Genomic DNA, 55,529 nt, shown 5'->3' on the forward strand with positions numbered 1-55,529 from the left:
CGCGCGGTGCGGGCAGTCGCGCGCGTACTCGGCGTGCGAAACCACCACCGCGATCGAGCCGTCGATCGGGACGTCGCAGTCCAGCAGCCCGAACGGGGTGGAAACCGGCCGCGCGCTGAGGTAGTCGGCCATGGTCATCGGGTCGCGGTACACAGCGCGCGGATTCAACGCGGCATTGCGCCTGCCGTTGAGGGCCACCCAGCCGAGCTGTTGCTTGGTGGTGCCGTACAGCTCCATGTGGCGCCGGCAGTTGAGCGCCAGCCAGTTCGCGGCGGAGTACGCGTTCGCGGCGACGAGGTCATTGACGTCGTCCATCGCGCCGACGGCGGGGCGGTCGGCGCCCTCGGGCGCCTCGAACATCCGCGCAAGGGGCGGCGCGGGCGCGTTCTCCTGCGGCTTCACCGGGACGGTGCCCCCGAGCATCTGGATCGTCCGGTACACCACCACGTGGCGGGCGCGCCGCTCGGCGACCGCGCGGCAGGCCGACATCACCGGGCTGAGCAAGCCGCCGGTGCCGAAGCCCGAACCGCAATCCGCGGCCTCGATTCCCAGCTCGGCGTTGACCTCGCCTGCGGGGGTGTCACCCAGCGTTGCGATGCCGTCGATGTCGGAGGCGACCAGCCCGGCGTCCTCGACGGCGGCCCGCACCGCCTCCATGGTCAGGTCCAGGCCGGCGATGCCGGTGCGGCGGCCGATCCGGGAGATGCCGATGCCGGACAGAATCGCGTCCTTTTCGAAATGCGTCATGCCCACCGCCCGTCAGCCCATAGCCCCGCATCGAATCAATTGAGTGTACTGTATTCGTCGTGCCGGACGAGCCGCTGCTCATCGAATACTGCGCCGACTGCGCGCGTTGGGTGCATCCGCCTGCCGGCGTGTGCCGCACGTGTGGCGGAAAGCTGGCCGCGCGGCCCGTTTCCGGGCGGGGAGCGGTCTTCACGTACACGGTGAACCACCACCCGTACAACCCGGAACTGCCCGTCCCGTATGTGATCGCCATCGTCGAACTCGCCGAACAACAGGGCCTGCGGGTGGCGGCCAACATCGTTGGCTGCGAACCCGATTCGGTCAAGTGCGGGATGCCCGTCGAACTGCAGCCGGAAACGGGCAGCGGCGGGGCGCCGCTGTTCACGCCGGCCTGAGCCTCGACCGGGCTAGTTGATCAGCGGGTCGCGCGGCATGCCGAGAATCCGCTCGGCGATCTGGTTGCGGGTGACCTCCGAGGTGCCCCCCGCGATCGCCATGCCACGGGCTCCCATCGTCAGCCGGCCGACCACCGCGGCGGGGCCGTCCATCAGCGCGACCTCCGGCCCCGACAGCGCCGCCCAGATCGCGGCGCCGTCCACCATGTGCTCGGCCAGCTTGAGCTTGGTGATGTTGCCCTCCGGACCGGGCCCCGCCCCCTCGACGCTGCGCGCGGCGCGCCGCAGGTTCAGCAGCCGCAGGGCGTGATCGTCGGCGAGGAAGGACCCGATCCGAATCGGCGCCCCGGCCAAGCGATCTGACTGCTGCGAAGCGAGCTGCACCAGCGTGGCCGCCAGGCCCTCGTAGAACGATCCGCTGCCGCCGATGCTGACCCGCTCGTTGCCCAGGGTCGCGCGGGCCACGGTCCACCCGGAGTTGGGCGCGCCGACGACATCCTCGTCGGGGACGAACACGTCGTTGAAGAACACCTCGTTGAATTCCGAGCCGCCGGTGATCTGCCGCAACGGCCGCACCTCGACGCCCGGGCCCTTCATGTCGATGATCACGGTCGTGATGCCGGCGTGCTTGGGGGCATCCGGGTCGGTGCGCACGGTGGCCAGGCCGCGTGCGCAGTATTGCGCCCCGCTGGTCCACACCTTCTGCCCGTTGATCTTCCAGCCGCCGTCGACCCGAACGGCGCGGGTCTTGACCGACGCCGCGTCGGAGCCGGCCTCGGGTTCGGAGAACAGCTGGCACCAGATCTCTTCCTGGCGGAGCGCCTTCTCCACGAATCTTTCGATCTGCCAATCGGTTCCGTGCTGGATCAGGGTCAAGATCACCCAGCCGGTGATGGAGTAGTCGGGCCGCTTGATGCCGGCCGCGCGGAACTCCTCCTCGATGACCAACTGCTCCACCGCGTCGGCGGCCCGACCCCAGGGCTTGGGCCAGTGCGGCATGACGTAGCCCGTCTCGATCAGTTTGTCCCGTTGCGCCTCTTTGTCCAGCTTGGCGATCTCGGCGGCGTCGGCGTGGATGCGGGTGCGCAGTTCCTCCGCCTCGGGCGGCAGGTCCAAACTGTTCTCCCGCTTGGCGCCGGCGGCGGTGCGCTCGAAGACATCCCGGGCCGGCGCGTCACCGCCGAACAGCGCCGCGATCACCAGCGCGCGGCGCAGGTGCAGATGCGCGTCGTGCTCCCAGGTGAAACCGATGCCGCCGTGCACCTGGATGTTCAGCTCGGCGTTGCGCGCATAGGCGGGAAACGCCAGGGCCGCCGCCACCCCGGCGACCAGTTGGAACTGGTCCTCGTCCTCGCTCGCCGCGCGCGAGGCGTCCCACACCGCGGCGATCGCCGACTCGGCGGACACCAGCATGTTCGCGCAATGATGCTTGACCGCTTGGAAAGTCGCGATGGTCCGGCCGAACTGCTGGCGCACCTTGGCGTAGTCCACGGCGGCCTCCACGCAGTCCGCGGCGCCGCCCACCGCCTCGGCGGCCAGCAGCGTGCGGGCCCGGGCCAGCGCCGCGGCCCGGGCACCCGTCAGGATGTCGTCGGCGCCGACGTCCACGTTTTCGAGACGGACGCGACCGGACCGCCGGGTCGGGTCGAAGTTGTCCGGCACCTGCACCGTCACGCCGGCGCGGCCGCGCTCCAGCACGAGCACGTCCTCGCCCGCGGCGACCAGCAGCAGCTCGGCCAGCCCGGCGCCCAGCACGATCCCGGCGTCGCCGTCGGCGACCCCGTTCTTGAGCTGCACATTGCCGTCCAGGCCGATCCCCGCGGTGATGGTCCCGTCGATCAACCCGGGCAACAGGCGCGACTTCTGTTCGGCGCTACCGTCTTTGGCGAGCACCGCCGAGGCGATCACGGTCGGCACGAACGGGCCCGGCGCCACGGCGCGGCCGAGTTCTTCGACCACCACCACGAGTTCGGGCAGGCCGAAGCCGGAGCCGCCGTGCTCCTCGTCGATGTGCAGGCCCAGCCACCCCAGTTCGACGAGGTTCTGCCAGAACGGCGGCCGGGATTCCTCGGCGGCGTCGAGCAGGGACCGCGCCGCCCAACGGGCCTTCTGCGAGGTCAGGAACGCGCGGGCGACATCGGCGAGTTCGCGGTGGTCGTCGGTCAGTGCGATACCCATGAGGGGCCCTCCTCGCTACCGGCTGGGTAGCCTGCCCCGCTTCGAGGGGAAGCGGGGCGGCTGCCTAAAGAGTGTACTTAATGCGGGGCGGGCGGCTTGTGGGGGTGGCCTACTTGGGCGCGAACCGCTGGCCGGCGTCCAGCCGCAGGCACTGGCCGTTGAGCATCGGGTTGTCCACGATGGCCGCCGCCAGCTTGGCGTACTCGATCGGCCGGCCGAGGCGCTTGGGGAAGGCCGCGTCCTTGGTGAGCGCCGACGCGAATTCGTCCGGGATGCCCTGGGTCAGGCCGGTGGCGAACAGGCTCGGCGCGATCGCCAGCACCCGGATGCCCAGCGAGCCCAGGTCGCGCGCCATGGTCAGGCACATGCCCGCGACGCCCGCCTTGGCGGCGGTGTAGGCGACCTGCCCGATCTGGCCCTCGAAGGCCGCGATCGAGGCGGTGTTGATGATGACGCCGCGCTCCTCGTCCTCGGGCTCGTTCTTGGCCATGTGGGCGGCGGCCAGCCGGCTGATGTTGAAGGTGGCGATCAGGTTGAGGTCGATGACGGATTGGAAGGATTCGAGGTCGTGCGGGCCGGATTTGGTCATCGTCCGCTTGGCGATGCCGCCGCCGGCGGTGGTGATGATGACGTGCAGGCCGCCCAGCTTGTCGACGGCGGTCTGCAGCGTCTCCTCGGTGCCGGTGAAGTCGGTGACGTCAACCGGGTAGAACGCGCCCTTGACGCCCTCGGCGACCGTCTTGCCGTCGGAGCCCTCGCGGTCGAGGATCGCGACCTGCGCCCCGCGCTCGGCCAGCAGCTCCGCCGAGGCGCGACCCATCCCCGACGCGCCGCCGATGACGACGACCTTCTTTCCGTTGATCTCCATCCGGGCCTCTCCTTGTGGGTTGTCAGATTCCTAGCAATCTGTAACGTTAGGTAGCACGCTAGCGTGTCCGCCCCCGAGGGTTGACCCCGCCTTGTCGGTGAGCCGTGACAAGCTGATTTGGTGCTCCTTGTCGACGTGGCGACGACGTCGCTTGACGTGGGCGGAACGTCGTCGCGGCTGAGCAAGGTCGCCCACATCGCCGACCTCTTGCGCCGCGCCGCCGACGACCCCGACGGCGGCGTCGCGATCGTGGTCTCCTGGCTCTCCGGTGAGCTGCGGCAGCGCCAGATCGGGGTCGGCTGGGCGTCGTTGCGGTCCCGCCCGCCACCGGCGCCGCATCCGACGTTGACCGTTACCGGGGTGGACGCCCGCTTCTTCCAGATCGGGGCGGTGTCGGGCAAAGGGTCGCAGGCCCGGCGCGCCGAGCTGATCGCCGACCTGTTCGCCGCCGCGACGGAAGCCGAGCAGGCGTTTCTGCTGCGGCTGCTCGGCGGGGAGCTACGCCAGGGGGCGCTGGCCGGGATCATGGCCGACGCGGTGGCCAAGGCCGCCGGCATCCCGGTCGCGTCGGTGCAACGGGCCGCGATGCTGGGCGGAGACCTGCCCGCCGTCGCGGCGGCGGCCTTGGGTACCGGGGCGCCGGGCCTGGAGGCGTTCACCCTGCGGGTCGGCCGGCCGGTCGGGCCGATGCTGGCGCAGACCGCCACCGGGGTAGCCGACGCGCTCGAGAGGCACGGCGGGACAACGATTTTCGAGGCGAAGCTGGACGGCGCCCGGGTGCAGATCCACCGGTCCGGCGACGACGTCACCGTCTACACGCGCAGCCTCGACGACGTCACCGCCCGCCTGCCCGAGGTGGTAGAGGCGACGCTGGCGCTGCCGGTGCGCGACCTCATCGCCGACGGCGAGGCGATCGCGCTGCGGCCCGACAACTCACCACACCGCTTCCAGGTCACCGCGTCGCGGTTCGGCCGATCGGTCGATGTGGCCAAAGCCCGTGCGGCGCAGCCGCTCTCGGTGTTCTTCTTCGACATCCTGCATCGCGACGGCGTCGACCTGCTCGACGCGCCGACCACCGAGCGGCTGGCGGACCTGGACGCGCTGGTGCCGGCCGCGCAGCGGGTGGATCGGCTGCTCACCGCGGACCCGGAGACGGCGGCCGGATTCCTGGACGCGACGCTGGCCGCCGGCCACGAGGGCGTCCTGGCCAAGGCGCCGGACGCGCCGTACCAGGCGGGCCGCCGCGGCGCGGGCTGGCTGAAGGTCAAGCCCGTGCACACCCTGGACCTGGTGGTGCTCGCCGTCGAGTGGGGATCGGGGCGCCGAAGCGGCAAGCTGTCCAACATCCACCTCGGGGCGCGCGACCCGGCCACCGGTGAATTCGTCATGGTGGGAAAGACTTTCAAGGGCATGACCGACGCCATGCTGGACTGGCAGACCGCGCGGTTCAGCGAACTCGCCGTCGATGGGACGGACTCCTACGTCGTGCGGCTGCGGCCCGAGCAGGTGGTCGAGATCGCGCTGGACGGGGTCCAGAAATCCTCGCGCTATCCCGGCGGTGTCGCGCTGCGGTTCGCCCGGGTGGTGCGCTACCGCGACGACAAAAGCCCGGCCGAGGCGGACACCATCGATGCCGTGCGCGCGCTGTATTGACAAAGCACGCGCAATTCGTTTCCCGGGCGTAGGGTTTCGGCCGTGGCAGTCAAGGAGCAGGACAAAGACGTCAGCTACATCCACACCGACAACGACCTGCCGCCCGTCGCGATCGTCGACCGCTCCCCCATCACCGCCCGGCACAAGATCGTGTTCGGGGTCATCGCCGTGCTCGGCGCCGTCGCGTGGGCCAGCATCGCGTTCGCCCGCGGCGAGACGGTGAACGCGGTCTGGTTCGTGGTCGCGGCGATCTGCACCTACATCATCGGCTACCGGTTCTACGCCCGGCTGATCGAAATGAAGATCGTTCGCCCGCGCGACGATCACGCCACCCCGGCCGAGGTGCTCGACGACGGCACCGACTACGTGCCCACCGACCGGCGCGTGCTGTTCGGGCATCATTTCGCCGCCATCGCCGGGGCCGGGCCGCTGGTCGGCCCGGTGCTGGCCACCCAGATGGGTTACCTGCCGGGCAGCATCTGGATCATCCTCGGCGCGGTGTTCGGCGGCTGCGTGCAGGACTACCTGGTGCTGTGGATCTCCACCCGCCGCCGGGGCCGTTCCCTGGGCCAGATGGCCCGCGACGAGCTGGGCGCGGTGGGCGGGGCGGCCGCCCTGCTCGGGGTCCTGGTGATCATGGTGATCCTGATCGCGGTGCTGGCCCTGATCGTGGTCAAGGCGTTGGCCGAAAGCCCCTGGGGCGTGTTCTCCATCGCCATGACCATTCCCATCGCCCTGTTCATGGGGATCTACCTGCGGTTCCTGCGCCCCGGGCGGGTGTCGGAGGTCTCGGTGATCGGGTTCGCGCTGCTGCTGGCCGCGGTGGCGTCCGGCAACTGGGTCGCCGAAACACCTTGGGGCGCATCCTGGTTCACGCTGTCCCCGGTGACGTTGTGCTGGTGCCTGATCGTCTACGGTTTCGCCGCATCGGTGTTGCCGGTGTGGTTGCTGCTGGCGCCGCGCGACTACCTGTCCACGTTCATGAAAGTCGGCGCCATCGCGCTGCTCGCGGTCGGCATCTGCATCGCGCGGCCGGTCATGCAGGCGCCCGCGATCTCGCAGTTCGCCACCAAGGGCAACGGTCCGGTGTTCGCCGGCTCGCTGTTCCCGTTCCTGTTCATCACCATCGCGTGCGGCGCCCTGTCGGGATTCCACTCGCTGATCTCGTCCGGGACGACGCCCAAGCTGCTGGAGAAGGAAGGCCAGATGCGGCTGATCGGCTACGGCGGCATGATCACCGAGTCGTTCGTCGCCGTCATGGCGCTGATCACCGCGTCGATCATCAACCAGCATCTCTACTTCACGATCAACGCGCCGGCCGCGCAGACCGGCGCCACCGCGGCCCGCGCCGCGGACTACGTCAACTCACTCGGACTGCACGGCCCCCCGGCCACCGCCGACCAGATCGGCCAGGCCGCCGCCAGCGTCGGCGAAAAGTCGATCGTGTCGCGCACCGGCGGGGCCCCGACACTCGCCTGGGGAATGTCCGAGGTGCTGCAGCGGGTGTTCGGCGGCGCCGGGCTGAAGTCCTTCTGGTATCACTTCGCGATCATGTTCGAGGCGCTGTTCATCCTGACCACCCTCGACGCGGGCACCCGGGTCAACCGCTTCATGCTGTCCGACACGCTGGGCAACCTGGGCGGCCCGCTGACCAAGCTGCGCAACCCGAGTTGGCGGCCCGGCGTGTGGATCTGCAGCCTGGCGGTCGTCGCCGCCTGGGGCAGCACCCTGCTGATGGGCGTGACCGATCCGCTGGGCGGCATCAACACGCTGTTCCCGCTGTTCGGTATCGCCAACCAGCTCCTGGCCGGCATCGCGCTGACCGTCATCACCGTGGTGGTGATCAAGAAGGGCCTGCTGAGATGGGCGTGGATTCCGGGGGTTCCGCTGCTGTGGGACCTGGCGGTCACGCTGACCGCGTCCTGGCAGAAGATCTTCTCCGGGGATCCCGCGGTCGGCTACTGGACTCAACACGCCCAGTACTCGGCGGCGCAGCGGGCCGGCAAAACCGCGTTCGGCGCGGCCAAGAATCCCCATCAGCTGGACGAGGTCATCAGGAACACCTTCATCCAGGGCACCCTGTCCATCGTCTTTGCGCTGGTGGTTCTCATCGTCTTCGTCGCGGGAGTTGTGGTCGCGGCCAGGGCAATTCGTGGCGGCGGGCGTCCGCTGACCGAGGAGGACCCGGTGCCCTCGAAGCGGTTCGCGCCCTCGGGCCTGGTCCCCACGGCCGCCGAACGCGCGTTGCAGAGACGATGGGACGCGCCGGGCGAAAAGGTCGTGTCGAACTCCCCGGCACGGTCCTAAACTTGCGCGATGAGAGTCGGCATCGACTTTGGCACCACACACACCGTCGTTGCGGCCGTCGACCGAGGCAACTATCCCGTCATCTCGTTTGACGGCGTCGACGCGTGGCCGTCGATCGTCGCGGCCAACGCGGCCGGGGAGTTGCGGTTCGGCGCGCAGGCCGCCGCCGTCCGCCACGACCCGGCGTGGTCGGTGTTGCGCTCGTTCAAACGTCTGCTCAACGACGCCGGGCCGCAGACCGAGGTGGCCCTCGCGGGCCGCCGCCATCGGCTGGCCGACCTGCTCGCCGGTTTTCTCGCCCAGCTGAAAAGCGACCTGCTGCGCCGCTCCAACGCCAGCCTCACCGCCACCGAATCGATCGAGGCCGCCATCAGCGTGCCGGCCAACGCCTCGAGCGCCCAACGCCTGCTGACACTGGACGCCTTCGTCGCGGCGGGATTCGACGTCGTGGCCCTGCTCAACGAGCCGTCGGCGGCGAGTCTGGAGTACGCGCATCGGTACCGCTCCACCATCACCGCCAAACGGGAGTACGTCCTCATCTACGACCTGGGCGGGGGCACCTTCGACGCCTCGCTGCTCAAGATGACCGGGCACGCGAACGAGGTCGTCATCAGCGAGGGCATTCAGCGCCTCGGCGGCGACGACTTCGACGAAGCGGTCGCGGACCTGGTCCTGGCGCGCTCGCAGCTGACCGGGGTCGGCGCCGCGGGCCGCGAGTTGCTGCGGGAGGAGTGCGCCGCCCGCAAGGAGGCCGTCGGGCCACAGACCCGCCGCTTCCTGGTGGACCTCACCGGGGTCGACGGCACCGACCGACCCCCGTTTTCCTGCCCGGTCGACGACGTCTATGCGGTGTGCGCGCCGCTCGTCGACAAGACCATGGAGCTGCTCGGGCGCGTGCTGCACACCCCGGGCGGGGGCGACGTGACGTGGTCGGAGGTCGCCGGCATCTACGTCGTCGGCGGAGCCGGCAGCTTCCCGCTGGTATCGCGGATGCTGCGCACCGCCTTCGGCGACAAGCGGGTGAAACGCTCGCCGCATCCGTTCGCGGCCACCGCGATCGGCCTGGCGGTGTTCCTGGACAAGGAGTCCGATTTCGCACTGTCCGAACGCTTCTCGCGCAACTTCGGGGTCTTCCGCGAGGCCGAGGCCGGCGCCGGCGTCGTTTTCGACCCGATCGTGTGCAAGGACGTATCCCTGCCGTCCGACGGGCGCACCCCGCTGGTGGTGAAGCGCAGCTACCGCGCGGCGCACAACATCGGCCACTTCCGGTTCGTGGAATGCAGCCGCCTGGTCAACGGCCGGCCGGACGGCGACGTGACGCCCTACGATCCGGTCCTCTTCCCCTTCGATCCGGCGCTGCGCGATCGCGACGACCTCGGGCGCCAGCCGGTCGGCCGCTGGCGGGACGGGCCCGACGTGGAGGAGCGTTACGTCATCGCCCCCAGCGGCGCGGTGGAAGTCACCCTGACGACGCAGCCGGCCGGTTTCGAGCGCACCTTCCGCCTTCAGCGGCGCGCGTCCGCGAGCGCGTGACGCGCCGTGGAGCTGTACGACGTCATGCGAACGACTTTCGCGGCGCGCGAATTCACCGACGACCCGGTGCCCGACGAGGTCCTGGGCCGCATCTTCGACAACGCGCGCTTCGCCCCCAGCGGCGGTAACCGGCAGGGCGCCCACGTCACCGTGGTGCGCGACGCGGACGCCCGTCGCCGGCTCGCCGAGCTGGGAAAGGCCGCTGCCCGCCGCTACTTCGCGCAGCTGCAGGCGGGCGAAAACCCTTGGAACTCAGTGCATCCCAGCTCGGTGCCGCAGCAGGCCATCGACCAGACGGACATTCCGGACACGTTCGTCGCGCCGATCGCCAATGCGCCCGTCGTCCTTGTGGTTTCGGTCGACCTGACCGTCGTCGCCGCCATCGATCAGGATCTGGATCGGGTCGGCCTGGCCGGCGGCGCATCGGTATACCCGCTCATCTGGAACATCCTGCTGGCCGCCCGCAACGAGGGGTACGGCGGCACCATCACGACGATGGCCATCGCGGCCGAGGAGCGAGTCCGTGAATTGCTGGGCATCCCGGATCAGCACGCGGTCGTCGCGGTCGTGCCGCTCGGCAAACCCGTGCAGCAGCTTAGGAAGCTGCGCCGCCGCCCGGTCGCGGAGTTCGTCACCCGCGACCGCTTTGACGGTCCGGCATTCGAGGGCTAACGGGCCGGTCGGTCCCTATGCGATGACATCGGCATAAATGTCCAGGAGCCGGAACCTTGCCGCGTCGAGATACTCTCCCAGAATCGCGATCACCCGCTTCTGCAGCTCGTATCCCAGTTCGTGGTCCTCTTCGCACTTGCCGCGCAGGCAGTTGCCGTCGAAACCGATGGCGCGCGTCGCTACGACGGCGCGGGCGTCGAACCGCGAGTTGTACGGCGGCACCAACCACGACCAGCCGAGGATGCCTCCGGCTTCGAGTGTCTGAACCGTCAAGCCGCCACGGCCCGGGACCGGGGTTTCGAGCGCGATCCTGCCGGCGCGGATGAGGTAGAAGTGATCAGCGGGATAGCCCTCGCGGAAGATCAACTCGCCCGCGGCGAAGCGCAGGTTTGCCGCACAGCCAACCGCCCACTGCAAATAGCGCGGGTCCATCCCGCCGAAGAACGGGTGTCTGGACAGAACGCCTTCTAGCGTCCTCACTGCCTGTTTCCTTCACCGGAGCCAATCAACTGCTTGAGAAGGACGATAGTTGCCTGCCGGGCGCCTGACCACCCCCGTACGATGTTTCGTGATCCCCGCGATTTCCCGACGAGGGATGTAGTCGACGCGCCATAGTCTGACAACACATTTCACGGTGCTGGTGCCGTCTCGGCGAGAGGAACTACGCCCATGGCCACGTGGCTCATCACCGGCTGCTCGACCGGACTCGGTCGCGCGCTGGCCCAAGCGGTCATCGGCTCCGGGCACAACGCGGTGGTCACCGCCCGCGACGCCGCGAAGGTCGCCGATCTCGTGGACGCGGCCCCGGACCGGGCGCTGGCCCTCACCCTTGACGTCACCGACCCGGCGCACGTCGCCTCGGCCGTGCGGCAAGCCGACGACCGGTTCGGCGGCGTCGACGTGCTCGTCAACAACGCGGGCTACGGCTACCGCGCCGCGATCGAGGAGGGTGACGACGCCGAGGTGCGCACCCTGTTCGACACGCACTTCTTCGGTTCCGTCGCGATGATCAAGGCCGTCTTGCCCGGCATGCGGGCGCGCCGCAGCGGCGCGATCGTCAACATCTCCTCGATCGGCGCAACGGTGACCCCGGTGGGGTCCGGCTACTACGCGGCGGCCAAGGCCGCGATCGAGGGCATGAGCGGCGCCCTGCGCGGTGAGCTTGCGCCACTGGGCATTTCGGTGACCGTCGTCGAGCCCGGCGCGTTCCGCACCGATTTCGCCGGCCGATCGCTCATCCAGTCGGCCACCGTCATCGACGACTACGCCGACACCGCCGGAAAGCGCCGCAAGGAAAACGACACGATGCACGGCAACCAGGCCGGCGACCCCGCCAAGGCCGCCGCCGCGATCATCGCGGCCGTCGAATCCGCCGAGCCCCCCGGCTTTTTGCTGCTCGGCCCCGACGCGCTGGCCCTCTATCGCCACGTCGCGGACGCGCGGGCGACCGAGATCGCGAACTGGGAAGAGCTGACCAGCGGCACTAACTTCGGGCCGTAACGGGCCGGCAGTCAACCCGTTGAGGGCCTTTCAGCCCTACTTGGCCTCGAGGCGGCCGGCTTAGCATCGGCTCATTCTGCAGGCCTTATTGTCCCTAACCAGCCGGAACGCCATCATGACCACTACGCAAACCCCGCCCGCCCCCGCCCTCGGAACACCCGCGCTTGCCGACGAGCGCAGGCAGGAAGTCGACGCGATCGTCGACGCGGCGGCGCAGGCGGCCCGAGAATTCCGCAAGCTCGACCAGCAGCAGGTCGACGCCATCGTCGAGGCAATGGTGCGCGCCGGGGTGCGTGCCGCCGGGGAACTGGCGAGTGTCGCGATCGAAGAGACGGGATTCGGCGTCTTCGAGGACAAGGTCGTCAAGAACTACGTGGCCACCGAGTTCCTGCACGACTACCTGCGCGGCAAGAAATCGGTGGGAGTCATCGACGAGGACGTCGAAAACAACATCACCCATGTGGCCGAGCCGATCGGCGTCGTACTGGGCATCACCCCGGTCACCAACCCGACGTCGACAGTGCTGTTCAAGGCCATCGTGGCCGCCAAGACCCGCAACGCGATTCTGTTTCGGCCGTCACCGTACGCGGTCCGGTGCTGCGAACGCAGCCTCGAGATCCTCCGCACGGCGGCCGAGGCGGCCGGGATGCCCCCCGGGGCGCTGCAGGTCATTCCCGACGCCGCGCACGAGGTGACGCACTACCTGTTCAAGCATCCGAAGATCGATTTCATCTGGGTGACGGGCGGGCCGAAGATCGTCGCGCTGGCGAATTCGGCCGGAAAGCCCGGCCTGTCGGTGGGTCCGGGCAACGCGCCGATCTACGTTCACAAGACGGCGGACCTGAAGGGCGCGGTCGTCGACATCTTGATTTCGAAAACCTTTGACTCATCGGTCATTTGCCCCGCAGAGCAAACTTGCATCATCGACGATGAGGTATACGACGAAGCGATGGCCGAGTTCGAGCGGATGGGCGCCCGCGTGCTCACCGCCGCCGAGGCCACCGCGGTGGCGCAGTTCGCGTTTGGCTGCGGCGACAAGATCTCGCATGAGGCGGTCGGGCAGAAGGCGTCGGAGCTGGCCGCCCGAGCCGGTTTCAGCGTGTCGCCGGCGGTGAAGGTGCTGCTGGCCCAGCTCCCCGGCGACCTCGATGAGCTCGCGTCGCATCCCCTGTTGCAGGAGAAGCTGATGCCGGTGCTGGGGGTGGTGCGCGCGAGCAGTGTCCAGCACGCCATCGACGTGGCCGTTCTGGTCACCGAGCACGGGGGCCTGGGTCACACGTCGGCGGTGTACGCCAACGATGACGATGTCATCGAGGCATACGGTCTGGCGGTCCGCACGGGGCGCATTCTGGTCAACGCGCCCACCGCGGTCGGAGCCCTCGGCGGCGTCTACAACAACCTGACACCCACGTTCTCCTTGGGTTGCGGCACGTGGGGCGGGTCGAGCACGACGGAAAACGTCAACTATCGCCAACTGCTGAACATCAAGACGGTCTCGCGGCGCCGCACCCCGCCCCAATGGTTCCGGGTGCCGTCCAATACCTACTTCAACGAAGGTGCGCTGGACAATTTGCGCGAACTCGACTGTGACACCGTCGTGGTGGTCACCGACGCAGTGACCGAAGAGCGCGGCGTGATCGACCAGTTACGCGGCAAGTTGCGCGCCGAACACGTGCAGGTGTTCAGCGAGGTGACACCTGAGCCCGACGAGGCGACCATCCGGCGCGGTGTAACGTTGCTGCAACGCGTCCAACCCGATCTGCTGCTCGCCGTCGGCGGCGGCTCGGTTCTGGACGCCGGCAAGGCGATCCGGTTGTTCTACGAACACCCGGAGAAAAGCGTCGACGAGTTGACGATGCCCTTCCTCGACCCGCGCAAGCGCGTGGCCGACTATCCGGTCGACCGGCACGGTGTCCAATTGGTCGCGGTCCCCACGACATCCGGCACCGGGTCAGAAGTCTCGCCGGCGGCGGTGCTGACGGTGCGCGGCAAGAAGGAGACGCTGGTCGACTACAGCCTGGTGCCTGACCTCGCGATCGTCGACCCGATTCTCACCTCGTCCATGCCACAGACACTGACCGCCGACACGGGCATCGACGCGCTGACACACGCCCTGGAGGCTGCCGTCTCGATCTTCGCGTCGCCATATACGGACGCGTTGTGCGCCCAGGCGGCACGACTGATCTTCGACGCGTTGCCCGGCGCATACGATGACCCCGACGACCTGTCCGCGCGAACCGACATGTCCAACGCGGCAACCCTTGCCGGGCTTGCCTTCTCGAACGCATTCGTCGGGACGAATCATGCGCTCGCCCACGCCGTCGGCGCGAGGTTTCAGATCTCGCATGGCAGGGCCAACGGTGTCTTCCTGCCACACGTGCTGCGCTACAACGCCAGTCTGCCAAGCAAGTTCATGCCCGCGCCGGGATATTCCGCCTACGTGGCGCCGGACAAATACGCGCAGCTCGGTCAGCTGATCTTCGGCGGTCATGAGCCCGCCGAGTGCCGCGCTCGATTGCTTCAGGGAGTCGACGATCTGCTGAGCCGGCTGAACATGCCGCGCTCGCTGCGCGAGTGCGGCGTCGAGGAGGAGCAATTCCTGACGGCGCTGCCCGCGCTGGCGATGACGGCGTTCGAGGACCTCAGTAACCGCACAAACCCGCGGATGCCCCTGGTCAGCGAGATCACCGCGTTGCTTCGGGCGGGTTTCTACGGCGACGCCGAAGCCTGAGCGTCAGCCGCGCAGCTGCGGCAGCACATCGCGCTCGTACGCCGCGAAGAAGCCGTCCGTGTCCGGACCGATCTGCTGCACATACACCTCGTCGATGCCGGCGTCGATGTATTCGCGCACCTTCGCGGCATGCGTGTCGGGGTCGGGTCCGCAGGTGACCGCTTCGGCGACCTGGTCGGGCGTCACGAGCGACATCAACGCGGCGAAATCCTTGGGCCGCGGCAGGGTCTGCGCGGACTGCCCGGGCAGGGCGTCGTTGCCCCACAACCGATGCGCCACCTCGAGGGCCTTGTCCGCGTCCTGATCCCAACTGACCTTGGTGCCGGCCTGCACGGGTTTGTCGCCGCCGCCGGACTCCCTGAAGGTCTTGACGAGGTCGGCTTCGGGCGTCACCAGGACGAAGCCGTCGCCGATGCGCCCGGCCAGCTCGGCGCCCTGCGGTCCGAAGCCGGACACGTAGATGGGGACCGGCTGCTCGGGCCGCGTGTAGATGCGGGCCTCCTGCACCTCGTAATGCTTGCCGTGGTGGCTCACCTCGCCGCCGCGGTGCAGCAGGCGGATGACGTCGACCGCCTCCTCCAACATCTCCTGACGCACGCCCACCGACGGCCATGCGTCGCCGAGGATGTGCTCGTTCAGCGCCTCACCGCTGCCCACCCCGAGCACGAAGCGGCCGTCCAGTTGCACGGCCGCGGTGGCGGAGGCCTGGGCGACGATCGCTGGATGGGTCCGGATGGTCGGGCAGGTCACGGCGGTGCTGACGGGCAAGGACGTCACCTCCGACAGGGCGCCGATCACGCCCCACACGAACGGGCTCTGGCCCTGCTCGTCGTTCCAGGGGTGAAAGTGGTCGGAGATCCAGAGCCCGTCGAAACCCGCCGCCTCCGCACGCTTGGCCTGGTCGATGAGTTCCTTCGGGCCGTACTGCTCGCAGGACAGAAAGTATCCGATCTTGGTCATCGCGAAGGGTTACCCGCTGCGCGCGCCGTTATGCGCCGCCTTGCGCTGCGGCGCCAGGCGGGTTGCGGGCCAACGTTTTTCCGGTTCAGCCGCGACCGGAGCCGCACCGGCGCCGGCCCCACCGGAGAATAGCTTCAGCCAATTTGGAGAAGGTTGTTCTCCGAACCCGAGAGACGCATTACGATACCGGTGACCTGAGTTGGCCCGGGAGATGGGAGTCCGTCATCGACGCCTGGATTCTCGACGCGGTGCGCACGCCGCGCGGCCGAGGCCGCCCGGACGGTGGCCTGCACGCCGTGCACCCGCAGGCGTTGTTCGCCCGGTGCCTCACCATGTGCACCGGCGGCGGGATGGGCACGGCGACCATCATCGAGCGGGTGTGACCGTGCCGAGCACGCTGGAGCTGCAACGGCCGTGCGACGGGGTGGCCGTGTTGCGCCTGAACCGGCCGAAGCAACTCAACGCCATCAACGAGACGCTGCAAGCCGAATTGGGCCACGCCCTGGCCGATTTGGCCGCCGACCGCTCCGTGCGCGCGGTCGTGCTGACCGGCGCCGGGCGTGGTTTCTGCGCGGGGATCGACGTCCGCGACTTCGGCCCCTCCATGCTGGAGGCCACCGCGCCCGCGCTGGACCGGATGCGGTTCCAGGAACGGATGGCCGCCCTGGCGGAAGCCGTTCGCGCGCTGCCGCAGCCGGTCATCGCCGCGGTCAACGGGCCCTGCGTCGGGGCGGGCCTCGCGCTGTGCCTGGCGGCCGACATCCGAATCTGTTCGGCGGCCGCGTCTTTCGGTAACGCCGCCATCCTGCTGGGCCTCTCCGGCGCCGAGATGGGCATGAGCTACCACCTGCCGCGCATCGTCGGCACCAGCGTGGCCGCCGACTGGATGCTGACCGGCCGCACCGTGTCGGCCGGCGAAGCCGACCGGCGTGGCCTGGTCAGCGAGGTGATCGAACCGGATCGGTTGGCGGACCGGGCGGTCGAGCTGGCGTCGCTGATCGCGAGCCATTCCCCGCTGGGTGCACAACTGACCAAGCGCGCCCTGCAGGTCAACACCGACGCCGCCAGCCTGTCGGCGGCCCTGGAGCTGGAGAACCGCAACCAGGTGATCACGCACGCCACCGACGAGGCGGCCGAGCGCCGCAAGAAGTGGTCGTCGTGACCGGGCCGCTGCGCGGCGTGCGGATCGTCATGATGGGCGGCCTGGGTCCCGCCCCGTTCTGCGGAATGTTGTTGGGCGACTTGGGCGCCGACGTCGTCCGCATCGACGGTTTGCCGGGTGTGGACGGTCCGTTGCCCATCGATTACACGGTGCGGCGAAGCCAGCGGTCGCTCGCCGTCGACGTCAAGGATGCGCGGGGCAGGGAAATCGTTCATCGCCTGGTCGCCGACGCGGACGCCTTCGTCGACGTCTACCGGCCGGGGGTGGCCGAACGCCTCGGCATCGGCCCGGACGAGCTGTGTGAGCGCAATCCTCGCCTGGTGTATGCCCGCATGACCGGCTATGGGCAGGACGGGCCGCTGGCCGGCCACGCCGGTCACGACATCAACTACATCGCCCTGGCCGGTGCCCTGCACGGCATCGGCACCGCCGAATCGCCGGTGCCGCCACTGAATCTGGTCGGCGACTACGGCGGCGGCGGAATGCTGTTGGCCGTCGGCCTGCTCAGCGCCATCCTCGAGGCCCGCGAGTCCGGCACCGGCCAGGTGCTCGACGTCGCCATGGTCGACGGCGTCGCCACGCTGTTGGCGCCGTATTTCGGGATGGTGCCCGCCGGCACCTGGCGCGACCGGCGCCACGCCAATCTGCTCGACGGCGCTGCCCACTTCTACGGCGTGTACGCCACGGCCGACGGTGGCCACTTCGCGGTCGGCGCGATGGAGCCCAAGTTCTACGCGGAGCTGTGCGATCGGCTTGGCGTCGACGTGCCCCACGACGACGACGCGCCCGCGGCGTGGGCAGCGCACCGCGCGACACTGGCCGCCCGGTTCGCCGAGAAGCCGAGCCGGGAGTGGGAGCGGCTCCTCGATGCCCCGGGATGCTGTGCGACGCCGGTCCTTTCGCTATCCGAGGCGCCGCGGCATCCGCATCTTGCCGCGCGCAAGACGTTCATCGAGGTCGACGGCATCACCCAACCCGCGCCGGCGCCGCGGTTCTCCCGGACCCGGCCGCAGACCCCCACTTCGCCTTCGCTTCCCGGTGATCACACCGCCGCGCTGCTGCGCGAACTGGGGATGGACCCCCCGAAGATCACCGCGCTCGTCGAGGCGGGCGTCGTGGCCCAGAGCAACCGAGAGGGACGCTAGATGTCGTGGGACTTCTCCACCGACCCCGAGTGGGCGCAGCAACTGAAATGGGTCGAGGACTTCGTGCGCGAAGAGTGCGAGCCGATCGACTTGATCGTCAAGGAGTCTCACGACCTCAATGATCCGGTGCGCCAGGCGTTGATCCCGCCGCTACAGGAGATCGTCAAGGAGCGGGGCCTGTGGGCCACCCACCTCGGGCCGCACCTGGGCGGCCCCGGCTACGGTCAGGTCAAACTTGCTCTGCTCAACGAGATCCTGGGCCGCTCGGAGTGCGCTCCGATCGTCTTCGGCTCCCAGGCCCCCGACTCCGGCAACAGCGAAATCCTGGCGCACTACGGCTCCCCGGAACTCAAAGCCCGCTACCTGGAGCCGCTCCTGGACAACCGCATCGTGTCCTGCTTTTCAATGACCGAGCCGCAGGGCGGCGCCGACCCGAAGGTCTTCCGCACCACCGCGGTGCTCGACGGGAATCATTGGATCATCAACGGGGAGAAGTGGTTCTCGTCGTTCGCCTCGATGGCGTCGTTCATCATCGTGATGGCGATGACCGACCCCGACGCGCCGCCCTACCAACGCTATTCGATGTTCGTCGTGCCCGGGGACACCCCCGGCATCAACGTGCTGCGTGACGTCGGCCTGGGCTACCAGCCGCTGGGCGGCGGGCGCGAGGGCTACGTCCGGTACGAGAACGTCCGCGTGCCGACCGACCACATGCTTGGCCCGCGGGGTGGGGCGTTCGTCGTGGCGCAGACGCGCTTGGGCGGCGGGCGAATTCACCACGCGATGCGCACGGTCGGCCTGGTCCGCCGAATCTTCGACATGCTCTGCGAGCGGGCCGTGTCCCGGTACACGCAGGGTGAGATGCTGTCCAACAAGCAACTCGTCCAGGAGATGATCGCCGACTCCTGGATGGAGATCGAGGCCTTCCGCCTGCTGACCCTGCAAACCGCTTGGAAGATCGACCAATTCAACGACTATCACGCGGTGCGGGCGGACATCTCGGCGGTGAAGGCGATGATGCAGCAGGTGTTGCACGACGTGTCGTCGCGGGCGCTGCAGCTGCATGGATCGCTGGGCACCACGCACGAGATGCCGTTCGTGCAGTACCTGGTGGAGTCGTTCGTGCTCGGGCTTGCCGACGGCCCGACCGAGGTGCACAAGGTGACCCTGGCCCGTCTGCTGCTCAAAGACCGTGAGCCGGCGCCCGATCTGTTCCCGTCCGAACACTTGCTACGGTTGCGCGCGGCCGCCGAGGCCAAGTTCGCCGACCAGCTGGCCGGCATCCCCCGGCGTGGCGATCGCTAGCGCGGCGGAGCCGGGCGACGCGGGTCGCCACCATTGGCCCGTGGCGATCGCTAGCGCGGCGGAGCCGGGCGACGCGGGTCGCCACCATTGGCCTCAGACCGATTTGGTGACGCCGACGTAGGACAGCACCACGTCGGACAGATCGGTCATGCGCGTCAGCACCGCGTAGGAGCGGATGAACGACTGGCCCACGCAGCCGTCGATCTTGATGTGGAAGTTGCTGATCATCACCCAGGGATTCGCACCCTTGAAATTCTTCTTGATCACCGGGACCGTGAGGACGAGGCCGGGTTTCATGCCGATGCTCATCACGCCGTTCATCGGAGTCGAAACGAACGGCAGCAGGGGCGGCAATGTTCCGGTGGTGTCGAACGTCGGGCTGACGCCCGGGATGATGCCGGCACCACCTTCCATGATCACGCCGTTGGATGTGCTCATGTCGATCCCGCAGCCGATCTGATAGCCCACCTCCAGGATTCCGTGCGGCTCCTCCGGTCCTTTCAGCGAGCCGACGAAGATGCCACTAGCCATGTATTCGCGCGACGCTATGGAGGTGGTCAGCGGTGCCACCGGCACTTGCATCTCGTCCTTCGCGCCCAGCCCCAGGGTCCAGCCGTCGGGAGTGTTGAGGGTGACGGGGGGGTTCGAGGGCACCGCTCCCCCGGCCGGTGCCGACGCTGCGGCGGCGGGCTCGATCTCGGGACCGTCATCCGGATCGGCGGCCGCCGCGGGAGCCGTGACCACCGACATGACGAGGCAAACAGCGACCACCAGCGCGCGACGAACGACCACGGCTACCGGCCTCACGCACGCCAACGTACGCACCGGCCGTTTCGGGTCGCGAAATTTGCTGGACGGCCGATGGAAGTTGTTGTGTGTTTGTGACTCTTATGCGATATAGGGGCGGAGGTAGAATCGTTCGCAGTTCGGGCAGACGACGAAAGGGCCGCGATGATGCTTCGCAGGTGCGCCGGTCTGCTCGTCGCGGGTTCGCTGCTCGTCGCGGGCCTGACGGTTGGCACCGGTACGGCGCTGGCGTCTCCGGACCCGGGCCAGGTGGACGACATCCCCACGATCGACGAATGGCAGATCCAGTACCCCACCACAATGACCAACCCATACGAAGATTCAGTCGGCTCGTCGGGCGACTGGGGTGGCGTCGGAATGTGGTGCCAGAATCTGCACGCCAACTGCAGCTGATCGGGTGCCCGTCAATCCAGTAGTGACCGCGCCCGATCCAGCAACCGCGGCAGCGTTGCCGCCATCGCTTCCAATTCGGCTCGGGGGGAAGCCCGCCGCCGATTGTGCTTGACGATCAGCGCCCACGTCGCCGCCGACTTGAAGCACGCCAGCGCCCTGAACCAAGCCAGGTCGGTGACGTCGAGGCCCAGCTCGTCTCGGTAGATCCCCGCGAGCTCGGCCACGGGCGGCACCGTGGCCGCCGCAACCGCAACGCGTCGGTACGTGGACGGGTCGCAGTTGATCAGGAACCAGCCCGCGTCGATCCGTGGATCACCGATTGACCAGATCTCCCAGTCGATTACCGCGTTGATGCGGGATCCGGCCGCCACCAGGTTGCCCAGCCGGAAATCACCGTGCACGACGCTCGGACGCATCGCCATTGGCGCGCAACCCAATAACTCGTCACGCACCCGCGGCCAATCCGGCACCAAGGCCGCATCGACGGTCTGCAGCGTTTCCGACCATCGCCGGACTTCGCCGGCCGCATCGATCACCGGCTCACCGGTCAGGCCGAGCTCGTTCGGCCGCAGGCTGTGCAGGGCGGCCATCGCCCGGCACGCGTTGCGGTACCGCTCGGCAAGGTCGGGAGCATCCGCACAGTCGTCGAAAAGCGGCTCGGCACAGTCGCCTTCGACGCGCGACATCACGAACAACGGCGGCGTGTGCGGCGGGGCCCCGGGGTCCTCCCACAGCACCTCGGGCACCGGTACCGCGCTGCCGGCAAGGGCTTTCATGATGCTGGCCTGGCGCAGCACGTCGCGGTGTGCGACCGGTTCGACGCCGGGCGGGGCGACCTTGATCACCACCGGGCGGCCGTCGCGGGTGCCCTGGAACGTCAGGCTGGAGGCGCCCCCCGACAGCGGGGCGACACCGGTGACGCCGGCGCCGGCCAGTCGCCGCCGCAGTTCGTCCGGGTCCAGCTCGGCCATTCAGCCGGCGGGCTTGGTCCACCCGACCTCGGCGAGGAAGGGCTGCGTCTGTGCGATGCGACCGGTCAGGGTTTTCGGATCACCGGTACATAACCGGAACGCGGTCTCGGTGATCAGTTCGATGTCCTCGGTGTCGATCTTCGCCAGGTCGAGCAGTCCCGCCCCGGGCGTGGCCACGGGATTGGTGGGGGCGGCGGCGTTGACGGCGATCCCGTCGTCGTACAGCTCGGCCGCAAGGCTTTTCGTCAACCGGTTGAGCGCGGCCTTGACCGTCCCGTAGACGCCGAAGCCCGCGGTGCGGTCGAATTCGGAGAACGGCGGCCCCGCCGGCAGGTCACCGCCCACGGAGGTCAGATTCAGGATCCAGCCCCTGCCGCGCTCGCGCATGGCGGGGATCGCCAGCTGGCTCAGCTGTAGCGGGCCGAGGACATGCATTTCCAGCATCAGCCGGACCCGCCGTTCGGGGAACCCGTCCAGGGGCCGCAGAAAGGTCACCGCGGCGTTGTTGACCAGGATGTCCGGTGCGCCGACGGCGCTGACCACCTCGGCGAAAAGCCGTTCCCGTTCCTCGGATCGGGAGAGGTCGGCCTGCACCGCGACCGCCTTCCCGCCCGCGGCCACGATCTCGTCCCGGGTTTCGCCGAGTGACCCCTGGTACTTGGGGTCGGGGTCCATCGTGCGGGCGGTCAGCGCCACAGTGGCACCGCGCGCGGCGAGCCGCGCGGCGATCGCCTTGCCCAGTCCGCGGCTGCTGCCGGTGACGAGGGCCACCATCCCGGCGCACCGTTGGTCAGCGCTCATCCTCGACCTCCTACGGAAATGGCTTCTCCGTATCAGAGAATGCCATTATCGCGGGTGCAGGGGAAGCGCGGACCGGCGCAACGCATCCAGCGAATAGCTCCCGCCGCCCGCGAAGACCAGCAGGAAGAAGGCGAAGCAGAACAGGATGGCCAGTGCCCCGCCGTTGCCCGCCGGGGGATCGGCCACGGGCCAGAGCGCTTGCGGTTGATGCATCCAGAAATAGGCCACCGCCATCTGCCCCGACGCCAGGAACGCGGCGGCGCGGGTGAATAGCCCGGCGGCGATGAGCAGGCCCGTGACGATTTCGATCAGCCCGGCGTACCAGCCGGGCCAGGAGCCGAAACCGACATGGACCGGCGATGGGACGGGCCAATCGAACAGGCTCCTCGAGCCGTACGCGGCGAAGAGCAGGCCGTAGACGAACCGGAACGCGCTCAGTACCGCCGGGGTGTGGCGCCCCAGGCGCCGGTCGAAATCCTTTGTCACGGTTCAGAGGTTACGGTCCAGTCCCGGCCAGTCGAGCAGCCGGCGCCGGAGGCGACGCCCGCTCCCCGATCACGTCGCCGACGTCGAACCGCAAACGATGCGCGGGAAACGTCATGCGGCGCAATCCTTCCACGACACCTGCTGTACACAGATACGTGTACTTCCGTCAGCAAGGAGGCGTCTTGACCTATCTGTTTCTGCTCTGCGCCATCTTTGCGGAAGTGATGGCGACCAGCCTGCTCAAGAGCACGGAAGGCTTCACCCGGCTGTGGCCGACCGTGATATGCCTGACCGGCTACGCCGTCTCCTTCGCGCTCTTGGCGCTGGCGATCGCGCGCGGCATGCAGACAGACGTCGCCTACGCGTTGTGGTCGGCGATTGGCACCGCCCTCATCGTGCTCATCGCCGTGCTGTTTCTCGGCTCTCCGGTGTCGCTCACCAAGGTCGTCGGGGTCGGATTGATCATCGCCGGCGTGGTCACCCTGAACCTGTCCGGCGCGCATTGAGGCTGGGCGCGGGCGGCCACCGGCGGGCGCGTCCCGTCGTGACGGCTAGTCCCAACGCCGCTTCGTCGCCCGCTGGTGAGCTTGCGTTTACTCAACAGCCTTCAACTGCGCGCCTGATGTGCAAACATCGCTGCCAGACTTGCGGTCTCTCACCCCGAACAATCGGTGCGGTGCCGCGGCAGCTCCGAGGGAGTAGGACTCACCATGACCGATGTCGAGCAGACCCCCTCCGACGGAATCTCGCCCGGCACCCCCACGCGGGCAGACCTCGTCGAGCATTCCCGCACCGGGATGAGCGCGGCCGCGTTGCAGCGGGCCATCAACGATCATCTGCGCTACTCGATCGGGCGCCCGGCCGCGGCCCGGCGGCCCGAGCACTACTACCGGGCCCTCGCGCTGGCGGTGCGCGACCGCATGCAGGACCGCCGGGTGGTATCGACGCAGACCTCGCTCGACCTCGGCCGCAAGGTGACCTGTTACCTGTCCGCGGAATTCCTGATGGGCCCGCAACTGGGCAACAACCTGTTGAACCTCGGCATGGAGCGCGCGGCCCGCGACGCGCTGGCGGCGATGGGCCAGAATCTGGACACCGTCCTGGCGTGTGAGGAGGAGCCCGGACTGGGCAACGGCGGCCTCGGCCGGCTGGCCGCGTGCTATCTCGACTCGCTGGCCACCCTGGAGCGGCCGGCGATCGGGTACGGAATCCGCTACGAGTTCGGCATCTTCGACCAGGAGATCCACGACGGCTGGCAGGTCGAGCAGACCGACAACTGGCTGGACCACGGAAACCCTTGGGAGATAGCCAAACCCGACGTCAACTACTTGGTGAAGTGGGGCGGGTACGCCGCCCACTACACCGACGAGGCCGGCCACGACCGAGTCCGGTGGGTGCCGGGCCGGGCGCTCAAGGGCGTCGCCTACGACACGCCCATCCAGGGTTACGGCGTGAACACCTGCAACGTACTGACGTTGTGGAGCGCGCGCGCCGTCAAGTCCTTCGCGTTGGAAGCCTTCAACACCGGCGACTACTACGGGGCGGTCGAAGACGAGGTCATGTCGGAAACCGTCACCAAGGTGCTCTATCCCAACGACGAGCCGGAGGCGGGCAAACAGCTGCGCCTGCTGCAGCAGTACTTCTTCGTGTCCTGCTCCCTGCAGCATGTGCTGCACATCATGGACGACCTCGCCGACGTCTCCGTCAAGGAGCTTCCGCAGCGGTTTGCCGTGCAGCTCAACGACACCCATCCCTCGATCGGTGTCGCCGAGCTCATGCGGCTGCTGGTCGACGAGCGCCAGCTGGACTGGGACGAGGCGTGGGAGATCACGGTCGCGACGTTCGGCTACACCAACCACACCCTGCTGCCCGAGGCGCTGGAGACCTGGCCCCTCGAGCTGTTCGCGGAATCGCTACCGCGCCACCTCGAGATCATCTACGAGATCAACCGCCGGTTCCTCGACGAGGTGCGCGCCCGGTTCCCCGGTGACGAGGAGCGCGTCAGCCGGATGTCGCTCATCGGCGAGAACGGCGGCAAGTTCGTCCGAATGGCGCACCTGGCCACCGTGGGCAGCCACGCCATCAACGGTGTGGCCGCACTGCACTCGGAACTCCTGAAAAGCAGTGTGCTCAAGGACTTCTACGAGATGTGGCCGGAGCGGTTCAGCAACAAGACCAACGGCGTGACCCCGCGCCGCTTCCTGGCGCTTGCCAATCCGGGGCTCCGCGAACTGCTGGACCGCACCGTCGGTGACGGCTGGCTGACCGACCTCGGGCGCCTGCGCGGCCTGGAGCCGTTCGTCGAGGACGCCTCCTTCCGCCGGGAGTGGCGCGACATCAAGCGCAACAACAAAGCGCGCCTGGCTCGTTACATCGGCTCGGTGGCCGGCGTCGAGCTCAACCCGGACTGGATGTTCGACGTCCAGGTCAAGCGCATCCACGAGTACAAGCGGCAGCACCTGAACGTATTGCACATCGTGGCGCTTTATCACCGGCTCAAACAAAACCCCGGCCTGTCGATTCCGCAGCGCGCCTTCATCTTCGGCGGCAAGGCCGCTCCGGGCTACTTCCTCGCGAAGCGAATCATCAAGCTGATCAACGCCGTTGGTGAGACGGTCAACGCCGACCCGGACGTCAACCGGGTCCTCAAGGTGGCGTTCGTACCGAACTTCAATGTGCAGAACGCCCACATGATCTACCCGGCAGCCGATCTGTCCGAACAGATCTCGACCGCGGGCAAGGAGGCGTCCGGCACCGGGAACATGAAGTTCATGATCAACGGCGCCCTGACCGTCGGCACCCTTGACGGCGCCAACGTCGAGATGCGCGACGAGGTGGGGTCGGAGAACTTCTTCTTGTTCGGCCTGACCGAGCAGGAGGTGCAGGCGGTCAAGGCGGCCGGGTACCGGCCGGCGGACTACATCGACGGCAACGAGGAACTGGCCGCGGTGCTGGATCTGATTGCCGGCGGCACATTTTCGCGCGGTGACACCGAGGTGTTCCGGCCGCTGGTGGACAACCTGCGCCACGACGACCCGTTCCTGGTGTGCGCCGACTACGCGTCCTACGTGAACTGCCAGGAGCGGGTGAGCGCCGCGTGGCAGGACAGGGAGTCGTGGACGAGGATGTCCATCCTGAACACCGCTCGCAGCGGCAAGTTCTCGTCGGACCGGGCCATCACCGAGTATTGCGACGACATCTGGAACGTGTGGCCGCTGACCGTCAAGATCTGAGAAATCGGCTGATAATCGCCGCGCCCGGGCCTAGGCTCTCGCCATGCCAATCCTCGGCAATGCCACGGTCGTCCTCGCGCGCGTGACCCGGGCGGTATCCAACGCCCTGCGGGTGGAGCTCGCCACCCCGGAAGGCACCGAACTCGGGCGCGCCCAGCAGAAGGGCGGCGCCGCGGTGCTATTGGGCTTCAAGAACGGGGGAAAGAGCGAGTACACGCTGTCCGCAGCCACCGGTGACGAACTCAAGATCGCGGTGGCCGCAACCACAACCATCACCAACGGGAACACGCCGGTGGGCAAGATCGTCCCCGCCGACGGCGCCGCACGCCTGGAAGACGGTGGCGGCACCGTGCTCGCTGTGGTGGAGCCGCACACCGGACACAAGGCCGACAACGCCTGGCATCATCGCCTGTTGTCGCCGTCCGGCGAGGCGCTCGGCGTCCTCACCCTGATGACCGTTCACACCGGATGGAGCGACGTGGCATCCGATGCGATCCAGTTGCTGACCAACTACAACGTCGCCACCCTGAAGGCACCATCGGCCGGCGCGATGCTCACACTGGCCGCGCCGGTCCATCCGATCCTGGGCGACGTCTTGGCCGCCGCCTGTGTGGATTTCTCGGTGCTCCCCCGCGGATACCTCGCGCCCGTCAAGGCCTAGCTGCAGCCGGGGAAATCCGGCACGCCGCCGGCGGTCAACCACCCGCCGACGTCGACGACGGGCGTCGCCCCGGTGACATACGTGCGCCGGCAGTGGACGTTTTCGGAGTCCACCGCAAGGATCGACGTAACGACCCCTGGCAGGAGGAAAGTGACCCTACGAATTCGCGGTCTCGTTATCGCCCCGCTGATCCTGGCGCTGACGATGCTGCTCGCGCCGCCCGCGTCGGCCGACACCTACACCGATCAGCTGGTGAACAAGTTCAACGCCCAGACGCACGTGGTGGCCGACCCGGCGGCGAATCCGCCGCTGCAGAACCCCGACCGGCTGAACGACCAGATTTTCGCCAGCCGGTGGACGTGGAGTTCCCGGCCGCCGATCTGGGTGGCCGCGGTGGCGCCGAACCAGACCGGTGTGACCACGCCGGACGCCATCCACAAAGTCATCCTCGGTCGCGATGCCTCGTTCAGCGGGATCATCCTGGTCATCGACTCCAAGGGCTACCACGTGCGCGCCTACAACGTGCCACGGGTGATCGCGGACAACGTCGACCCGATGCTCAGCCAGTCGGCCACCGACCACCGAAACGACCCGTACGGCGCGACCAGTCAATTCGTCAGCAGGTTGGCCAGCGTGGATGTGCCCGCCGGTGCGCATACGACGACCTCACCGGCGACGCAGGCCGAGCCGAACCGCTGGGCGTGGCTGTGGACCATGCTGGCGTTCATCGCCGTGGCCTTGAGCGTGGCCGGCTTGATCTGGTTCGCGGTCAGCCGAAACAGTAAGCGGCGCAAGGACGCACAGGCGCGCGAGCAAGTCAAGCAGGAGTTGATCCGGGCCACGGCGGATGTCGGCGACCTGGACAACGCGGTGCTGACCGACGACGAAACGGACGTCAGCGCCGAGTCGACCAAGGCCAACGCCAGCCTGTATGACGCCCGACAGGCTTATGAAAAGGGCGACTACGGCGCGGCGCGGGCACACCTGTGGGTGGTGGAGTCGACGGTGGCCAAAGCCAACCAAAAGCTCGGGCGACCCAACACTTCCGCCGTGCGCTCGGTGCCGGCGGACGACCGCAAGCAGGCCTCGGTGCGGACGAAGGACCCGAGCACCGGTGAGTACGTGACGATCAACAACAACAACTACAGCACCACCCCGCAGCCGGGTTACCCGCACTATTACGGCGGTGGCTACTACAACGGGATGTTCTTCTACCCCGGGTATTACCCCTACGCGTTCTGGGGCCCGGGTTGGGGCTGGGCGCTCACCGACGTCCTGCTGATGGATGCGCTGCTGGACAACCACTGGGGTGGGAGCTACGAGAGCGGCTTCGAGGCCGGCCGGGACTCGGCTTACGCCGACGCCAACTTCGACGGCGGCCAAAGCGCCGGTTACGACAGCCAGCAAGCCGACGTCGGGTTCAACGACGCCTCGTACTCCGGCGGTGGCGACGTGGGCTTCGGCGGCGGCTGGGACTCCGGGGGCGGCGACGTGGGCTTCGGCGGCGGCTGGGATTCCGGCGGCGGCTCGGACTTCGGCGGCGGATCCGACTTCGGTGGCGGCTCGGATTCCGGCGGCGGCGGCGACTTCGGGTTCTGACATCCCGGCGCCGCGCCGGCCCGTCGACCGAGAAGTAAGGTTCTGCCAATGAGAACGGACCGGATCAACCGCGGCATCCTGCTCGCCATGGTGGTGATCGGGGCGATCGCCTACGGATTGCTCTACAGCCACGCCTCGGCCGTCTTCAAGGTTTTGGTGCCGGTCGGCCTCGCATTCCTCGTCGGGCTGGTCCTCCGCGACGTGGTCAACGGGCGGAAACGGTGACTGTGGGGGTGGATTGTGACTGAGGGACTATTCGGTCTGCTGACCGTCGTCGCCCTGGCGCTGGCGTTGGCGCTGGCCGCCATCGCCGCCGTGTTCGTGCGCAGGCTGGAGAGGCGACCACCGACTCCGATGAGCGAAGAGATCGGAAGCGCCAGAACGGTTGTGCGCAAGTTGCGCAAACGCGAACCGATGTCGGCGGAGGAGTTGGCTTACGCGCGGCAGGTGGTCGCCGACCGTGGCTCGTTCATGGCGCTCTGCCTGCCCGGCGCGTTGTTCATGCTCGGCTGCTTTTACGTCTTCGGCAGCCTCTACCACCTGCATGGGGCCACGCCGTCGGAGCGCACGTTCCTCGGCGTCATCCCGATGCTGACCTCGACGAACCTCGCTCTGCGGATCCTCAGCAGCGCGAGGTTGAAGCGGCGCCTGAAAGCGATCTCCTGATTCGTTCGTTGTGCGTCCGCGCGACATCGCGCGAGTGCACGGCCGCGTTCCTTCGCGCTGCCGACAGGGCCGGCAGATGATAGTTTCCGCACACCGGTTGTTCGCGCCGCCGCCCGGTGCTGATAGTGTCTGGGGGTTGCTTATATCAAGCAGCCTGATATAAGCGCCGGGGCGGTCGGGGACGAGGCGAGAACGCGAGTCAGGAGGGATTCGGGGAGTTGAACGAGTGAGCCCTCGCTCAGTCAGCAGGGCTGTCTTGGGACGGGCCTGGATGCCGCTGGTCGCCGTTGTCGCGGTCGGGGTCGGGCTGCTGTGCATGTACAAGGTGCACCAGTTCTCGGAACCCGAGCCGGTCATCACCGTCAATGGCCCGCAGGCGCCCGAACAGTTCAACGTCAAACGGATCACCTACGAGGTGTTCGGCAACGCCGGCAACGGCGGGAAGCTCGTCTACATCGACATCGACGGTCATCCACATCAGGTCGATTTTACGACGCTGCCGTGGTCGCACACCGAGACCACGACGCTCTCGGTCGCGTCCGGCAGCATCTCGGTTCACGTTCGCAGCGGTCAGGTCAGTTGCCGGATGCTGGTGGACGGCGTGGTCCGCGACCAACAGTCCGACGACCATCAGGACGCCGATGTCGAGTGCAGGGTGAAGTCGGCATGACCGAGCATCGCCTCGACGCGCCCAGGGTCAAACGCCCTTTCGTGCCCAGGATGGTCCGGGCCTTCGCGATACCGATCATCTTGTTCTGGGGCCTGCTCGCGGTCACCACGAACACCTTTATGCCCCAAGTGGAGCGGGTCGCCGAAGAGCTCGCCGGACCGATGGTCCCGCACTACGCGCCCTCACAGCGGGCGCTGCTGCACATCGGCGAGAAGTTCCGCGAGTCCAACTCCACCAACTTGACCATGGTGGTGTTCGAGGCGAACCGTCCGCTGGGCGACGCGGACCACCGTTACTACGACGACCTGATGCGCCGCCTTCAGAACGACACCAGGCACGTGCAATACGTGATGGACCTGTGGGGCAAGCCGTTCACCGCCGCGGGGGCGCAAAGCGTGGACGGCAAGTGCACCTACGTGCTCCTTCGTCTCGCCGGCGACATCGGCCAGATACAGGCCAATCAATCCGTGGACGCCGTCCGCGACATCATCAAGAAGGACACGCCACCACCGGGCCTCAAGGTCTACGTGAGCGGCGCGGCTCCCCTGGCCTCCGACACGCTCGCCATCGCCAATGCCAGCCTGAACAACGTCACGATCGTCACAATCATCCTCATCGTGGTGATGCTGTTGCTGGTCTACCGCACCCCGTCCACCCTGCTGGTCCCCTTGCTCGGCGTGCTCATCGAGATGCTCGTCGCGAAGGGCATCGTCTCGACGCTCGGGCATTACGGGTACATCGAACTGTCGTCATTCGCCGTGAACATCGTGATCGCGCTGACATTGGGAGCCGGAACGGATTACGGCATCTTCCTGATGGGCCGATATCACGAGGCGCGCCAGGCGGGTGAAAGCCGCGAGGACAGTTTCTACATCGCGTACAAGGGCGTCGCGCCCATCATCATCGGCTCCGGCCTCACGATCGCCGGCGCGTGTTACTGCTTGACGTTCGCGCGGTTGAATTACTTCCACACCATGGGGCCCGCCGTCGCGATCACCATGCTGTTCACCATCGCGGCGGCGATGACGCTGGGACCGGCGGTGCTGACCGTCGGCAGCCTGTTCGGGATGTTCGACCCGAGGACCGTCACCCATGGACGTCTCTATCGGCGCATCGGAGCGAGCGTGGTGCGCTGGCCGGTGCCGATCCTGGTGGCCAGTTCCGCCATCGTCATGATCGGGGCGATCTTCGTTCCCACCTACCGGCAGAACTATGACGACAGGCAATATCAACCGGCCAGTGCGCCGGCCAATCTCGGTTTCCAAGCCGCGGATCGACACTTCCCCAAGAGCAAGCTCTTCTCGGAGATGCTCATGGTCGAAACCGATCACGACATGCGCAACTCGGCCGATTTCATTTCGCTGGACCGGGTCGCCAAGGCGCTGATCCGCCTGCACGGCGTGGCGATGGTGCAGGGCATGACACGACCCCTGGGCCGCGCGCTCGAACACGCCAGCCTCCCATACCTTTTCACCACGCAGGGCAGCGGCAACGGACAACAACTCCCGTTCAGCAGGGAGCAGAACTCCAACACCGACGCGCAGGCCGAGATCCAGGCGCACTCGGTTGAGGTGTTGCGCAAGGAGGTCGGCTTCTTCCAGAAGGTGTCCGACGAACTGCACCAAACGGTCCTGACCGTCGAAGACCTGCAACGGGTCAGCGACGACATCCGCGACGAGGTCTCCAACGTCGACGACTTCTTCCGTCCGATCAAGAGCTACTTCTATTGGGAGAGGCACTGTTTCGACATCCCCATTTGCTGGACGTTCCGTTCGCTGTTCGAGACCATCGACCAGATCGACAAACTGGCCGACGACATCGCGGACGCGAAGGTGTCCCTCCAAGAGGTGGACAAGACCTTCCCGCAGATCATCGCGCAGCTGAAGGCGACCGCCGACGACACCGAGGCGCTGCAGTCGAAGCTGGTCAACAGCTACGGGTCGGCGGATCTGCAAACCGTGCAAACCGAGCAGACTTTCGACGACCTGATCAACGTCGGAAACGACTTCGACAGGTCTCGCAGCGACGACTTCTTCTACATCCCGCACGAGGGTTTCGACAACGAGGACGTCAAGGCGGGGATGAAGCTGATGATGTCGCCGGACGGCAAGGCGGCGCGGTTCATTGTCACCCACGAGGGCGACGCCATGGGCCCCGAAGGCGTGGAGCACGTCGAGCAGTTCCCCGAGGCGATCAAAACGATCCTGAAAGAGACCTCGTTGGCGGGCGCCAGAATCTACATCGGCGGTTCGGGGTCCAACGACAAGGACATCAAGCAATACGCGATGTCCGACCTCATGATCGCGGCGATCGCCGCCTTCGTGCTCATCTTCTTGATCATGATGTTCATCACCCGAAGTCTGGTGGCGGCCTTGGTGATTCCGGGCACCGTGGCCTTCTCCTACGCCGGGGCCTTCGGGCTGTCCATACTCGTGTGGCAACACCTCATCGGACTGCACCTGCATTGGCTGGTGCTACCCCTGACCTTCATCATCCTGGTGGCGGTCGGATCGGACTACAACCTGCTCCTGATCAACCGGGTCAAGGAGGAACTGCACGGTGGAATCCACACCGGTCTGATCCGGGCCCTCGGCAGCACGGGCGGCGTGGTGACCTCGGCCGGCCTGGTTTTCGCCTTCACGATGCTGGCGATGCTCACCAGCGATCTGCGCACCATCGGTCAGGTGGGTTCGACCGTGTGTATCGGCCTGTTGCTCGACACGCTGATCGTGCGTTCGTTCGTCGTGCCCTGCATCCTGCGGATCCTCGGGCCGTGGTTCTGGTGGCCGACGTTGGTGCGCACCCGCCCGGTGGCGGCGGGCTAGCCGGCGCCCTTGCCGTTGTCGACGCGATAGACGGCGCCGTGGACGGCCACCGCGGCGTCGCTGGCCAAAAAGGCGATCACGTTCGCCACGTCGATGGGCTGCATCATGCCGCGCGGCGAGGCGGTGCGCATGATCAGGTCGTAATTCGGATCGTCGGGCGCGCTGAAATGTTCGATTTGCGGCGTGAGCATGCCACCCGGGCATATCGCGTTGACGCGCAAGCGATCCGCGGTGTACTCGACGGCCAGGGCGCGGGTGAGCCCGATCAGCCCATGCTTGGCGGCGCAGTAACCGGCCGAGTACGCCTGGCCCTCGACGCCGGCAATGGAACTGACGTTGACGATGTTGCCGCCGCGTTCGAGCAGCCGCGGCAGCGCGGCCCGGCAGAGGTAAAACGGGCCGTTCAGGTTGACCGCGAGGTCTTGGTCCCAGTCGTCGTCGGTCATCGACTCCGTCCTGCGCATCTGGTGCCGGCCGGCGATGTTGACAAGCACGTCCAGCCCACCCGTCTCGCGCACGCACTGCTCGACGGCGTCCCGGCAGGCCTGCGCCGAGGCGACGTCCACCGAGGCATACGAACCGCCGGGGACGTCGGCGAAAACCTCGGCCAAGCGCGCCGTATCCCGGGCGATGCCGAAAACCGTTGCGCCCTGGCGGGAAAACAGCCGGGCCGTCTCGGCGCCAAGGCCCGACGACGCTCCGGTCACCAACGCGACCTTGCCCCGCAGTGCTGACATGGTTGTCCTTGCGCTCAGTAGGAACGGATCCGCGCAACGCTACCGCGGAGCAACCCGAGCGGAACGCCAAACCTCGGCCCCCACATGGTCATCGCGCGGCGCGCGGTGAGCAGGACGAGCAGGCTGAACGCCAGCCTGCCGAGGGCGATTCGGCTCGTTCGGCTCTTCCAGCTTGGCGGCGTCGATTCCGCGCGTCGGCCGAAGTAGTAACCGACACCCATCGCCATCGCGAGGGCCGCGATGGCCGCAAGCACCGTCATGATGATGAGGGTTTCGCGTCATCGTCGCGGCGAGGTCACGCGCGAGACACACCTTGGCCACTACGGGCCGGCAGGTGAGGCGCTAGCCGACCTCGCTTGCGACGTACACGGCCACGTAACCGATCGGAATCCCGGTCCAGGTGGCGATGCATTCGCGTGCGGCCATTTCCACCGCGCTCCGGCGGAAGGTGCGGGTGACCCTGCCGATCTCGGGAATCCGAATGGTCCACCCATCGGCGTCGCGAGTGACCTCGACATCGAAGCACTGGCCGACCATTGGGCATTTCACGCGAGGCACGACCCGCGACGAGCGGGTGCTGCGCAGCGATTGTCGGCGCAGCAGGGTGGGCTGAATGGGCATGGCTGCTTTCGGAGAGTCGCAATCAGAACCGCGGGCAAGAGTAATGCGCATTCAGAGGAAAACCTAATCGGCTGGGCAGCCGGCGTGAGGTTGAGGCACAGTCTCCACCGAGTCGTTGCCGGGACTTAATCTCGAGTTCGAGTCCGACCGAAGGAACGAACGATGCGACTGGTCCAGGCGGCCGCGATTGCCCTGCCCGCGTTGATCGTCGGCTGTTTTGCCGGGTCGCCGGCGCACGCGGACGGCGGCTATGGGCCCGGGTCCTACGCGGTGCCCGCGCAACTCCCCTACGGCATCTACGTCGCCCACGCCGAGCCGGGCGACTACCGAGCGGCCTGTGTCTTCACCACATGGACCAGCGATGGCCGGATGATCAACTCCGACAGCGGGATTGAGACGACCCAGGTGACGGCGAATCTCACGGCGCCCGCGGTGGCGAAGTTCATCACGCACGGCTGCACGCCGTGGACGAAGCTGCGGTGAACCCTCATGACGCGGTGCGGCGCTTGCGCGAGGCGGCCGAGCGCGCCGGCCGGGCCCGCATGTGATCGCGGGCGCGGCTCATGATGTCGCCGAGCTCGTCGACGTCCTCGCCAGAGAGCGCATCGAACAGCATGTCGCGGACGACGTCGATGTGGCCCGGCAGCACTTTCGCAAGCCGCGCGTGGCCCTTCTCGGTGCTGCGCACGACCGTGGCGCGCTGGTCGTCGGCGCTGGCTTCGCGGATGATCAGCCCCGCCCGCTCCAGCAGACCGGCCTGGTGGGTGAGGCCGCTGCGGCTGTAGACCACACCGTCGGCGAGCTCGGTCATGGTGAGCGGGCGGTCGGCATCGGCGAGCTTGGCCAGGATCTCGAACTGCACGTAGCTGAGGTCCCCCTCGGCCCGTAGCTGGCGCTGCACGGCGTACTGCAGCAGGCTGACCGCCTCCATCAGGGCGAAGTACGCGCGCATCTGCTGAGGCTTCAGGGGCGGGGCCATGCCGCCATCGTAATGCTTCGAACTTGAAGCAATGTGGCGATCGTCACCCGGCGTTCCCGGAATCGCTTCGAGTTCGAAGCAAGTTGTACGGGGCGTAACTGCTTCGAAGTTGAAGCACCTAGGAAACGGAGAAGACCATGAAGGCTGTGCAATACCACCGTTACGGCGGCAGCGAGGTTCTGCAATACGAAGAGGTTGAGCGGCCGGTGCCCGGCCCCGGCCAGGTCCTGGTGCGGGTGGCCGCGACCTCGTTCAACCCGGTCGATGCCGGCATCCGGGGCGGCTACCTGTCCGAGGTGTACGCGATTTCCTTCCCCCACACACCGGGCGTCGACGTCGCGGGCACCATCGCCGAGCTCGGCGAGGGGGTAACCGGCTGGAAGATCGGCGACGCCGTGGTGGGCATGCTTCCGCTGGACCGCCCGGGCGCCGCCGCCGAGTACGCGCTCGCCCCGGCCGAGGTGCTGACGGCCGCGCCCGACTCGGTGCCGCTGGCCGATTCAGCCGCGCTGCCGACCGTCGGATTGACGGCGTGGCAGGCTCTGTTCGAGGTCGCCGGCCTGAAGGCGGGTCAGTCCGTTCTGGTCAACGGTGCCGGCGGAGCGGTCGGCGGCTACGCGGTCCAGCTCGCCAAGCGGGCCGGGGCCGTCGTCACCGCGACCGCGTCGGCGCGCAGCGCTGCCCGGCTGCGCCGCTACGAGGCCGACCGGATCATCGACTACATCGACTACACGGCCGCCCCGCTCGCGGTCGCCGGGCAACCGTTCGATGTGGTGCTGAACCTGGTCAGCACGTCACCGGAGCAGACCGCGGCCCTGGTCGGCCTGGTCGCCGACGGCGGGTTTTACGTCGGCACGATGACGTCCGGCGAGGAGGACCCGGCACGGCGGGTGCACGCGCAGCGGGTGTTCGTCCGCAGCGACGCCGCGCAGCTGGCCGAACTGGTCAACCAGGTCGACGCCGGAAAGCTGGTGATCGACGTTGCCGATCGCCGACCGCTGACCGACGCGGCCGCGGTGCACGATGACTCCGACGCCAATCGTCTGCGGGGAAAGACGATTCTGGTTCCATGAGTCTCGGCCGATAGACGTGGCCCCCCGGTGATTTGCCGGCGGGCCACGTCTATCGGGACTGCGGGGCTATCCGCCGCAGGACTCGACTTCCTTCGGCCGCCGCACCACCCGCTGGCGCGCGGGCCTGCCGGCGCCGAGGTCAATGCCCTGCGGCTCCACCCGGTTTCGTCCGTTGGACTTGGCGCGATACAGCGCCTGGTCGGCACGGCTGACCAGCCCGTCGATCGGGTCGCTCGCGGCGCCGATCGCGTAGCCGACGCTGCACGTCAACGCGATCGAGTGTTGGTCGAACTCAACCGGCGACTCGGCCTGTGCAGCTCGAATCCGCTCCGCGATGCCCGCCACGTCCCCGGTTTCGGCGTCGGCCATGAGCACGAGGAACTCCTCGCCGCCGATCCGCCCGACGGCGTCCACCGACCTGATCGATGCCCGCAACCGCTGCGCGCATTCGCGCAACACCTCGTCGCCCGCTGGGTGCCCATAGGTGTCGTTGATCTTCTTGAAGTGGTCGATGTCGACGAGCAGGGCCGCCAGTTGCGCGGGGCCGCCGGCCTTCAGCCGCTCGGTCTCGGCGATCTCGAAGATGGCCCGCCGGTTCCAAAGCCGGGTCAGCACATCGACATTCGCCTTCATCTTGAGCTCGTCGTTGGCGCGGGCGAGCGCCAGTTGCGTCTCCGACATCCGAGCGACCTGCAGCTCCTGCTGGGCCATCGCGGCAAGGTCGCGCAGCGAGCGGTCCTCGTCGTCGTCGAAATCGCGCGGCTTGGTGTCCCCGATGCAGAACATGCCGACGCGCTCCCCCTCGAACCTCAACGGCACACCGGCGTAGAAGACCCAGGTGTTCGCGAAGCCGCTGTCGTGCACCCTCGGGTCGGTGCGCGCGTCGCGGACGATGAAGGTTTCGTCGCTGAGCACGGCGTGGTGGCAGTAGGAGTCACACCGCAATCCCTCGACTCCGTCGAACCCCTGCGCGCTCTTCAGCCAGGCCAATTTTTCGCCGACGATGTCGATGACCGCCATCGGAACGTCGAACAGGCGCCGGGCCAATCGCGTGAGCTTGTCGAAGCGCTCTTCCGCGGGTGTCCCCAGCAAGCCGACGCGCCGCACCGCGGCCATGCGCTGATCCTCGGCCGGTGCATATGGCGCTTCGGGCATTTGTCGTCCAGTTAACGTCGCTGACGGAGGGTCAGAGCATTGTAGGACGCTGGCGGCATGCCGACGCAACGCTCGGGTCGGGAAATCTACCCGGGCGGCGAATGCCGGGGTTCGCTAATCCGCTCGGCTCGGCGGGAATTCGGCCCGCTTCTCGATGGTCTCGCGATACGCATGCACCCGGCCCGCGATCGTCGCTAGCACCGCGATGGTGCGACCGTTACGCCCGTACGCGGCGACGAACTCCCAGGTGTCCGGATGGCCTTCGACGATCTCGACGGCATCGTAATCCGTTGGCACGCCCAGCATTTGCAGCTTGACGTCGTATTGATCGGACCAGAAGTACGGCAGTTCGGCGTGGAGCTCGGCGGGTTCGGGGCCCGCCAGCAATGTCCGCGCCGCGGTCGCACCCTGACGGCCCGCGTCCTCCCAGTGCTCGGTGCGCAGGTGCCTTTCGTACAGGGGGTGCCACCAGCGCGCGACGTCACCTGCCGCAACCACAGGGGCGTCCGAGGTGCTGCCCTCCGCGACACCGCCGGCGTCGCAGATCACCCCGTCGTCGACACGCACTCCGGAGCCGTCCAGCCAGTCGGTCGCCGGGGTGACCCCGAGTCCGACGATGACCAGGTCGGCCGGAACCTGCGAGCCGTCGGTGAGCCGAACACCTTTCACCCGGCCGTTGCCCACGAATCCGTCGACGCCCACGCCCACCCGCAGGTCCACGCCATGCTGACGATGCAAATCGGCCCAGCGTGACGCCAGCTCCTTACCCAACGCGGAAAGCAATGGGCTGTCGGCTTTTTCGACCAGCGTGACGTCCAGGCCCATCAACCGACAACTCGCGGCGACCTCGGCGCCGATGAACCCGCCCCCGACCACCACGACCCGAGGGCGCGAAGCCAACCGTTCCCGGATGGCCAGGCAGTCTTCGACCGTGCGCAGCAATAGCACCCCTTCCGGAACCGGGCCGCCCGGCCACTCGCGCGGGACCGCCCCGGTGGCCACCACGAGTCCGTCGAACGGCAGGGGCAGGTCCTGGCCGTCGTCATGCACGTGGACGACGCGCGACGACAGGTCCAACTTGAGCGCCGCCGCGCCGCGGAGCACACGCGCACCAATATCGAATTGCGGTGCCAGGTCGACACCGGCCCGGTGCACGTGGCCGGTGAGAAACTTCTTCGACAGCGGCGGCCGATGGTAAGGCGCCTGCCGCTCGGCGCCCACGATGGTCAGGGCGCCGTCATAGCCCTCGTGCCGCAGCGCCTCCGCCGCGCGCGTGCCCGCCACACCGGCACCGACAACGACGATCTCTTTCAGGTTCCCCAGCTGCCTAGTCGGCATCGATCAGTCCTCCACCGTGATCGCCTGTGTCGGACAGGACACCTCGGCGCCGATCAACTGCTGGCGCAGCTCTTCGGGCGCGTCCTCCTGCAGCACGTGGAGCCCGTCCTCTCGCACGTCGAACACCTCGTGGCAGATGCTCATGCACACGCCATTGCCATCACAGGTGTCGAGATCGACCGAAACCTTCATCGCGCCACCGCCTTTCGCGCTCCGTTGCCCTCGATCCCTTGCGTTTGATCCGGCGACTTCCCTTGGGAGCGTGCCCGCTCCCGGGCGGCCTTCGCCACCGGGGAATAGTTCAGGTAGTCGACAGCCATCTGTGTTGACCCCTCGTCGTTCGGATGGTGGCTGGGCCGCATGTACCGGACGGGCGTCGTCACGAGCAGCTTCCACGGGCCCGGTATCCGGTACTCGCGGGCGGCCGACAGCCAGTCCCTAAAACGCCACTTCTGATCGATGGTCGGGTCCTGGGCCATCAGGTAACGAGCCCCCGCGACCCACCAACCGATGAACAGCGGCGAGACGAACAACATCGAGAACGCCCTGATGAAGTAGTTCCCCGAGACGTGTTGGTAGACGTCGTACACCAGCGAGCGGTGCTCGACCTCCTCGGCCCCGTGCCAGCGCAGCAGGTCGAGCATCATGGGGTCGGCCTTCGCGTAGTCCAGACCTCGGTTGGTCAGCACCCATTGGCCCAGCATCGCTGTGTAGTGTTCCAGCGCGGCCACGTCGGCCAGGCGCCGATACAGCCACCACCGCTTCATGGCCGGCGGAAACCACTTGGGCGGGTCCCCCAGGGTCATTGACAACAATCTCCCGAGCCGGTCCGTGTACGGCTTGGTTTCGATGCCCTGTTCGGCTAAGTGGTCCAGTACCACCTGGTGCGCCCACGCATGCCAGGACTCCTGCTGGATGAACGGCTTGATCGCGGCCTCCAACTCCGGATCGTCGACCAGCGACGACGCCTCGAGGACGGCCTTGATGAAGTGCCGCTCGCCCTCGGGCAGCAGCAGATGCAGGACGTTGATCATGTGCGTCGAAAACGGGTCGTCGGGCACCCAGTGCAACGGCGTCTCCGACCAGTCGAACCGGACCATCCGGCGGTAGAGGGGATGTCCCTCGTGGTGAAGTTGGACCTCGGGCATCGAAAGCTTCCTCCCGAATTGGCTGCGAACAATCGTTCACTCGGCCGCGTACCCACACCGGTGGCCGGTTATGCGTACCGCCGGTACGAGGATTCTGAGAGTTCGCTGCCTAGTCGCGGAGGTCCGCGACCGGCCCGTTGTCGGCGCTGATAGGTCGGGATCGCACGTCACCGGCGCTTCCAGTCATGACTCGACACGATCAACCGCAGACACCGATTTGATATCGACTACTACGCGCCACTTATGTCGACAAAAGTCACAAAATTAACATCACGCGATGCAGGATTCGTCGGCGAATGTGCGGCCGTCGCGCGCCATTTCCCGGCGCGACCTGTTGCGTTACGCCGTTGCCATTTCTGCACTGCCGGGGTTGTACGCGGCCTCGACGAGTGTCGCCGGCGCCGTCCCTGCTCCGCCCCCTGCCACTCCTCGACTGATCGACTTCGCGATGCGCCAAATTCCTGCGGACCAGATTCGAGCCGCCGGTTACGCCGGGGTGATCAACTACGTCTCGCTGTCGCGCCCCGGCTCGTCCATGGGCGCCAAGCCGATCACGCGGCCCTACGCCGAGCAGCTGACCGCCGCCGGGCTGATGATCGTAAGCAATTACCAATACGGCAAGCCGGGCGGGACGGCACCATCGGACTTCAGGCGCGGGTTCGAGGGCGGCGTTGCGGACGCTCGCACCGCCTGGCAGCTGCACACCGCGGCCGGTGGCGGTCAGAGCGCCCCGATCTTCTTCAGCGTCGACGAGGACATCAACCACGACACCTGGAACAACTTGGCGCTCAAGTGGTTTCGCGGAATCAATTCGGTGCTGGGAGTGCAGCGCACCGGCGTCTACGGCGGAATCGACGTGTGCCAATGGGCCGCCGCCGACGGCGTCATCGGAAATTCGGGCACCCCCGGCCACCGGTGGGCCTGGCAGACCAAGGCCTGGTCGCGCGGCCAGGTCGACCGCACCGCCGTTCTCTACCAACGCGTGGTGAGCACGCCATCGAATCCGGGCCCGGTGGTCGGGGGGCTCCAAGTCGACGTCAACGACGTCCTTGCCGCGGACTGCGGCCAGTGGAACCTGCATCGGTGAACTTGACGCGCTCGCGTCACGCCAGTTTGACCGATCCGCGAGCGCTGGGAGCCAGTTGGCCGGCCTGCGTGAGAGCGGTTAGTGCATCGATGTCACGGGTCAGCTGGTGGTAGAGGACTGCCGGTCCGAGCCATCTGCCCACGAGACTGCGGAGTGCCACGGGGTTGAGCGGCCGCGCGGGAGGATCGAGCAGAACCGACTGCAGTGTGCGTACAGCGAGTTCGATGAGGTCGTCGATCGCGGCGTCGTCGAAACCGTGGCCTGCCCAGTCGACGTCATATCGTCGGAACATCTCTCGTCCCAGGCCAAACGCCGCGCCGGCGGTCAACGAGGCCGACGTGCCACCCGGTAGCCGTGCGTCTAGGACGCGTGCCATCAGGGGGTCGTCGGCGAACTCCTCGGCCGCGAATGCTACGCCCTCGACGACGGCAGCCGCCGGATTTGTCCACCCCCGCAGGTGAGCGGCCAAACGATCGAGAAAGCCGTTAGCCGAACGCATCTGGCTGCCGACCACAAGCGCGTCAGCCCCAGGAAAGTAACGGTAAATGGTCTGGCGGCTCACTCCCAGAACGCGGGCCAGGTCGCTGACGCGGATGGCCGATCCGCCTTCGGCAACCAAGGAGTCAACCGCGTCCAAAATCCTGTTGACGGCTTCCTCGTCGGAGGCCGGCGTGCGGCCCGACCATCCATGGCTACGCATGGACAGGGCTCATCATCGTGCTCCAGTTCCGTTCGACGTGACAACGTGAAGCTAAAAGTATTGCGAGTTGAAGCCAAGGTCAACGGACATCCTCCGCTTCACACATGCCAGACCGTACGAAATCGATAGGAACAGCGTGCGACTGCCCGCAGTACCCCGCCCCCTCACCACACCGCGTGAATCCGCAATAGTCAACGATGACGCAACATATTGGTCTGATTTGTCTTGTCAGTCGGCGCTAGGTCTGCTGTGATACCTCAAGGAATCGCGGCAGGTTCCACTGCTCCAGGAGGAAGGGCCATGGCCGTAAGTGAGGTCAGCGACATTCGGTACGACCCCTACGATGTGGAACTTCTGGCCGATCCCTACCCGGCGTTCCGGCGGCTGCGCGAGGAGTCGCCGCTGTACTACAACGAGCCGTACGATTTCTACGCGCTCAGTCGTTTCGACGACGTGAGCCGCGCGCTCGTCGACACCGGTACCTTCAGTTCATCGCGCGGAATGATCCTCGAAGTGATCAAGGCCAACATCGAGATACCGTCTGGCATCATCGTTTTCGAAGACCCACCGGTTCACGACATTCACCGAAAGCTGCTCGCGCGGGTATTCACCCCTCGCAAAGTCGCAGCACTCGAGGGCAAAATTCGAGCGTTTTGCGCACAATGTCTCGATCCCCTTGTCGGCACTGGACGATTCGACTTTATTGCCGATCTCGGCGCCCAAATGCCGATGAGGGTCATCGGGATGCTGGTCGGCATCCCCGAGCAGGACCAAGAACGCGTCCGGGATCGCTCGAACGCGTCGTTGCTCACCGAGGCCGGCCAACCCATGACCCTGGCCAAGGGCATCAACCCCGACGAGGCCTACGACGAGGTGTTCGCCGCTTATCTCGACTGGCGCGTCGAACACCCCTCCGACGACATCATGACCGAGCTCCTCAACGTCGAATTCGAGGACGAGACAGGGCTTCGCCGAAAGCTGACCCGCGACGAAATCCTGCTCTATATCGGGCTCATCGCTGCCGCGGGCAACGAGACCACCACCCGACTCCTCGGCTGGGCAGGAAAGGTTCTCGCCGACCATCCCGACCAGCGGCGCGAAATCGCTGCGAATCACCAGTTGATTCCACAGACGGTCGAGGAGCTGCTGCGCTACGAACCCCCGGTACCGCACCTCGCCCGCTACGTCACTCGCGATACCGAGTGGTACGGCCACACGGTGCCCGAGGGCAGCGTCATGATGCCGCTTATCGCCTCGGCCTGCCGTGACCACCGCCAATTCCCGCCCGACGGAGATCGATTCGACATCCATCGCCGGCCGCGTCAGCATCTGGCGTTCAGCGTGGGAGCTCACTTTTGCCTTGGAGCAGCGCTTGCGAGGCTGGAGGCACGGGTGGCGCTCGAGGAAATCCTCAAGCGCTTCCCCGAATGGGACATCGACACCGACAACGCACACCTATCGTCCGCCTCGGCTGTCCGAGGCTGGGAATCGATGCCCGCGTTCGTCTAGCTCAGACGCCGTGGCTGGATCAGGAGCAGAATCTGGTGGTCGTCACAATTGCCGTCAAACGGTGTGCAGATACGTTCGCAAGAGAGACTTTTGCCTGGTGGAGCTAAGGGGACTCGAACCCCTGACCCCCACACTGCCAGTGTGGTGCGCTACCAGCTGCGCCATAGCCCCAAGTCGTGCCAATCGAAGCTACACCAACCGCAACCGTGGTTCAAAGCTGCTGATCAGGCCGCCTCGTCGTCGTCCGCCTCGGCCGGCACGGCTTCGGGCTGGATGAGCGTCCGGGTTTCCGGCGCCAGTACCCAACCGAGCGCGGCGATCAGCAAGACGATCCCGCTGATGCCGAAGCCCCAGCCGAAACCCAGCTTCTCGGCGGCCCAGCCGACCGTCACGGAGCCGACGATGGCACCCAGGTCGGACACCATCTGCACCGCCGCCACCGGCATGCCCGCGCGCGCCTCGCTGCCCAGCAGGTCGGCCACCGCCGCCTGCATCGGCGACATGAAGATGCCGGTCGTCGCGCCGGACACGGCCGCCGCGACCATGAAGGCCGGCAACGACGACACGACACCGAGCGCGGCGGTCGCCACACCGGATGCCGCCAGCCCGACGATCAACAACGTGCGCCGTCCCATCCGGTCGGACAGATAGCCGCTGGGGACGACGGCCACGGCGTTACCCGCCGCGAACGCCGACAGCGCCGCCCCGATGACGCCGACGCTTTCGCCCATCACGTCGGACAAGAACAGCGGGACCAGCGCGACGCGCAGACCGAACGCGGACCAGCCCGTCGCGAAATTCGCCAGCAGCGCCGACCAATACGCGCGGTAGCGCAGCGCCTGGCGCATCGTCACCGTGGAGCGTGTCGGGGGCGGCGGCGCGGCCAGCGCCGAATGCCGCAGGCCGAAGAACAGCGCCACGACCACCCCGAGCATGACGACGCCGTACACGATGAACGGAGCGGTCAACCCCCAGCCGGCCGTCAGGCCGCCGATCACCGGGCCGCCGACCGCGCCCACCATGAACGAGGTGGTGAACAGGCCCGCGATCCGCCCGCGCGCGTCGGGCGGGCTGATATGGATCATCAGGCCCAGGGCCGAGACAAAAAACATCGTCGAGCCGATGCCGCTGATCGCGCGGAAAGTCAATAACTGCCAATAGGTGTGCGAATATGCGCACGCGATCGTGGACAACGCCACGATCAGCAAACCGCCGATGTAGATCCGCCGTTCGCCCAGCCGTTGCACAAGCGCCCCGCTGACCGGGGCGAAACACAGGCGGCTCAACGAAAAGACGGTGACCAAGAAAGTCACCGCCTTGATGCTGACCCCGAAGGTATGCGCGAATGCGGGAAGCGCCGGCGAGACCACCCCGTAGCCCAGCGCGACCATGATGTTCGCCCAGCTGAGGATCCACGCTTCGCGCGGCAAGCGCGCCGGACGGGACCCGCATTCCCCCGTGCGGGCGAGGCGAAGGGAAATGGTCACCCAATGACTTTATTAACCACCTCGCGCGCGGCTTCCTGCACCTGGGCCAAATGCTCCGGGCCGTTGAACGATTCGGCGTAAATCTTGTACACGTCCTCGGTGCCCGACGGCCGCGCGGCAAACCATGCGTTGGCGGTTGTCACCTTCAGCCCACCCAGCGCGGCGCCATTGCCGGGCGCCGCGGTGAGTTTCGCGGTGATCGGCTCGCCGGCCACCTCGGTGGCGGTCACCTGATCCGGGGAGAGCTTGGCCAGGCGGGCCTTTTGCTCACGGTCGGCGGGCGCGTCGACCCGCGCATACGACGGCGTGCCGTACTCGTCGGTCAGCTCCCGATAGCGCTCCGACGGGCTCGATCCGGTGACGGCCAAAATCTCGGACGCCAGCAGCGCCAGGATGATGCCGTCCTTGTCGGTGGTCCACACCGAGCCGTCGCGCCGCAGGAACGACGCCCCCGCGGACTCCTCGCCGCCGAAGCCGATGGTCCCGCCGATCAGGCCGTCGACGAACCACTTGAACCCGACCGGCACCTCGACGAGCTTGCGGCCGATCCCGGCGACCACCCGGTCGATGATCGACGAACTGACGGCCGTCTTGCCGACGGCGATGCCCTCCGGCCACGACGGCCGGTGCGTGTAGAGGTAGTCGATGGCCACCGCGAGGTAGTGGTTGGGGTTGAGCAGCCCCTCGTCGGGAGTGACGATGCCGTGCCGGTCGGAGTCGGCGTCGTTGCCGGTGGCGATCTGATAGAGGTCCGAGGTGGCGATCACGCGGATGAGCCCAGCCATCGCGTCGGGCGAGCTGCAGTCCATCCGGATCTTGCCGTCATGGTCGAGCGTCATGAACCGCCAGGTCGCGTCGACCAGTGGGTTGACCACCGTCAGGTCGAGGCCGTGCCGCTGGGCGATCTCACCCCAGTAGTCGACGCTCGCGCCGCCCAGCGGGTCGGCGCCGATGCGCACCCCGGCCGCACGGATCGCGTCGATGTCGACCACGTTCGGCAGGTCGTCGACGTAGGTGCCCAGGTAGTCGTAGCGCTCGACGCTGCCGAGCGCGCGGGCCAGCGGCACCCGCTTCACCTCCGCTCCCCTGGCGCGCAGAATCTCGTTGGCGCGCTTGGCGATTGCGTTGGTCGCATCGGTGTCCGCGGGACCGCCGTTGGGCGGGTTGTACTTGAAGCCGCCGTCGGGCGGCGGGTTGTGCGAGGGCGTGACGACGATCCCGTCGGCCAGACCTTCGGTGCGTCCGCGGTTGTAGCGCAGGATGGCGTGGCTGACCGCCGGTGTGGGCGTGTAGCGGTCGCGCGAGTCGATCATCGCCACCACATCGTTGGCGGCCAGCACCTCCAGCGCCGACACCCACGCCGGCTCGGAGAGCCCGTGCGTGTCACGGCCGATGAACAACGGCCCGGTTGTGCCGTGCGCCGCGCGGTATTCGACGATCGCCTGGGTGATGGCCAGGATGTGGGCCTCGTTGAAGGCCCCGCTCAGCGCCGACCCGCGATGGCCCGACGTGCCGAACACCACCTGCTGAGCGACGTCGTCGGGATCGGGCGCCACCGTGTAGTAGGCCGTCACCAGGTGAGGCAGATCGACAAGGTCTTCGGGCTGGGCCGGCTGACCGGCACGGGGGTGGGCCATGGTTATCAATTCTGCCCGCGCCGCACGTGACCGACTTGTCAGGTACTTTTCTGACGTCCCCGGTTCACCCACCCGTAAGTCCTGGCAAAGCGGAAGGGATCGCGCGTGGCACACGACTATCGCGAGCTGGCCGCGGTGTTCGCCGGCGGGGCGCTGGGCTCCCTGGCCCGCGCCGGCTTGGGCGCACTCGCCGCGGGCGACCCGGCGAGCTGGCCCTGGCCGACGTTCACGGTGAACATCGTCGGCGCCTTCCTGTTGGGTTACTTCACCACCCGGCTGCTGGAGCGGTTGCCGCTGTCGAGCTATCGGCGCCCGCTGCTCGGGACCGGATTGTGCGGCGGGCTCACGACGTTCTCCACGATGCAGGTCGAGACGGTGCGCATGCTCGAACACGGCCATTGGGCCCTGGCAGCGGGTTACACCCTCGCCAGCATCGTGCTGGGACTGTTGGCGGTGCACGTGGCCACCAAGCTGGTGCGCCGGGTACGGATCCGCGGATGACGGCCACGGTCACGACCGTCGCGGTGTGGGCCGGCGTCGTGGTGATCGGCGGCATCGGGTCGGTGCTGCGCTTCGTGGTCGACCGCGCGGTGGCCCGCCGGGCGGCGCGGTCCTTTCCGTTCGGCACGCTGGTCGTGAACATCAGCGGCGCCGCGCTGCTCGGCTTCCTCGGGGGCCTCGTGCTCAGCAAGGAGGCGGCCCTGCTGGCCGGCACCGCGTTCGTGGGCGCCTACACCACGTTCTCCACCTGGATGCTGGAGACACAGCGGCTCGGCGAGGAACGCCAGGTGCGCGCGGCGACGGCCAACATCGTCGTCAGCGTCGTGCTCGGTGAAGCGGTCGCCTTCCTCGCGCAGCGGCTCGCCGAGCTCGTCTGACTCAGGCGCGCGGCCCGTCCTCGGGCGTGCGCGGCAGCATGTACAGCGCCATCCGCCGGTTCGACATGTCGTGCTCGCCGAGGAACAGGCAGCCGCCCCGCTCGCAGAAGGTGCGCGCCTGAACGTTGCGGTGGTCGGGATCGAACATGATGCGCCGGCATGCCGGATCCAGGCCCAAGATGCTGCCCACCAAATGCGGCAGCAGGAAACTGACGTGTCCGCGCTTGATGTACTCCAGATCGGCGACCGCGACGTGCAGACCCAGGTCGTGGGGATCATACTCATACCGCTTGGCGATGGAATCCTTTGCCGCCCTGTACAATTCGATGTACGCCCGCGGAATCGCGTCGAGTGTGGCGATGAACGGCCGGGAAAAGCCGCCATCGAGTTGCGCACGTAGGTAGCGGTGCCAGCGCGCCACCGGCCACGCGGACTCCCACGCTTGCGCCAGGTGCGGCCGGTTCATCCACTCGGTGATCATCTCGGCGTCGTTGTCCGGGTCGACGAGTCGCAGGCCGTAGGGCTCGGGCAACGTCGGTATGGGCGGCGGCGGGACCGCACGAACCTCGTCGGTGATGTCGGTCAACTCCCGCGGCAGCACCGGATCGGTCTGGCTCACGCCGGTATCACCGCCATCCACCGCTCGGCCAGCGCCGAGACCCAATCGGCCGCCGCCTCGGGGGCCTCGGGCGGCGACTCGACGAGAACCAATTCGTCCACGCCCAATTCGGTGAGCGCGCCGACGTCGCCCAACCCCGCGTCGCGCAGAGCCACCGAGAGCCGCAGTTGCGCACGGTCACGCCCCGCCTCGGCGCACAACCGGTCCAGTGTGGCGATCCGATCGCGCGCGGCGCCAACGCCGTCGAGGTTGAACCCGTACCAGCCGTCCGCCCAGTTAGCCACCCGCCTCATCGCCGAATCGCTGTTGCCGCCAACCACTATCGGGATACGACGATCGCGCACCGGCTTCGGGTTGACCCGGATCGAGTCGAACCCAACGAAGTCACCGTGGAACGAAGCGATGTCGTCTCGCCACAGCGCGCGCATCGCGGCGACGTATTCGGCGGTGCGCGCCCCCCGCCGGGCGAAGGGCACCGACAGTGCGGCGAATTCCTCCCGGGACCACCCGATGCCGACCCCCAGCGCCAGGCGCCCACCGCTGAGCCGATCCAGGCTGGCCGCCTGCTTGGCCACAACCACGGGGTTGTGTTCGGGGAGCAGCAGCACGCCCGTCGCCAGCCGGATCCGCGACGAAGCGGCCGCGGCGAAGCTCAGCGCGATCATCGGATCGAGCCAATCCGCTTGTGCGGGAACGGCAATCACGCCGTCATCGGAGTAGGGATAGCGAGAGGCGGGCCGGTCGACCATGACCACGTGTTCGCCCACCCACAACGTGGCGAAGCCGCGGTCGTCCGCGGTTGACGCCACGGCGTCGATCACCGCGCGGTCGGCGCCGGCACCGATCCCCAGGGCATGCAATCCCAGCCGCATCGGCCGATCGTCTCACGCGGTCAGCGGCTTTTCAGCAGCTCCGCGAGAACGGCCGCGTGGCTGATGTCGGGGGTGCGGGTGGCGGTGACCAGGGTGACGCCGCCGCGCTTGGCCAGTTCCCGCAATTCCCCCAACGCCGGGTTGCCGCGCAGTTCCGCGTGATAACGCGACGCGAATTCGTCGAAGAGTTCGGGCCGGTGGTGATACCACTCGCGGAGGTCCTTGGACGGCGCGACCTCCCTGCACCAGATGCCCACCCGGGGGTCGTCCTTGCGCACTCCCCGCGGCCAGATCCGGTCGACCAGCACGCGCTGGCCGTCCTCGGGTGTGAGGTCGTCGTAGACCCGCGCCACCCGGATGGGGCCCTTGCCGGTCACGCTCGCCAGCGTAGCGAGGGCGCGGTCAAGCCTGGCCGGTGAGGCGCTCGACGTCGATGACCTCGCCGCGATTGATGCTGACCCAGTCACGCCCATCCAGGTATGGGCGCAGCGCGCGGCCGATCAGCTCCGCGTCGGCCGGCGATTTGGGCCGCTGCAGCTCGTACACGTGCGGCAACTCGGCCATGCCGGCGACGACGTTCCACAGCGTCAGGGCCTGCGGTCCGGTCGGCGGGTCCACCAGCACCGGCCCAAATAGGCACTGCCCCAACAGGAAAAGCGTGGGCACTCCGTAGCCGCCGGCCTCGATGACCCGCTGATGCTCGCGCAGTATCTCGTCGTGAGTCGTCGGGTCGTCAAGCGCCGCATCGAGAACCGACGCCTCGACCCCGATGTCGCTCAGCAAGCGCCGCGCGACGGCCGGATCGTGCGGTTTGCCGCCCAGCGTGTGCAGTTCGTGCCCGACGGCGGCGTACCAGCGGTCCAGCAGCGACATGTCGGTGCGGCGCAGCAGCGCCCCGATCCGCATCAGCGACCAGCCATAGGACCACTCCCGCTCCCACGGGTGTTTCTGGCCCTCCGACCGGTTGACCTCCTCGAGGCTGAAAAAGCGCCAGTCGACGGTGATTCCCAGCTGCTCGCGGACGTCGCGGATCCACAGCGAGGTCTGGTAAGCGAACGGGCACATCGGGTCGAAATGGAAATCCACGGCAACGCTCATCTGTCGACCCGTCTCGCGAACTCAGTAGTGATAGGTGTCCGACGGCGCGGGCGAATGATCCCGTTCTTCGTCGTCGAAGTCCGACGATTCTATGCCGTAGGCGCGCGCCAGTTCGAGGATCTTGGTGGCCCTGGCGATGCGCGGCAGGTCGGAGCCGTTGCGAATCTCCCCGCCGTCGCGTTCGAACTCCGCGAAAAACTCTTTCGCCCAAGATATTTCGTCTTGCGACGGCGACAGCCCCTCGTTCACCACGGCGCATTGATCCGGGGTCAGGCAGATCTTGCCCGTCATCCCGAACTCCACGGACACCGCCGTGGCCTCGATCAGCTTCAGCGCGTTGGAGCCGATCGTGGGCCCGTCGATGGCGCTGGGCAGGCTGGCCGCCTTCGCGGCGATCGTGAACCGCGACCGGGCGTAGGCCAGCGTGCTCGGGTCCTCACCGAAACCGGTGTCGCGGCGGAAATCGCCGATGCCGAACGCCAGCCGGAACGTGCCCTTGGCGGCGGCGATTTCGGTGATGCGCTCCAGCCCGCGGGCCGTTTCCACCAGCGCCACGATCGGCACGTTGGGCAGCCGCTGGGCGGTCTCGGTGACGTGGTCCACCGATTCGACCATCGCCAGCATCACCCCGCCGACCGGTGTCGCGGCCAGCGCGGCCAGGTCGTCCGCCCACCACGGCGTGCCGAAGCCGTTGACGCGGACCCAGTCGGTGTTGCCGACGCTCAGCCAACTCACCACGTTGTCGCGCGCGGCGTGCTTGTCCTTGGGCGCAACGGCATCCTCGATGTCGAGCACGACGATGTCGGCCCGGGAGTGCGCCGCGGACTGGAAGCGGTCGGCGTGCGCGCCGTTGACCAGCAGCCAGCTGCGGGCCAGAACGGGATCGATGCGGTAGCCGATGACGTCGTCGGGCTCCGTCGCGCTGCTGTTGACCTGGTCGTACATCTCGTCTTTTCGTGGTTGGCGATGTCGGGCTGGTGCTCTAACCGTAGCGATAAGCCCCAACGAGCGGTTGGGCATGTCCCCGGGAAACGGCTCGGCCGCCCGGACGGACCAGAACGGTCGCCCGGGCGGCCTCGCGTAAGCCCGCTGTGAGCTAGTTGATGCCGACAACCTCCTGCGCGATCGCGGCGACGCGCGTCTGGGCGGCCGAAACCACCCGCTGGCGATTCTTGTTCGCCTCCTCGTAGGCGATGATCGCGCGCACGTCGCGCGGATTGGCGAGCTCCTTCACCTCGGCGACGGCCTCGCTGACGTTGAGCTCGTCGTAGTTGGCGATGGGCAGCTCGTCAGGATCCAGGACCCCCACCGCCGTGCGGGCCGCGTGCAGGGCGTCGGCGGCCTGCCGCGCGCCCTCGCCGCGGGTGACCTTCTCGGCCGCCTCGAGGGCGGCGTTCCGGGACGCGGCGAGCGCCTTCGTCGCCACGTCACCGGCGTGGGCGCCGCGGCTCACGAATTCGTTGAAGGTCGGGCGGGCCGAACGCAGCGCGTCCGCGGCCCGGTCCACGCCTCGGAACGACCACTCGACCGGCAGGTTCACCAATTTCACCGCGGTGCCGGCCGCCGCCTGCAACGGCGTGCGACGCAGCGCGGCCGGGCCGCCCAACGCGTCCTCGGCCAGCACGGTCGTCAGCCAGTCGACGGTCGCCGAGTGGGCGGTGATCAGCCGCGTCGCCAGGCTCTCCACGTCGGGAAGCTCGGCGGCGACGGCCAGGGCTTTGAGGTAGCGGGAGCGGTCCAGGAGCTGGTCCTCGAGCGCGAGGTCACCCAGCAACGCCTCGTCGAACGGTTGGGCCTGCTCGGTCAGGGCCTTGACCGCCGCGGCCGCACGGCCCAGGAACGGGCCCACGATGTCGGGGACACCGCCCAGGTCGCGGATCGCCTTCTCGATAGCCTCCGACCGGCCGCGGGCGTTCGACGCGTTCTGCGTCAGCTCACGCTGGACGGCCTCGGTGCGGGCCTGCGCGATGCGGGTCTCGGCAACCTGGATCTCGGTGTTGGTCAGCTGGTGGAGCGCGCGCAACTGCGCGAGCACCGTGGTCTTGTCCGATGAAGTCATCGAAATGTGGCCTCCTGCATTGATTGATTGGCTCGGCATGAAAGCGCCTTTCTAGCGGCTACCCATTCGGCCGCCGGCCGATAACATCACCGTCCGCCCTGTGACGCAGATCGCTTTCGGCGGTGTGGCGTCCCCCGCCAGCCGGCTAGGACAGCAAACGAAACGCGTTCGGGGACGGGGTTTCCCGCGGCTTGCCCGGGGTAGCCAGCAGTCGCCACGCTGCGGCCCATTGCCGCGCGTCGCTTCCCGTGGGGGGCTAGAGCAACCTGGTCACCCGCCTGGGCTAGGAAAAACCCATTAGGAGTAGACATGCGTAAGGCCATTGCGATTGCTTCCGCCACCGGGGCACTGCTGTTGGGTGGGGCAGGTGTAGCTAACGCCACCACCCCGAGCGCTCCCGCACCGACGGCGACCACAACGACGCTGGCGGACAACAGCAACAACACTGATCAGCACAGCGACAACACCGGGCTGTGGGGCCTCGTCGGCCTCCTCGGGTTGGGCGGGCTCGCCGGGCTGATGCGCCGGAAGGACACCGCCGTCGGGACCGGCGTCGGGCCGGCCACCCACGACCGCACCGTCTGACGCGTTCGCACAGTTCAGATCCCCGTCAGGCGCCCACGCCTGGCGGGGATCTGGCCGCGAAGGCGGCGGCGCGCAGCAGCGCGGCGTCGTTTAGGCGTTTGTGCAGCGGGTATGCCTCGCCAAGCCGCACACAGCCCATCGTGCGCGTCCCTAATCCCCGAGAACAGTGGAGGTATCGGCGATGGCCGACATGATTGTCCAATCGCCCGAGGAAGTCGTCGCGTTCCTGAAGGCGCAGCACAACCTGATCGAGGACCTGTTCGACGAGGTGCTGCACGCGACTGACCCCCAGGCGCGAGAAAAGCCGTTCACCACGCTGCGTCAGCTGCTGGCCGTGCACGAGACGGCCGAGGAAATGGTGGTGCATCCGCGCGTGCGCCGCGAGGCCGACGCCGGCGACGCGATCGTCGACGCCCGCCTCAAAGAGGAGCACGAGGCCAAGGAGTTGCTGTCGCAGATCGAGAAACTCGACATCACCTCGCAGGAGTTCGTCAACGAGGTGACCAAGCTGCGCGACGCCGTGCTCGACCACGCCAATCAGGAGGAAAGCGACGAGTTCCCCGTGCTGCAGCGGGAAGTCGACGAGGCTGACCTCAAGCGGATGGGCACCGCGGTGCGAGCGGCGCAGGCCATCGCGCCAACCCACCCGCACCCCGGCGTGGAGTCGGCGAAGCTCAACTTCGCCCTTGGGCCGTTCGCCTCGATGCTGGACCGGGCCCGGGACCTGATCGGCCAGGCCCTCGGCTCCTAGCCGTTTACGTAGGCTCGTAGAGGTGAGCGTCGCCCCGGATATGACCGTTGCCCTGCAGGACCGGTTCTTCCGTGAATTGCCGGAGATGGCGGTCCGCTGGCAAGCCGAGGCCCCGGCCGACCTCCGACTGCTCGCGTTCAACGAGCGGCTCGCCACCGAGCTTGGCCTGGACGCCGACTGGTTGCGCGGCCCCGACGGGCTGCGCTTCCTGGTCGGCGCGTTGGTCCCCAGCTCGGCCGCGCCGGTGGCCCAGGCCTACGCCGGGCATCAGTTCGGCGGCTTCGTGCCACGGCTGGGCGACGGCCGCGCGCTGCTGCTCGGCGAACTCGTCGACCGCGACGGACGCTTGCGTGACATCCACCTGAAGGGCTCCGGGCCGACACCGTTCGCCCGCGGCGGCGACGGCCTGGCCGCGGTGGGGCCGATGCTGCGCGAGTACATCGTCAGCGAGGCCATGCATTCGCTCGGGGTGCCCACCACGCGATCGTTGGCCGTCGTGGCCACCGGCCGCCCGGTGCTGCGCGAGGCGGAACTTCCGGGGGCCGTGCTGGCGCGCGTGGCCAGCAGCCACCTGCGGGTGGGCAGCTTCCAGTTCGCCGCGGCGACCGGCGACGTGGACCTGCTGCGGCGCCTCGCCGACCACGCGATCGCCCGGCACCACCCCGGCGCCGCGGACGCCGAACGCCCCTACCTGGCGCTCTTCGAGGGGGTGGTCGCCGTCCAGGCGTCGCTGATTGCGCGCTGGATGCTGATCGGATTCGTCCACGGGGTGATGAACACCGACAACATGACGATCTCGGGCGAAACGATCGACTACGGGCCGTGCGCGTTCATGGAGGCCTACGACCCCGAGACGGTCTTCAGTTCCATCGACTTCTGGGGCCGCTACGCGTATGGCAACCAGCCCCTGGTCGCCGGCTGGAACCTCGCCCGCTTCGCCGAGACGCTGCTTCCGCTGTTCTCCGACGATGTCGAGGAGGGAGTGGCGCTGGCGGAGCAATCGTTCGGGGTGTTCCAGCGCGAGTACGACGCCGTGTGGTCGTCTGGGATGCGCGCCAAACTCGGCGTGTCCGACGTCGACGCCCGAGACTTCGCGGCGCTAGTCGACGACTTGCTGGCCTTGCTGAAGGGCAGCCACGTCGACTACACCTCCTTTTTCCGTCGGCTCGGCCGAGCCGCGCGCGGCGACACCGAACCGACGCGCGGGGAGTTCATCGACCTCGCCGGGTTCGACGCGTGGCTGCCGCGCTGGCAGGCCCTGCGCCCGGACGCGGACGTCATGGACCGGGCCAACCCGGTCTACATCCCGCGCAACCACCTGGTCGAGGAGGCGCTGACCGCCGCGACGGCCGGCGACCTCGCCCCCGTCGAGCGGCTGCTGGCCGCGGTGAGGGCACCCTACGACGAAAGACCGGGGCTGGAACGCTACGCCACCCCGGCCCCCGAGGACTTCGGGAAGTACCAAACGTTTTGCGGCACTTAGCCTTACGTTAGCTTCGCAAACTCGGCCCGCAGCTCGTCGAGCCGGCGAAGCGTTTCGTCACGAGGTTCGGTGGGCAGTTCCACCAGCAGGTGCTCCACTCCCAGAGCGAGGTAGCCCTCGAGCTCTTTGGCCGTCGATGCGCCGGCATGGAGGCTGATCACCGGCACGTCGCTGCCGGCCGCATCGCGCAGCCGCTCCAGTTGAGGCGCCAACACCTCCGCCGACGGTGTCATCGACAGCCAGCCGGCGTGCAGCCGGGCGATGCGTTTGAAGCCCGCGGGTCCGCCGCCGAAGTACAGCGGCGGATAGGGCTCTTGCACCGGCTTGGGCCAGCTGTAGATGGGGCCAAAGTCCACCAATTCGCCGTGAAATTCGGCCTTTTCGTGCGTCCAGATCTCGATCATCGCGTCCAATCGCTCGTCGACCACCCGTCCCCGGACCGACGGGTCGACCCCGTGGTTGGCGATTTCCTCGCGCAACCAGCCCACGCCCACGCCGAACCGAAATCGACCCTGCGACACCAGATCCAGTGACGCCACTTCCTTGGCCGTGTGAATGGGATCGCGCTGGGGCACCAGCGCGATGCCGGTGCCCAGGACCAGCCGCTCGGTGACGACGGCGGCCGCCGTCAATGCGACGAACGGATCCAGCGTGCGGTAATACTTCCGCGGAATCGGCCCACCCGCCGGGTAGGGCGTTACCTCGCCCGCCGGGATGTGGGTGTGCTCGGCCAGGAACAGCGACTCGAACCCACGCTCTTCGAGCGCCCGACCCAGCTCTGCCGGTCCGATGCCCTCGTCGGTGATGAATGTCAGCACGCCCACAGCCATGGCGCCAGTCAACCGCATTCAACTCGTCGGGGCGACCCCTTACCCGCGTTCGGCCACGGGGACCAGACGCGCCACGCCGCGCAGCATCCAGGGAGCGCGCTTGGCCATCAGCGCAACGGCGCGGTCGGACCGCCGCATCGCCGTTCGGGGGCCGGGCGTGGGCGCGGCGGCCAACTGGGCGTCGCGTGAGGGCGCGCCGGCGCGGTGCCGGTCGACGGCGAGGATCTGCCAGGTGCCGGGCACGCCGCGCAGCTCGGCCCCACCCCGGTCCTCGAAGTGGGTTCCCGAGCCGACGACCAGGTCCCGCACGGTGCTGGAGACCAGGATCTCGCGGGGCCCGGCCAGGGCGAGGATGCGGGCGGCGATGTGCACCGCGATCCCCCCGATGTCGGCGCCGATCAGTTCGCACTCCCCCGTATGGATGCCCACCCGCAGCTCGATGCCCAGCGTTTCGGCCTGGTCGTGCAGGGCCTCGGCGCAACGGATCGCCTGCGTCGGCCCGTCGAAGGTGGCGAGGTGGCCGTCGCCGGTGCTCTTGACCACCTTTCCGCCGAACCGCTCCGTCGCGCCGGCGGTGATCTCACCGAAGCGTTGCAGGACCGCGCGCCACCGTTC

General features: G+C 67.8%; 57 protein-coding genes and 1 tRNA gene (2 of these 58 only partly in view). 29 read left to right on the plus strand and 29 right to left on the minus strand.

Annotation, left to right across the window (positions count from 1 at the left end):
* Positions 1–747: the 5' portion of a thiolase family protein gene (locus A5680_RS22890; RefSeq protein ID WP_067823506.1), read on the minus strand. Its footprint begins 447 nt before the window's first position; the window shows 747 of its 1,194 coding nt (coding positions 1–747); the start codon lies at positions 745–747; its stop codon lies off the left edge, out of view.
* 59 nt (positions 748–806) lie between these two features.
* On the opposite strand from A5680_RS22890, the gene A5680_RS22895 reads away from it, so the two are divergent.
* Positions 807–1,142, plus strand: a complete 336-nt coding sequence (locus tag A5680_RS22895; protein WP_067823509.1) for a Zn-ribbon domain-containing OB-fold protein — start codon at positions 807–809, stop codon at positions 1,140–1,142.
* Between the two features lie 12 nt (positions 1,143–1,154).
* Here A5680_RS22895 and A5680_RS22900 read toward each other — a convergent pair whose 3' ends face one another.
* Positions 1,155–3,320 carry an acyl-CoA dehydrogenase gene (locus A5680_RS22900; RefSeq protein ID WP_067823511.1) on the minus strand — a complete coding sequence of 722 codons (2,166 nt, stop codon included), beginning with the start codon at positions 3,318–3,320 and terminating at the stop codon, positions 1,155–1,157.
* Positions 3,321–3,429: 109 nt separating this feature from the next.
* Positions 3,430–4,188, minus strand: coding sequence for an SDR family NAD(P)-dependent oxidoreductase (locus A5680_RS22905; protein WP_055403340.1), 759 nt, complete (start codon positions 4,186–4,188; stop codon positions 3,430–3,432).
* A 120-nt stretch (positions 4,189–4,308) separates the two neighbouring features.
* On the opposite strand from A5680_RS22905, the gene A5680_RS22910 reads away from it, so the two are divergent.
* The 4 genes from A5680_RS22910 to A5680_RS22925 are packed head-to-tail and all read left to right on the plus strand — an operon-like array spanning position 4,309 to position 10,353.
* Positions 4,309–5,841 (plus strand): ATP-dependent DNA ligase, encoded by a 1,533-nt coding sequence (locus A5680_RS22910; RefSeq protein ID WP_067823671.1) that lies wholly within the window; start codon positions 4,309–4,311, stop codon positions 5,839–5,841.
* A 42-nt stretch (positions 5,842–5,883) separates the two neighbouring features.
* On the plus strand, positions 5,884–8,148 hold the full coding sequence (locus tag A5680_RS22915; protein WP_055403339.1) for a carbon starvation CstA family protein: 2,265 nt from the start codon (positions 5,884–5,886) through the stop codon (positions 8,146–8,148).
* Between the two features lie 9 nt (positions 8,149–8,157).
* Complete coding sequence (locus tag A5680_RS22920) at positions 8,158–9,681, plus strand: Hsp70 family protein (RefSeq protein WP_067823514.1); 1,524 nt, start codon at positions 8,158–8,160, stop codon at positions 9,679–9,681.
* A 6-nt stretch (positions 9,682–9,687) separates the two neighbouring features.
* Positions 9,688–10,353, plus strand: a complete 666-nt coding sequence (locus tag A5680_RS22925; RefSeq protein ID WP_369827706.1) for a nitroreductase family protein — start codon at positions 9,688–9,690, stop codon at positions 10,351–10,353.
* Positions 10,354–10,368: 15 nt separating this feature from the next.
* Here the strand turns inward: A5680_RS22925 and A5680_RS22930 are convergent, their stop codons facing one another.
* Entirely contained in the window at positions 10,369–10,785 is a 417-nt protein-coding gene (locus tag A5680_RS22930) for a cyclic nucleotide-binding domain-containing protein (protein ID WP_197499831.1), read from the minus strand.
* A gap of 237 nt (positions 10,786–11,022) precedes the next feature.
* Between A5680_RS22930 and A5680_RS22935 the strand changes: the two genes are divergently transcribed.
* Positions 11,023–11,853: an oxidoreductase gene (locus A5680_RS22935; RefSeq protein ID WP_067823519.1), complete on the plus strand. Its 831-nt coding sequence runs from the start codon at positions 11,023–11,025 to the stop codon at positions 11,851–11,853.
* A gap of 115 nt (positions 11,854–11,968) precedes the next feature.
* The gene (adhE, locus tag A5680_RS22940; protein ID WP_067823522.1) at positions 11,969–14,584 is read left to right on the plus strand and encodes a bifunctional acetaldehyde-CoA/alcohol dehydrogenase; all 2,616 of its coding nucleotides are present in this window, start codon (positions 11,969–11,971) and stop codon (positions 14,582–14,584) included.
* 3 nt (positions 14,585–14,587) lie between these two features.
* Here the strand turns inward: adhE and A5680_RS22945 are convergent, their stop codons facing one another.
* Positions 14,588–15,544 (minus strand): LLM class F420-dependent oxidoreductase, encoded by a 957-nt coding sequence (locus tag A5680_RS22945; protein ID WP_055404802.1) that lies wholly within the window; start codon positions 15,542–15,544, stop codon positions 14,588–14,590.
* A gap of 143 nt (positions 15,545–15,687) precedes the next feature.
* On the opposite strand from A5680_RS22945, the gene A5680_RS25495 reads away from it, so the two are divergent.
* From A5680_RS25495 to A5680_RS22960, 4 genes are read left to right on the plus strand one after another with little or no spacing between them, the layout of a single operon-like run.
* Positions 15,688–15,927 (plus strand): hypothetical protein, encoded by a 240-nt coding sequence (locus A5680_RS25495; protein ID WP_082970468.1) that lies wholly within the window; start codon positions 15,688–15,690, stop codon positions 15,925–15,927.
* A complete protein-coding gene (locus A5680_RS22950; RefSeq protein WP_067823525.1) occupies positions 15,924–16,706 on the plus strand; it encodes an enoyl-CoA hydratase/isomerase family protein in 783 nt (260 codons plus the stop codon). Before A5680_RS25495 ends, A5680_RS22950 begins: the two co-directional genes overlap by 4 nt.
* Positions 16,703–17,851, plus strand: a complete 1,149-nt coding sequence (locus A5680_RS22955; RefSeq protein WP_067823677.1) for a CaiB/BaiF CoA-transferase family protein — start codon at positions 16,703–16,705, stop codon at positions 17,849–17,851. Before A5680_RS22950 ends, A5680_RS22955 begins: the two co-directional genes overlap by 4 nt.
* The gene (locus tag A5680_RS22960; RefSeq protein ID WP_067823528.1) at positions 17,852–19,156 is read left to right on the plus strand and encodes an acyl-CoA dehydrogenase family protein; all 1,305 of its coding nucleotides are present in this window, start codon (positions 17,852–17,854) and stop codon (positions 19,154–19,156) included.
* 93 nt (positions 19,157–19,249) lie between these two features.
* On the opposite strand, the gene A5680_RS22965 is transcribed toward A5680_RS22960, so the two are convergent.
* On the minus strand, positions 19,250–19,906 hold the full coding sequence (locus A5680_RS22965) for an MspA family porin (protein ID WP_067823531.1): 657 nt from the start codon (positions 19,904–19,906) through the stop codon (positions 19,250–19,252).
* A gap of 201 nt (positions 19,907–20,107) precedes the next feature.
* Between A5680_RS22965 and A5680_RS22970 the strand changes: the two genes are divergently transcribed.
* Positions 20,108–20,356, plus strand: coding sequence for a hypothetical protein (locus A5680_RS22970; protein WP_055404805.1), 249 nt, complete (start codon positions 20,108–20,110; stop codon positions 20,354–20,356).
* 11 nt (positions 20,357–20,367) lie between these two features.
* Here A5680_RS22970 and A5680_RS22975 read toward each other — a convergent pair whose 3' ends face one another.
* From A5680_RS22975 to A5680_RS22985, 3 genes are read right to left on the minus strand one after another with little or no spacing between them, the layout of a single operon-like run.
* Complete coding sequence (locus A5680_RS22975) at positions 20,368–21,327, minus strand: phosphotransferase family protein (protein ID WP_067823534.1); 960 nt, start codon at positions 21,325–21,327, stop codon at positions 20,368–20,370.
* On the minus strand, positions 21,328–22,128 hold the full coding sequence (locus tag A5680_RS22980) for an SDR family NAD(P)-dependent oxidoreductase (protein WP_067823537.1): 801 nt from the start codon (positions 22,126–22,128) through the stop codon (positions 21,328–21,330).
* A 45-nt stretch (positions 22,129–22,173) separates the two neighbouring features.
* Positions 22,174–22,614, minus strand: coding sequence for a DoxX family protein (locus A5680_RS22985; RefSeq protein ID WP_055404808.1), 441 nt, complete (start codon positions 22,612–22,614; stop codon positions 22,174–22,176).
* Between the two features lie 182 nt (positions 22,615–22,796).
* On the opposite strand from A5680_RS22985, the gene A5680_RS22990 reads away from it, so the two are divergent.
* From A5680_RS22990 to A5680_RS23020, 8 genes are all read left to right on the plus strand, one after another.
* Entirely contained in the window at positions 22,797–23,120 is a 324-nt protein-coding gene (locus tag A5680_RS22990) for a multidrug efflux SMR transporter (RefSeq protein WP_082970469.1), read from the plus strand.
* A 291-nt stretch (positions 23,121–23,411) separates the two neighbouring features.
* Positions 23,412–25,847 (plus strand): glycogen/starch/alpha-glucan phosphorylase, encoded by a 2,436-nt coding sequence (locus A5680_RS22995; protein ID WP_067823682.1) that lies wholly within the window; start codon positions 23,412–23,414, stop codon positions 25,845–25,847.
* A 43-nt stretch (positions 25,848–25,890) separates the two neighbouring features.
* Positions 25,891–26,508, plus strand: coding sequence for a hypothetical protein (locus A5680_RS23000; protein ID WP_055404810.1), 618 nt, complete (start codon positions 25,891–25,893; stop codon positions 26,506–26,508).
* Positions 26,509–26,658: 150 nt separating this feature from the next.
* On the plus strand, positions 26,659–28,107 hold the full coding sequence (locus A5680_RS23005; protein ID WP_067823540.1) for a hypothetical protein: 1,449 nt from the start codon (positions 26,659–26,661) through the stop codon (positions 28,105–28,107).
* Positions 28,108–28,155: 48 nt separating this feature from the next.
* Positions 28,156–28,332 (plus strand): hypothetical protein, encoded by a 177-nt coding sequence (locus A5680_RS26115; RefSeq protein WP_197281305.1) that lies wholly within the window; start codon positions 28,156–28,158, stop codon positions 28,330–28,332.
* Positions 28,333–28,347: 15 nt separating this feature from the next.
* Positions 28,348–28,773 (plus strand): hypothetical protein, encoded by a 426-nt coding sequence (locus tag A5680_RS23010; RefSeq protein ID WP_067823543.1) that lies wholly within the window; start codon positions 28,348–28,350, stop codon positions 28,771–28,773.
* A 271-nt stretch (positions 28,774–29,044) separates the two neighbouring features.
* On the plus strand, positions 29,045–29,443 hold the full coding sequence (locus A5680_RS23015) for an MmpS family transport accessory protein (protein ID WP_067823687.1): 399 nt from the start codon (positions 29,045–29,047) through the stop codon (positions 29,441–29,443).
* Entirely contained in the window at positions 29,440–32,268 is a 2,829-nt protein-coding gene (locus tag A5680_RS23020; RefSeq protein WP_067823546.1) for an RND family transporter, read from the plus strand. The genes A5680_RS23015 and A5680_RS23020 overlap by 4 nt, the downstream gene beginning before the upstream one ends.
* Here A5680_RS23020 and A5680_RS23025 read toward each other — a convergent pair.
* The 3 genes from A5680_RS23025 to A5680_RS23035 all read right to left on the minus strand — a co-directional run bounded on the left by A5680_RS23025 (position 32,265) and on the right by A5680_RS23035 (position 33,542).
* Positions 32,265–33,005 carry an SDR family NAD(P)-dependent oxidoreductase gene (locus A5680_RS23025; protein ID WP_067823549.1) on the minus strand — a complete coding sequence of 247 codons (741 nt, stop codon included), beginning with the start codon at positions 33,003–33,005 and terminating at the stop codon, positions 32,265–32,267. The two genes, A5680_RS23020 and A5680_RS23025, sit on opposite strands and share 4 nt — an antisense overlap.
* A gap of 14 nt (positions 33,006–33,019) precedes the next feature.
* Positions 33,020–33,265 (minus strand): hypothetical protein, encoded by a 246-nt coding sequence (locus tag A5680_RS23030; protein ID WP_067823553.1) that lies wholly within the window; start codon positions 33,263–33,265, stop codon positions 33,020–33,022.
* Between the two features lie 82 nt (positions 33,266–33,347).
* Positions 33,348–33,542 carry a long chain fatty acid-CoA synthetase Faa4p gene (locus A5680_RS23035; RefSeq protein WP_067823689.1) on the minus strand — a complete coding sequence of 65 codons (195 nt, stop codon included), beginning with the start codon at positions 33,540–33,542 and terminating at the stop codon, positions 33,348–33,350.
* Positions 33,543–33,788: 246 nt separating this feature from the next.
* Between A5680_RS23035 and A5680_RS23040 the strand changes: the two genes are divergently transcribed.
* Complete coding sequence (locus tag A5680_RS23040) at positions 33,789–34,109, plus strand: hypothetical protein (protein WP_067823557.1); 321 nt, start codon at positions 33,789–33,791, stop codon at positions 34,107–34,109.
* A 4-nt stretch (positions 34,110–34,113) separates the two neighbouring features.
* On the opposite strand, the gene A5680_RS23045 is transcribed toward A5680_RS23040, so the two are convergent.
* Positions 34,114–34,605, minus strand: a complete 492-nt coding sequence (locus tag A5680_RS23045; RefSeq protein ID WP_055403783.1) for a MarR family winged helix-turn-helix transcriptional regulator — start codon at positions 34,603–34,605, stop codon at positions 34,114–34,116.
* A 137-nt stretch (positions 34,606–34,742) separates the two neighbouring features.
* On the opposite strand from A5680_RS23045, the gene A5680_RS23050 reads away from it, so the two are divergent.
* Positions 34,743–35,678, plus strand: a complete 936-nt coding sequence (locus A5680_RS23050; RefSeq protein WP_067823560.1) for an NADP-dependent oxidoreductase — start codon at positions 34,743–34,745, stop codon at positions 35,676–35,678.
* Between the two features lie 66 nt (positions 35,679–35,744).
* Here the strand turns inward: A5680_RS23050 and A5680_RS23055 are convergent, their stop codons facing one another.
* The 4 genes from A5680_RS23055 to A5680_RS23070 form a co-directional block, all read right to left on the minus strand.
* Positions 35,745–36,794: a sensor domain-containing diguanylate cyclase gene (locus A5680_RS23055; protein ID WP_197285994.1), complete on the minus strand. Its 1,050-nt coding sequence runs from the start codon at positions 36,792–36,794 to the stop codon at positions 35,745–35,747.
* A gap of 153 nt (positions 36,795–36,947) precedes the next feature.
* Entirely contained in the window at positions 36,948–38,171 is a 1,224-nt protein-coding gene (locus tag A5680_RS23060; protein WP_067823563.1) for an NAD(P)/FAD-dependent oxidoreductase, read from the minus strand.
* A 3-nt stretch (positions 38,172–38,174) separates the two neighbouring features.
* Positions 38,175–38,363 (minus strand): ferredoxin, encoded by a 189-nt coding sequence (locus A5680_RS23065; RefSeq protein ID WP_055403779.1) that lies wholly within the window; start codon positions 38,361–38,363, stop codon positions 38,175–38,177.
* Positions 38,360–39,319 (minus strand): metal-dependent hydrolase, encoded by a 960-nt coding sequence (locus A5680_RS23070; protein WP_055403778.1) that lies wholly within the window; start codon positions 39,317–39,319, stop codon positions 38,360–38,362. Before A5680_RS23070 ends, A5680_RS23065 begins: the two co-directional genes overlap by 4 nt.
* A 277-nt stretch (positions 39,320–39,596) precedes the next feature.
* On the opposite strand from A5680_RS23070, the gene A5680_RS23075 reads away from it, so the two are divergent.
* A complete protein-coding gene (locus tag A5680_RS23075) occupies positions 39,597–40,406 on the plus strand; it encodes a DUF1906 domain-containing protein (RefSeq protein ID WP_067823567.1) in 810 nt (269 codons plus the stop codon).
* A gap of 16 nt (positions 40,407–40,422) precedes the next feature.
* On the opposite strand, the gene A5680_RS23080 is transcribed toward A5680_RS23075, so the two are convergent.
* Entirely contained in the window at positions 40,423–41,106 is a 684-nt protein-coding gene (locus tag A5680_RS23080; RefSeq protein ID WP_067823570.1) for a TetR/AcrR family transcriptional regulator, read from the minus strand.
* Between the two features lie 300 nt (positions 41,107–41,406).
* On the opposite strand from A5680_RS23080, the gene A5680_RS23085 reads away from it, so the two are divergent.
* Positions 41,407–42,615, plus strand: a complete 1,209-nt coding sequence (locus A5680_RS23085; RefSeq protein WP_067823573.1) for a cytochrome P450 — start codon at positions 41,407–41,409, stop codon at positions 42,613–42,615.
* A 95-nt stretch (positions 42,616–42,710) separates the two neighbouring features.
* Here A5680_RS23085 and A5680_RS23090 read toward each other — a convergent pair.
* The 3 genes from A5680_RS23090 to pgm form a co-directional block, all read right to left on the minus strand.
* A tRNA-Ala gene (locus A5680_RS23090) sits at positions 42,711–42,786 on the minus strand.
* A gap of 53 nt (positions 42,787–42,839) precedes the next feature.
* Positions 42,840–44,006: an MFS transporter gene (locus A5680_RS23095; RefSeq protein WP_082956059.1), complete on the minus strand. Its 1,167-nt coding sequence runs from the start codon at positions 44,004–44,006 to the stop codon at positions 42,840–42,842.
* Positions 44,007–44,098: 92 nt separating this feature from the next.
* Positions 44,099–45,739 carry a phosphoglucomutase (alpha-D-glucose-1,6-bisphosphate-dependent) gene (gene pgm, locus A5680_RS23100; protein ID WP_067823576.1) on the minus strand — a complete coding sequence of 547 codons (1,641 nt, stop codon included), beginning with the start codon at positions 45,737–45,739 and terminating at the stop codon, positions 44,099–44,101.
* 105 nt (positions 45,740–45,844) lie between these two features.
* Between pgm and crcB (A5680_RS23105) the strand changes: the two genes are divergently transcribed.
* A complete protein-coding gene (gene crcB / locus A5680_RS23105) occupies positions 45,845–46,240 on the plus strand; it encodes a fluoride efflux transporter CrcB (protein WP_067823579.1) in 396 nt (131 codons plus the stop codon).
* Entirely contained in the window at positions 46,237–46,617 is a 381-nt protein-coding gene (gene crcB / locus A5680_RS23110; protein WP_067823582.1) for a fluoride efflux transporter CrcB, read from the plus strand. Before crcB (A5680_RS23105) ends, crcB (A5680_RS23110) begins: the two co-directional genes overlap by 4 nt.
* A 1-nt stretch (position 46,618) precedes the next feature.
* On the opposite strand, the gene A5680_RS23115 is transcribed toward crcB (A5680_RS23110), so the two are convergent.
* The 6 genes from A5680_RS23115 to A5680_RS23140 form a co-directional block, all read right to left on the minus strand.
* Positions 46,619–47,236, minus strand: a complete 618-nt coding sequence (locus A5680_RS23115) for a GNAT family N-acetyltransferase (protein WP_067823692.1) — start codon at positions 47,234–47,236, stop codon at positions 46,619–46,621.
* Positions 47,233–48,108, minus strand: coding sequence for an LLM class F420-dependent oxidoreductase (locus A5680_RS23120; protein ID WP_067823585.1), 876 nt, complete (start codon positions 48,106–48,108; stop codon positions 47,233–47,235). The genes A5680_RS23115 and A5680_RS23120 overlap by 4 nt, the downstream gene beginning before the upstream one ends.
* Positions 48,109–48,128: 20 nt before the next feature.
* Positions 48,129–48,485, minus strand: a complete 357-nt coding sequence (locus A5680_RS23125; RefSeq protein ID WP_067823588.1) for a DUF488 domain-containing protein — start codon at positions 48,483–48,485, stop codon at positions 48,129–48,131.
* Between the two features lie 25 nt (positions 48,486–48,510).
* Positions 48,511–49,206 (minus strand): DsbA family protein, encoded by a 696-nt coding sequence (locus tag A5680_RS23130; protein WP_067823592.1) that lies wholly within the window; start codon positions 49,204–49,206, stop codon positions 48,511–48,513.
* Positions 49,207–49,227: 21 nt separating this feature from the next.
* Positions 49,228–50,151: a CoA ester lyase gene (locus A5680_RS23135; protein WP_067823594.1), complete on the minus strand. Its 924-nt coding sequence runs from the start codon at positions 50,149–50,151 to the stop codon at positions 49,228–49,230.
* Positions 50,152–50,302: 151 nt separating this feature from the next.
* Entirely contained in the window at positions 50,303–51,265 is a 963-nt protein-coding gene (locus tag A5680_RS23140; RefSeq protein WP_055403766.1) for a hypothetical protein, read from the minus strand.
* A 309-nt stretch (positions 51,266–51,574) separates the two neighbouring features.
* Between A5680_RS23140 and A5680_RS23145 the strand changes: the two genes are divergently transcribed.
* From A5680_RS23145 to A5680_RS23155, 3 genes are all read left to right on the plus strand, one after another.
* Positions 51,575–51,850, plus strand: a complete 276-nt coding sequence (locus tag A5680_RS23145) for a WGxxGxxG family protein (protein ID WP_067823597.1) — start codon at positions 51,575–51,577, stop codon at positions 51,848–51,850.
* 181 nt (positions 51,851–52,031) lie between these two features.
* Complete coding sequence (locus A5680_RS23150) at positions 52,032–52,601, plus strand: hemerythrin domain-containing protein (RefSeq protein ID WP_055403764.1); 570 nt, start codon at positions 52,032–52,034, stop codon at positions 52,599–52,601.
* A 40-nt stretch (positions 52,602–52,641) separates the two neighbouring features.
* Positions 52,642–54,084: a YdiU family protein gene (locus tag A5680_RS23155; protein WP_197499834.1), complete on the plus strand. Its 1,443-nt coding sequence runs from the start codon at positions 52,642–52,644 to the stop codon at positions 54,082–54,084.
* 2 nt (positions 54,085–54,086) lie between these two features.
* Here the strand turns inward: A5680_RS23155 and A5680_RS23160 are convergent, their stop codons facing one another.
* Both A5680_RS23160 and A5680_RS23165 read right to left on the minus strand, forming a co-directional pair.
* A complete protein-coding gene (locus tag A5680_RS23160; protein WP_067823603.1) occupies positions 54,087–54,914 on the minus strand; it encodes an LLM class F420-dependent oxidoreductase in 828 nt (275 codons plus the stop codon).
* A 39-nt stretch (positions 54,915–54,953) separates the two neighbouring features.
* Positions 54,954–55,529: the 3' end of an adenylate/guanylate cyclase domain-containing protein gene (locus A5680_RS23165; protein WP_067823606.1), read on the minus strand. 966 nt of this gene lie beyond the right edge of the window; only the last 576 of its 1,542 coding nucleotides appear in the window; its start codon lies off the right edge, out of view; the stop codon is at positions 54,954–54,956.

Source organism: Mycobacterium sp. E2989, from assembly GCF_001667595.1.
In the GTDB taxonomy this organism is placed as follows: domain Bacteria; phylum Actinomycetota; class Actinomycetes; order Mycobacteriales; family Mycobacteriaceae; genus Mycobacterium.

Excerpts from the sequence above, each read along its gene's own strand:
- A5680_RS22900 (WP_067823511.1), bottom strand. The coding sequence starts at position 3,320 with ATGGGTATCGCACTGACCGACGACCACCGCGAACTCGCCGATGTCGCC.
- A5680_RS22905 (WP_055403340.1), bottom strand. The coding sequence starts at position 4,188 with ATGGAGATCAACGGAAAGAAGGTCGTCGTCATCGGCGGCGCGTCGGGG.
- A5680_RS22920 (WP_067823514.1), top strand. The coding sequence starts at position 8,158 with ATGAGAGTCGGCATCGACTTTGGCACCACACACACCGTCGTTGCGGCC.
- A5680_RS22930 (WP_197499831.1), bottom strand. The coding sequence starts at position 10,785 with ATGGACCCGCGCTATTTGCAGTGGGCGGTTGGCTGTGCGGCAAACCTG.
- A5680_RS22935 (WP_067823519.1), top strand. The coding sequence starts at position 11,023 with ATGGCCACGTGGCTCATCACCGGCTGCTCGACCGGACTCGGTCGCGCG.
- adhE (WP_067823522.1), top strand. The coding sequence starts at position 11,969 with ATGACCACTACGCAAACCCCGCCCGCCCCCGCCCTCGGAACACCCGCG.
- A5680_RS22945 (WP_055404802.1), bottom strand. The coding sequence starts at position 15,544 with ATGACCAAGATCGGATACTTTCTGTCCTGCGAGCAGTACGGCCCGAAG.
- A5680_RS22960 (WP_067823528.1), top strand. The coding sequence starts at position 17,852 with ATGTCGTGGGACTTCTCCACCGACCCCGAGTGGGCGCAGCAACTGAAA.
- A5680_RS22965 (WP_067823531.1), bottom strand. The coding sequence starts at position 19,906 with ATGTCGGTGGTCACGGCTCCCGCGGCGGCCGCCGATCCGGATGACGGT.
- A5680_RS22970 (WP_055404805.1), top strand. The coding sequence starts at position 20,108 with ATGATGCTTCGCAGGTGCGCCGGTCTGCTCGTCGCGGGTTCGCTGCTC.
- A5680_RS22975 (WP_067823534.1), bottom strand. The coding sequence starts at position 21,327 with ATGGCCGAGCTGGACCCGGACGAACTGCGGCGGCGACTGGCCGGCGCC.
- A5680_RS22980 (WP_067823537.1), bottom strand. The coding sequence starts at position 22,128 with ATGAGCGCTGACCAACGGTGCGCCGGGATGGTGGCCCTCGTCACCGGC.
- A5680_RS22995 (WP_067823682.1), top strand. The coding sequence starts at position 23,412 with ATGAGCGCGGCCGCGTTGCAGCGGGCCATCAACGATCATCTGCGCTAC.
- A5680_RS23000 (WP_055404810.1), top strand. The coding sequence starts at position 25,891 with ATGCCAATCCTCGGCAATGCCACGGTCGTCCTCGCGCGCGTGACCCGG.
- A5680_RS26115 (WP_197281305.1), top strand. The coding sequence starts at position 28,156 with ATGAGAACGGACCGGATCAACCGCGGCATCCTGCTCGCCATGGTGGTG.
- A5680_RS23015 (WP_067823687.1), top strand. The coding sequence starts at position 29,045 with ATGCCGCTGGTCGCCGTTGTCGCGGTCGGGGTCGGGCTGCTGTGCATG.
- A5680_RS23020 (WP_067823546.1), top strand. The coding sequence starts at position 29,440 with ATGACCGAGCATCGCCTCGACGCGCCCAGGGTCAAACGCCCTTTCGTG.
- A5680_RS23025 (WP_067823549.1), bottom strand. The coding sequence starts at position 33,005 with ATGTCAGCACTGCGGGGCAAGGTCGCGTTGGTGACCGGAGCGTCGTCG.
- A5680_RS23030 (WP_067823553.1), bottom strand. The coding sequence starts at position 33,265 with ATGACGGTGCTTGCGGCCATCGCGGCCCTCGCGATGGCGATGGGTGTC.
- A5680_RS23035 (WP_067823689.1), bottom strand. The coding sequence starts at position 33,542 with ATGGTCGGCCAGTGCTTCGATGTCGAGGTCACTCGCGACGCCGATGGG.
- A5680_RS23040 (WP_067823557.1), top strand. The coding sequence starts at position 33,789 with ATGCGACTGGTCCAGGCGGCCGCGATTGCCCTGCCCGCGTTGATCGTC.
- A5680_RS23045 (WP_055403783.1), bottom strand. The coding sequence starts at position 34,605 with ATGGCCCCGCCCCTGAAGCCTCAGCAGATGCGCGCGTACTTCGCCCTG.
- A5680_RS23050 (WP_067823560.1), top strand. The coding sequence starts at position 34,743 with ATGAAGGCTGTGCAATACCACCGTTACGGCGGCAGCGAGGTTCTGCAA.
- A5680_RS23055 (WP_197285994.1), bottom strand. The coding sequence starts at position 36,794 with ATGGCCGCGGTGCGGCGCGTCGGCTTGCTGGGGACACCCGCGGAAGAG.
- A5680_RS23060 (WP_067823563.1), bottom strand. The coding sequence starts at position 38,171 with ATGCCGACTAGGCAGCTGGGGAACCTGAAAGAGATCGTCGTTGTCGGT.
- A5680_RS23065 (WP_055403779.1), bottom strand. The coding sequence starts at position 38,363 with ATGAAGGTTTCGGTCGATCTCGACACCTGTGATGGCAATGGCGTGTGC.
- A5680_RS23070 (WP_055403778.1), bottom strand. The coding sequence starts at position 39,319 with ATGCCCGAGGTCCAACTTCACCACGAGGGACATCCCCTCTACCGCCGG.
- A5680_RS23075 (WP_067823567.1), top strand. The coding sequence starts at position 39,597 with ATGCAGGATTCGTCGGCGAATGTGCGGCCGTCGCGCGCCATTTCCCGG.
- A5680_RS23080 (WP_067823570.1), bottom strand. The coding sequence starts at position 41,106 with ATGCGTAGCCATGGATGGTCGGGCCGCACGCCGGCCTCCGACGAGGAA.
- A5680_RS23085 (WP_067823573.1), top strand. The coding sequence starts at position 41,407 with ATGGCCGTAAGTGAGGTCAGCGACATTCGGTACGACCCCTACGATGTG.
- A5680_RS23095 (WP_082956059.1), bottom strand. The coding sequence starts at position 44,006 with ATGGTCGCGCTGGGCTACGGGGTGGTCTCGCCGGCGCTTCCCGCATTC.
- pgm (WP_067823576.1), bottom strand. The coding sequence starts at position 45,739 with ATGGCCCACCCCCGTGCCGGTCAGCCGGCCCAGCCCGAAGACCTTGTC.
- crcB (WP_067823582.1), top strand. The coding sequence starts at position 46,237 with ATGACGGCCACGGTCACGACCGTCGCGGTGTGGGCCGGCGTCGTGGTG.
- A5680_RS23120 (WP_067823585.1), bottom strand. The coding sequence starts at position 48,108 with ATGCGGCTGGGATTGCATGCCCTGGGGATCGGTGCCGGCGCCGACCGC.
- A5680_RS23130 (WP_067823592.1), bottom strand. The coding sequence starts at position 49,206 with ATGAGCGTTGCCGTGGATTTCCATTTCGACCCGATGTGCCCGTTCGCT.
- A5680_RS23135 (WP_067823594.1), bottom strand. The coding sequence starts at position 50,151 with ATGTACGACCAGGTCAACAGCAGCGCGACGGAGCCCGACGACGTCATC.
- A5680_RS23140 (WP_055403766.1), bottom strand. The coding sequence starts at position 51,265 with ATGACTTCATCGGACAAGACCACGGTGCTCGCGCAGTTGCGCGCGCTC.
- A5680_RS23145 (WP_067823597.1), top strand. The coding sequence starts at position 51,575 with ATGCGTAAGGCCATTGCGATTGCTTCCGCCACCGGGGCACTGCTGTTG.
- A5680_RS23150 (WP_055403764.1), top strand. The coding sequence starts at position 52,032 with ATGGCCGACATGATTGTCCAATCGCCCGAGGAAGTCGTCGCGTTCCTG.
- A5680_RS23155 (WP_197499834.1), top strand. The coding sequence starts at position 52,642 with ATGACCGTTGCCCTGCAGGACCGGTTCTTCCGTGAATTGCCGGAGATG.
- A5680_RS23160 (WP_067823603.1), bottom strand. The coding sequence starts at position 54,914 with ATGGCTGTGGGCGTGCTGACATTCATCACCGACGAGGGCATCGGACCG.